General features: G+C 62.8%; 53 protein-coding genes (2 of these 53 cut by a window edge). 24 read left to right on the top strand and 29 right to left on the bottom strand.

Going from position 1 to position 56,624, the window contains the following annotated elements; all coding sequences use genetic code 11:
• Positions 1-115: the 3' end of an MFS transporter gene (locus tag ACSQ2A_RS10275; RefSeq protein WP_436072145.1), read on the top strand. Its footprint begins 2,141 nt before the window's first position; 115 of the gene's 2,256 nt are visible here — the last part of the coding sequence; its start codon lies beyond the left edge, outside the window; its stop codon occupies positions 113-115.
• Here ACSQ2A_RS10275 and ACSQ2A_RS10270 read toward each other — a convergent pair.
• From ACSQ2A_RS10270 to ACSQ2A_RS10260, 3 genes are read right to left on the bottom strand one after another with little or no spacing between them, the layout of a single operon-like run.
• Positions 112-603, bottom strand: a complete 492-nt coding sequence (locus tag ACSQ2A_RS10270) for a hypothetical protein (protein WP_436072144.1) — start codon at positions 601-603, stop codon at positions 112-114. The genes ACSQ2A_RS10275 and ACSQ2A_RS10270 overlap by 4 nt on opposite strands.
• Positions 600-1,061: a hypothetical protein gene (locus tag ACSQ2A_RS10265; protein WP_436072143.1), complete on the bottom strand. Its 462-nt coding sequence runs from the start codon at positions 1,059-1,061 to the stop codon at positions 600-602. The genes ACSQ2A_RS10270 and ACSQ2A_RS10265 overlap by 4 nt, the downstream gene beginning before the upstream one ends.
• Positions 1,045-2,235: an N-acetylglucosamine-6-phosphate deacetylase gene (locus tag ACSQ2A_RS10260; RefSeq protein ID WP_436072142.1), complete on the bottom strand. Its 1,191-nt coding sequence runs from the start codon at positions 2,233-2,235 to the stop codon at positions 1,045-1,047. The genes ACSQ2A_RS10265 and ACSQ2A_RS10260 overlap by 17 nt, the downstream gene beginning before the upstream one ends.
• A gap of 64 nt (positions 2,236-2,299) precedes the next feature.
• On the opposite strand from ACSQ2A_RS10260, the gene ACSQ2A_RS10255 reads away from it, so the two are divergent.
• The 3 genes from ACSQ2A_RS10255 to ACSQ2A_RS10245 are packed head-to-tail and all read left to right on the top strand — an operon-like array spanning position 2,300 to position 4,479.
• Complete coding sequence (locus tag ACSQ2A_RS10255; RefSeq protein ID WP_436072141.1) at positions 2,300-3,070, top strand: SDR family NAD(P)-dependent oxidoreductase; 771 nt, start codon at positions 2,300-2,302, stop codon at positions 3,068-3,070.
• Positions 3,067-4,062, top strand: a complete 996-nt coding sequence (locus ACSQ2A_RS10250) for a hypothetical protein (protein ID WP_436072140.1) — start codon at positions 3,067-3,069, stop codon at positions 4,060-4,062. Before ACSQ2A_RS10255 ends, ACSQ2A_RS10250 begins: the two co-directional genes overlap by 4 nt.
• A 15-nt stretch (positions 4,063-4,077) precedes the next feature.
• The gene (locus ACSQ2A_RS10245) at positions 4,078-4,479 is read left to right on the top strand and encodes a RidA family protein (protein WP_295415237.1); all 402 of its coding nucleotides are present in this window, start codon (positions 4,078-4,080) and stop codon (positions 4,477-4,479) included.
• Between the two features lie 4 nt (positions 4,480-4,483).
• Here the strand turns inward: ACSQ2A_RS10245 and ACSQ2A_RS10240 are convergent, their stop codons facing one another.
• Positions 4,484-5,269: an IclR family transcriptional regulator gene (locus ACSQ2A_RS10240; RefSeq protein WP_436072139.1), complete on the bottom strand. Its 786-nt coding sequence runs from the start codon at positions 5,267-5,269 to the stop codon at positions 4,484-4,486.
• 164 nt (positions 5,270-5,433) lie between these two features.
• On the opposite strand from ACSQ2A_RS10240, the gene ACSQ2A_RS10235 reads away from it, so the two are divergent.
• Both ACSQ2A_RS10235 and dgcA read left to right on the top strand, forming a co-directional pair.
• Complete coding sequence (locus ACSQ2A_RS10235; protein WP_436072138.1) at positions 5,434-6,738, top strand: aspartate aminotransferase family protein; 1,305 nt, start codon at positions 5,434-5,436, stop codon at positions 6,736-6,738.
• 104 nt (positions 6,739-6,842) lie between these two features.
• Positions 6,843-7,838, top strand: coding sequence for an N-acetyl-D-Glu racemase DgcA (dgcA, locus tag ACSQ2A_RS10230; RefSeq protein ID WP_436072137.1), 996 nt, complete (start codon positions 6,843-6,845; stop codon positions 7,836-7,838).
• A gap of 134 nt (positions 7,839-7,972) precedes the next feature.
• Here dgcA and ACSQ2A_RS10225 read toward each other — a convergent pair whose 3' ends face one another.
• Positions 7,973-8,830, bottom strand: coding sequence for a MurR/RpiR family transcriptional regulator (locus ACSQ2A_RS10225; RefSeq protein ID WP_295415241.1), 858 nt, complete (start codon positions 8,828-8,830; stop codon positions 7,973-7,975).
• 229 nt (positions 8,831-9,059) lie between these two features.
• Here ACSQ2A_RS10225 and ACSQ2A_RS10220 point away from each other — a divergent pair, with 229 nt between their 5' ends.
• From ACSQ2A_RS10220 to ACSQ2A_RS10185, 8 genes are all read left to right on the top strand, one after another.
• The gene (locus ACSQ2A_RS10220; protein WP_436072136.1) at positions 9,060-10,577 is read left to right on the top strand and encodes an ABC transporter substrate-binding protein; all 1,518 of its coding nucleotides are present in this window, start codon (positions 9,060-9,062) and stop codon (positions 10,575-10,577) included.
• A gap of 63 nt (positions 10,578-10,640) precedes the next feature.
• Positions 10,641-11,600, top strand: a complete 960-nt coding sequence (locus ACSQ2A_RS10215) for an ABC transporter permease (protein WP_436072135.1) — start codon at positions 10,641-10,643, stop codon at positions 11,598-11,600.
• Positions 11,600-12,442, top strand: a complete 843-nt coding sequence (locus ACSQ2A_RS10210) for an ABC transporter permease (protein ID WP_436072134.1) — start codon at positions 11,600-11,602, stop codon at positions 12,440-12,442. The genes ACSQ2A_RS10215 and ACSQ2A_RS10210 overlap by 1 nt, the downstream gene beginning before the upstream one ends.
• Positions 12,439-14,169 (top strand): ABC transporter ATP-binding protein, encoded by a 1,731-nt coding sequence (locus ACSQ2A_RS10205; RefSeq protein WP_436072133.1) that lies wholly within the window; start codon positions 12,439-12,441, stop codon positions 14,167-14,169. The genes ACSQ2A_RS10210 and ACSQ2A_RS10205 overlap by 4 nt, the downstream gene beginning before the upstream one ends.
• Positions 14,166-15,158: a serine hydrolase domain-containing protein gene (locus ACSQ2A_RS10200; RefSeq protein ID WP_436072132.1), complete on the top strand. Its 993-nt coding sequence runs from the start codon at positions 14,166-14,168 to the stop codon at positions 15,156-15,158. Before ACSQ2A_RS10205 ends, ACSQ2A_RS10200 begins: the two co-directional genes overlap by 4 nt.
• 3 nt (positions 15,159-15,161) lie before the next feature.
• Complete coding sequence (locus tag ACSQ2A_RS10195; protein ID WP_436072131.1) at positions 15,162-16,286, top strand: anhydro-N-acetylmuramic acid kinase; 1,125 nt, start codon at positions 15,162-15,164, stop codon at positions 16,284-16,286.
• 2 nt (positions 16,287-16,288) lie between these two features.
• A complete protein-coding gene (locus tag ACSQ2A_RS10190; protein ID WP_436072130.1) occupies positions 16,289-16,711 on the top strand; it encodes a GNAT family N-acetyltransferase in 423 nt (140 codons plus the stop codon).
• Complete coding sequence (locus ACSQ2A_RS10185; RefSeq protein ID WP_436072129.1) at positions 16,712-17,590, top strand: DMT family transporter; 879 nt, start codon at positions 16,712-16,714, stop codon at positions 17,588-17,590. It begins immediately after the preceding gene.
• A gap of 19 nt (positions 17,591-17,609) precedes the next feature.
• Here ACSQ2A_RS10185 and ACSQ2A_RS10180 read toward each other — a convergent pair whose 3' ends face one another.
• From ACSQ2A_RS10180 to ACSQ2A_RS10115, 14 genes are all read right to left on the bottom strand, one after another.
• On the bottom strand, positions 17,610-19,688 hold the full coding sequence (locus ACSQ2A_RS10180) for an autotransporter domain-containing protein (protein ID WP_436072128.1): 2,079 nt from the start codon (positions 19,686-19,688) through the stop codon (positions 17,610-17,612).
• Between the two features lie 135 nt (positions 19,689-19,823).
• On the bottom strand, positions 19,824-20,804 hold the full coding sequence (locus tag ACSQ2A_RS10175; RefSeq protein ID WP_436072127.1) for a helix-turn-helix domain-containing protein: 981 nt from the start codon (positions 20,802-20,804) through the stop codon (positions 19,824-19,826).
• Between the two features lie 256 nt (positions 20,805-21,060).
• Positions 21,061-21,972, bottom strand: a complete 912-nt coding sequence (locus tag ACSQ2A_RS10170) for a TIM barrel protein (protein WP_436072126.1) — start codon at positions 21,970-21,972, stop codon at positions 21,061-21,063.
• 16 nt (positions 21,973-21,988) lie between these two features.
• Complete coding sequence (locus tag ACSQ2A_RS10165) at positions 21,989-23,101, bottom strand: ABC transporter ATP-binding protein (RefSeq protein WP_436072125.1); 1,113 nt, start codon at positions 23,099-23,101, stop codon at positions 21,989-21,991.
• A gap of 7 nt (positions 23,102-23,108) precedes the next feature.
• Positions 23,109-24,026 carry an ABC transporter permease subunit gene (locus ACSQ2A_RS10160; RefSeq protein WP_436072124.1) on the bottom strand — a complete coding sequence of 306 codons (918 nt, stop codon included), beginning with the start codon at positions 24,024-24,026 and terminating at the stop codon, positions 23,109-23,111.
• 10 nt (positions 24,027-24,036) lie between these two features.
• Positions 24,037-24,921 (bottom strand): ABC transporter permease subunit, encoded by an 885-nt coding sequence (locus ACSQ2A_RS10155; protein WP_436072123.1) that lies wholly within the window; start codon positions 24,919-24,921, stop codon positions 24,037-24,039.
• Between the two features lie 70 nt (positions 24,922-24,991).
• On the bottom strand, positions 24,992-26,335 hold the full coding sequence (locus ACSQ2A_RS10150; RefSeq protein ID WP_436072122.1) for an extracellular solute-binding protein: 1,344 nt from the start codon (positions 26,333-26,335) through the stop codon (positions 24,992-24,994).
• Between the two features lie 222 nt (positions 26,336-26,557).
• Positions 26,558-27,283 carry an SDR family oxidoreductase gene (locus tag ACSQ2A_RS10145; RefSeq protein ID WP_436072121.1) on the bottom strand — a complete coding sequence of 242 codons (726 nt, stop codon included), beginning with the start codon at positions 27,281-27,283 and terminating at the stop codon, positions 26,558-26,560.
• Between the two features lie 10 nt (positions 27,284-27,293).
• Positions 27,294-28,025 carry an SDR family oxidoreductase gene (locus ACSQ2A_RS10140; RefSeq protein ID WP_436072120.1) on the bottom strand — a complete coding sequence of 244 codons (732 nt, stop codon included), beginning with the start codon at positions 28,023-28,025 and terminating at the stop codon, positions 27,294-27,296.
• A gap of 39 nt (positions 28,026-28,064) precedes the next feature.
• Positions 28,065-28,904, bottom strand: coding sequence for an ABC transporter ATP-binding protein (locus ACSQ2A_RS10135; RefSeq protein ID WP_436072119.1), 840 nt, complete (start codon positions 28,902-28,904; stop codon positions 28,065-28,067).
• On the bottom strand, positions 28,901-29,926 hold the full coding sequence (locus tag ACSQ2A_RS10130) for an ABC transporter ATP-binding protein (protein WP_436072118.1): 1,026 nt from the start codon (positions 29,924-29,926) through the stop codon (positions 28,901-28,903). The genes ACSQ2A_RS10135 and ACSQ2A_RS10130 overlap by 4 nt, the downstream gene beginning before the upstream one ends.
• Positions 29,927-29,928: 2 nt before the next feature.
• On the bottom strand, positions 29,929-30,786 hold the full coding sequence (locus tag ACSQ2A_RS10125) for an ABC transporter permease (protein ID WP_436072117.1): 858 nt from the start codon (positions 30,784-30,786) through the stop codon (positions 29,929-29,931).
• A gap of 2 nt (positions 30,787-30,788) precedes the next feature.
• Positions 30,789-31,793: an ABC transporter permease gene (locus ACSQ2A_RS10120; RefSeq protein WP_436072116.1), complete on the bottom strand. Its 1,005-nt coding sequence runs from the start codon at positions 31,791-31,793 to the stop codon at positions 30,789-30,791.
• Between the two features lie 73 nt (positions 31,794-31,866).
• Entirely contained in the window at positions 31,867-33,774 is a 1,908-nt protein-coding gene (locus tag ACSQ2A_RS10115) for an ABC transporter substrate-binding protein (RefSeq protein ID WP_436072115.1), read from the bottom strand.
• A 330-nt stretch (positions 33,775-34,104) separates the two neighbouring features.
• Between ACSQ2A_RS10115 and ACSQ2A_RS10110 the strand changes: the two genes are divergently transcribed.
• Entirely contained in the window at positions 34,105-35,706 is a 1,602-nt protein-coding gene (locus ACSQ2A_RS10110; RefSeq protein WP_436072114.1) for a GH39 family glycosyl hydrolase, read from the top strand.
• 352 nt (positions 35,707-36,058) lie between these two features.
• Here ACSQ2A_RS10110 and ACSQ2A_RS10105 read toward each other — a convergent pair whose 3' ends face one another.
• A complete protein-coding gene (locus tag ACSQ2A_RS10105; RefSeq protein WP_436072113.1) occupies positions 36,059-36,709 on the bottom strand; it encodes a GntR family transcriptional regulator in 651 nt (216 codons plus the stop codon).
• Between the two features lie 35 nt (positions 36,710-36,744).
• Positions 36,745-37,839 (bottom strand): Gfo/Idh/MocA family protein, encoded by a 1,095-nt coding sequence (locus tag ACSQ2A_RS10100; RefSeq protein ID WP_436072112.1) that lies wholly within the window; start codon positions 37,837-37,839, stop codon positions 36,745-36,747.
• Between the two features lie 111 nt (positions 37,840-37,950).
• Here ACSQ2A_RS10100 and ACSQ2A_RS10095 point away from each other — a divergent pair, with 111 nt between their 5' ends.
• Genes ACSQ2A_RS10095 through ACSQ2A_RS10080 form a run of 4 tightly spaced genes read left to right on the top strand, consistent with a single transcriptional unit; the run spans position 37,951 to position 42,204 of the window.
• Positions 37,951-39,645 carry an IlvD/Edd family dehydratase gene (locus ACSQ2A_RS10095; protein WP_436072111.1) on the top strand — a complete coding sequence of 565 codons (1,695 nt, stop codon included), beginning with the start codon at positions 37,951-37,953 and terminating at the stop codon, positions 39,643-39,645.
• Positions 39,638-40,498, top strand: coding sequence for an amidohydrolase family protein (locus ACSQ2A_RS10090; RefSeq protein ID WP_436072110.1), 861 nt, complete (start codon positions 39,638-39,640; stop codon positions 40,496-40,498). Before ACSQ2A_RS10095 ends, ACSQ2A_RS10090 begins: the two co-directional genes overlap by 8 nt.
• 21 nt (positions 40,499-40,519) lie before the next feature.
• Positions 40,520-41,446, top strand: coding sequence for a dihydrodipicolinate synthase family protein (locus tag ACSQ2A_RS10085; RefSeq protein WP_436072109.1), 927 nt, complete (start codon positions 40,520-40,522; stop codon positions 41,444-41,446).
• The gene (locus ACSQ2A_RS10080; RefSeq protein ID WP_436072108.1) at positions 41,443-42,204 is read left to right on the top strand and encodes an SDR family oxidoreductase; all 762 of its coding nucleotides are present in this window, start codon (positions 41,443-41,445) and stop codon (positions 42,202-42,204) included. Before ACSQ2A_RS10085 ends, ACSQ2A_RS10080 begins: the two co-directional genes overlap by 4 nt.
• Before the next feature lie 52 nt (positions 42,205-42,256).
• Here the strand turns inward: ACSQ2A_RS10080 and ACSQ2A_RS10075 are convergent, their stop codons facing one another.
• Positions 42,257-43,093 (bottom strand): helix-turn-helix domain-containing protein, encoded by an 837-nt coding sequence (locus ACSQ2A_RS10075; protein ID WP_436072107.1) that lies wholly within the window; start codon positions 43,091-43,093, stop codon positions 42,257-42,259.
• 33 nt (positions 43,094-43,126) lie between these two features.
• On the opposite strand from ACSQ2A_RS10075, the gene ACSQ2A_RS10070 reads away from it, so the two are divergent.
• Complete coding sequence (locus ACSQ2A_RS10070; RefSeq protein ID WP_436072106.1) at positions 43,127-43,549, top strand: VOC family protein; 423 nt, start codon at positions 43,127-43,129, stop codon at positions 43,547-43,549.
• A gap of 84 nt (positions 43,550-43,633) precedes the next feature.
• On the opposite strand, the gene ACSQ2A_RS10065 is transcribed toward ACSQ2A_RS10070, so the two are convergent.
• Positions 43,634-43,846 carry a cold-shock protein gene (locus ACSQ2A_RS10065; RefSeq protein ID WP_295415270.1) on the bottom strand — a complete coding sequence of 71 codons (213 nt, stop codon included), beginning with the start codon at positions 43,844-43,846 and terminating at the stop codon, positions 43,634-43,636.
• A 302-nt stretch (positions 43,847-44,148) separates the two neighbouring features.
• On the opposite strand from ACSQ2A_RS10065, the gene ACSQ2A_RS10060 reads away from it, so the two are divergent.
• The 4 genes from ACSQ2A_RS10060 to ACSQ2A_RS10045 all read left to right on the top strand — a co-directional run bounded on the left by ACSQ2A_RS10060 (position 44,149) and on the right by ACSQ2A_RS10045 (position 48,717).
• Positions 44,149-45,132, top strand: a complete 984-nt coding sequence (locus ACSQ2A_RS10060; protein ID WP_436072105.1) for a LuxR C-terminal-related transcriptional regulator — start codon at positions 44,149-44,151, stop codon at positions 45,130-45,132.
• Positions 45,133-45,207: 75 nt separating this feature from the next.
• Entirely contained in the window at positions 45,208-46,620 is a 1,413-nt protein-coding gene (locus ACSQ2A_RS10055) for an aldehyde dehydrogenase family protein (protein ID WP_436072281.1), read from the top strand.
• Between the two features lie 123 nt (positions 46,621-46,743).
• Positions 46,744-47,004: a hypothetical protein gene (locus ACSQ2A_RS10050; RefSeq protein ID WP_436072104.1), complete on the top strand. Its 261-nt coding sequence runs from the start codon at positions 46,744-46,746 to the stop codon at positions 47,002-47,004.
• 81 nt (positions 47,005-47,085) lie between these two features.
• Positions 47,086-48,717 (top strand): TPR end-of-group domain-containing protein, encoded by a 1,632-nt coding sequence (locus tag ACSQ2A_RS10045; protein WP_436072103.1) that lies wholly within the window; start codon positions 47,086-47,088, stop codon positions 48,715-48,717.
• Between the two features lie 31 nt (positions 48,718-48,748).
• Here the strand turns inward: ACSQ2A_RS10045 and ACSQ2A_RS10040 are convergent, their stop codons facing one another.
• The 6 genes from ACSQ2A_RS10040 to ACSQ2A_RS10015 all read right to left on the bottom strand — a co-directional run.
• Complete coding sequence (locus ACSQ2A_RS10040) at positions 48,749-50,221, bottom strand: amidohydrolase family protein (protein ID WP_436072102.1); 1,473 nt, start codon at positions 50,219-50,221, stop codon at positions 48,749-48,751.
• A 24-nt stretch (positions 50,222-50,245) separates the two neighbouring features.
• Positions 50,246-51,724, bottom strand: coding sequence for an amidohydrolase family protein (locus tag ACSQ2A_RS10035; protein WP_436072101.1), 1,479 nt, complete (start codon positions 51,722-51,724; stop codon positions 50,246-50,248).
• A gap of 53 nt (positions 51,725-51,777) precedes the next feature.
• A complete protein-coding gene (locus tag ACSQ2A_RS10030; protein ID WP_436072100.1) occupies positions 51,778-53,346 on the bottom strand; it encodes an ABC transporter substrate-binding protein in 1,569 nt (522 codons plus the stop codon).
• Positions 53,347-53,430: 84 nt separating this feature from the next.
• A complete protein-coding gene (locus ACSQ2A_RS10025; RefSeq protein ID WP_436072099.1) occupies positions 53,431-54,393 on the bottom strand; it encodes an ABC transporter ATP-binding protein in 963 nt (320 codons plus the stop codon).
• Positions 54,390-55,376, bottom strand: a complete 987-nt coding sequence (locus ACSQ2A_RS10020) for an ABC transporter ATP-binding protein (RefSeq protein ID WP_436072098.1) — start codon at positions 55,374-55,376, stop codon at positions 54,390-54,392. The genes ACSQ2A_RS10025 and ACSQ2A_RS10020 overlap by 4 nt, the downstream gene beginning before the upstream one ends.
• Positions 55,369-56,624, bottom strand: partial view of an amidohydrolase family protein gene (locus tag ACSQ2A_RS10015; RefSeq protein ID WP_436072097.1) — the 3' portion only. It continues 235 nt past the right edge of the window; 1,256 of the gene's 1,491 nt are visible here — the last part of the coding sequence; its start codon lies off the right edge, out of view; its stop codon occupies positions 55,369-55,371. Before ACSQ2A_RS10015 ends, ACSQ2A_RS10020 begins: the two co-directional genes overlap by 8 nt.

Genomic DNA, 56,624 nt, shown 5'->3' with positions numbered 1-56,624 from the left:
GCTACCAGTGGTGGAATTGATCGACGGAACCCGAGACATCACGGAGGCTCACCCGGCCCTGATGGTCCTTCTCGCCGTCGCCGCCCGCCACGTCCTCCGGCCGCCGAAGGACTAGGTGGCAGCCTTCTTGCCCGGCCATCCCATCAGCAACTGCACCGATTTCTCCGCCTCTTTCGCCTTCTCCGCATCTTTGAAGATGCGCATGACGCAACGCGGCTCGGTGCGGCTGATGACGTCGTAGACGAGGTGATAGCCGGTCTTGTCCATGATCGGCCCGATCCAACCGGCGCAATGGTCGCAATAGCGCGTCATTGGCGCCGCATCATTGTCCATCACCTTGGCAAGGCTCGGGCAGCCATGCATGTGCAGTTCGAGATGCTCGTCATCGACCATCAGGTCGAGCTCGCAATTTTCCTCTTCCTCGATCACCGACCAATATTCGTACATGCCCTGCAGGCCCTTGGTCTTGATCAGGTCCAGAATATGCTTTTCCTGGTTCTTGCTGATTTCGAGCCAGTAGAGGTCGAGGTCCTCCTGCCCCTTGCTCTCGAGGAACTTGAACACCTCGTTATAGAACCGGGTGAAATGGTCGCTGGGGATCATGCGCGCCTCCGGATGATCTGCCGGCAAGCGCCGGGCCCGGTAATTTCCGTATCGATCCGATAGGGCGTCCCCTCGGCAATCGCTTCATTCACCTTGGTCGTCTGGTCGCAGAAATGCGCCGAAACCGACGGAGAAATTTTGGCAACGTGATGATAGGCCGTGCAGCGCCGCACGGTGAGAACGATCTCGTCCTCACTCACCGCAATGTCATAGTCGGCATCCTCGCGGGTGAAGAAGTGCCGCCAATGCCGCACCATCTCCTCCGGATGGCCATCCAGCATATGCCGCCTCAGGTCGACATAAACATCCTTGCCCACCTTGGCGAAAATCTCGTGCAACACCTCGACGCCATAGCGCTCGACGATGAAGTCGATGGTCGTGTTCACCGCACCGTGAAAATCGAGGTGAACATTACCCTCTTCCTGATAGCGCAGCGGTGTCTCAGGCAGCTTTTGCATGGTCGCGCCTAAAGTAGGATTTGCCACCGACAATGGTCTCCTCAACCGAGAGATCAGCCGCATCGAGCAGCACGAAGTCAGCCAACTTCCCCGCCTCGATGCTCCCGAGGTCCGCCTCCCGCCCGACAACCCGCGCCGGCACCAGGCTCGCCGCATGTGCCGCCTGCACCAGATCCGCGCCCGCCATCGACACATAGTTTCGCATGGCCTCGTCCGAGGTCAAAGACGAACCGCAAAGCCCGCCATTGCGATCCCGCACCGCCTTGCCCGGCGCACTGGTCACGAAATAGCCGGGATAGAATTCGAACTCCGTCCCCGGCAGGCCCGCATATTTCATCGAATCCGTTTCGAGAAACACCCGATCCGCCGGCAATTGCGCCAGAATGCGCAGCAGCTTTGGATGCGCATGAATGCCATCGGCCACGACGCCCAGCGCCAGATGCCGCTCCGCCAGCAGCGCATCGGGCAGCGAAAACACATGCACCCCCGAATTGTCCGGCGGAATGGTCCGCATCACGTCATACATATGCGTCACCGCATCGATCCCCCAGCCAACATAGCGCGAGACATCGTCCGGCGCCGCCTGGCTATGCCCGAAATGGATCGAAACATCAGCCGCCTTCATCGCGCGGATAAACTGCTCCGCACCCGGCAGTTCCGGCGCGATTGTCACCGCCGCCAATCGCCCCTGCGCCCTTTCAAGCATCATCGCCGCCAACTCAGCCGACGGCAGTTGCAGGTTTTCCGGATTATGCGCCCCCGGTGAATTGAAACACGGCCCCTCGCTGTGAATACCCAGGGCCCGCGCCCCTTCGGCGCGTCCGCAAGCCTCGGCCAGCCGCGACAATACAGACCCAAACTCGGTGGGTGGCTGGCAGCCGATAGACGGTAAAAACGCCGTCACCCCACGCGCCGGCAACTTGGCGGCAGAGTCCGCCACCCCGTTCGGCGTCGCATCGGAATAGAGGTTGATATCGAACCCGTGCTGCAAAAGGTCGATCATGCCGGGAAACAGCAGTTTCCCGCTGGCATCCAGCACCCGCCAATCGGTCCCGACCGCCGTTTCCGGTGCAACAATGCCCAGAATCCGGCCATCTTCCACCAGCAGGTCATGACGCAGAACTCCCGTGGGCGCCACCACCAGACCGCCTGCCCACTTCTGCTTGACACCCATTGGGGAACCTCTATTAGCATGTTATTATGCTAATGAGTTAACTCACTTCGTTTCGGGTGTAAATATGGATCGCCGCACCGTCTGCATTACCGGCTCCACGCAGGGCATAGGCTACGGAATTGCCAAGGCTTTTGCCCATCGCGGCCATCGCGTGATCCTCAATTCTCACATCCGCGACGACCGGGCGGAAGAGGCCCTTGGCGAACTTTCTGCCCTTACCGAAGTGCGTTTCGTACAAACCGATCTCTCAAAGCCCGGCGGCGCAGAACAGCTCATCGAAGCAGCCCACGCGCAGTGGGGAGCGCTCGATACGCTCGTCAACAATGCCGGCACCTTCCTCGATGCCCCCTTCGGCCAGCTTACCGAGGATATTTTCGACCGCACCTTCGCCCTCAATGTGCGCGCCTACCTCTTCGCGAGCCAAGCCTTCGCCAACCGCGTCAAACCCGACCAGACCGGCGCCAGCATCATCTGCGTCGGCTCCACCAATTCCATGGCCGCCGAACGCGATAGCGTCGCCTACGACACGTCCAAGGGCGCCGTGCTCATGCTGGTCAAATCTCTCGCAGTGACCCTCGCCAGCCGCGGCATCCGCGTAAACGGTCTCGGCCCCGGCCTCGTCCGCACCCCACTTACTGCCGCCGCCCTGGCCTCCGAAGACCTGAGAAAATCCCTGGCTCGACAGATTCCACTCGGCCGTATCGCCGAACCCGAAGATATCGGTGGAGCCGCGGTCTTTCTTGCTTCCGATGAGGCGCGTTATATTACAGGACAGATGTTGTTCATCGATGGCGGGATTCTTGCCAACCAACTGTCCTGGGGTGTCGAACCGTGAATGTTGAACTGACACCGCGCCATCTGCAATTGCGGGACCTCTTGTTCCGCCGCTGGAAAACGGCCGGTCTCAAGGCCGGGGACAAAATCGAGTCGCAGAACGAGATCACCAAATTCTGCGATTTCTCGCTGATCACAGTCATAAAAACCCTCAAGGACCTCGAAGCCGAAGGCGTCATCCGCCGCCAGGTCGGCCGCGGCTCCTTCCTCGAAAAGGCGCCATGGGCCGAAGCCCATCACCGCGTCGGTTTCTTCTACAACCGCAACATCGTCGGCGGCGGCATCTTCAACAACGAGTTCTATACCCGCCTCGTCATCGCGCTTGAGCGCGGCATTGTTTCGGATGGCCATGAATTCGTCATGGGCAGTTTTACCCACGACAAGATGCCCGTCACCTTCTGGGACCGGCTCGACATGGTCGTCCTTGCCGGTATCACCGACGAAACCGACATTTCCGCGCTGAGCCAAACCACCAGCCAGGTCAGCGTGCTCGACGCCGCCATCGACCTTCCCGGCATCCACAGCTACAGCCTCGACTATGGCCCGGCCTTCGAGGAAATGTTCGAGCGCCTCGGCACCAAGCCCAATCGCGTGCTCTATCTCGACACGGTCCACATCTCGTCCGAACAGGCCTCGCGCCTCGAAAAGTTCAAATCCGCCTGCGCCGCCAGCGACGCTGTACAAATCCTGCGCATCGCCGAGGTCAATCAGGAAGACCACACGGCCGACATCAAGCCGCTCGAAGAAACCATCGCCGAATTCCAGCCCGATCTCATCTGCGGCTACATGCACCACCGCTGGCATGCCCGCATGGCCGAGGCCCTCGCCAAGCCGGTGCGCATCTATCCCTATGGCCTCGATTCCAACCGCCCCGGCTTCGTCGTCGAAAGCGGCGCCTGGCTCAAGACCGTGCTGCCGACCATTTATGAAAACCTCGACGACCGGCGCGGCGAAGGCGGCGTCCACACCTTCCCGGCCCATTTCGTTTACTGATCAGGACTTTTATTCATGCTCAAGCTCGTCGATAGCGGCGCCCGCTCGCACCTGCCTTTCAGCCCGGCCTTCATCGCCGGCGACCTGATGTTCGTCTCCGGCCAGGCCTCGGTCGATAGCGCCAGCGGTGCCATCATCACCGATACGTTTGAGGGCGAAATGCGCCGCTCGATCGAAAACCTGCGCGCCATCCTGGTAGCGGGCGGCCTCAGCCTCGACCATGTCGTCAACGTCAAATCTTACGTCGCCGACGAAGCCGATCTCGCCCTCTACAACCAGATCTATCCCGAATATTTCAGCGAACCCCGCCCCAGCCGCAGCACCATCGTCGGGGTCCTCGGCACCAAGCTCAAGTTCGAGCTCGACTGCGTCGCCTATGCCAAGGCCACTCGCCAGCAGGCCGAGCGCATCGGTTGACCCATTAGCCTAGGATTGTAGGCGCGACCGGCGGCAGCGCCTCTGTAATCCGGCGCGCCGCATCCTGCAGTGCCTCGGCGGCGCGATCAGCCAGCACGTGCATGCGGTTCTCCGGCGCCGACAGGCTCATGGCGGCTATCGGAAAACCGTGCCCATCGAGGATCGGCACACCGATGCAGGTAACGCCGTCCTCGTTCTCGCCCGTTTCCATGGCAAAGCCGCGCCGACGCGTCTCCACAACCTGCCGACGAAACGTACGCGGATCAGTCAGCGTGCGAAACGTACGCTGCTCGAACTCTGGACGGATGAGGCGTTCGACGGTTTCGTCCGGCAGAAAAGCCGCAATGGCCTTGCCGAGAGACGTCGAATGAACGGGATGGCGATGGCCAATCCGCGCCTGGAACCTTTGCGATCGCGTCGCCTCGCGAATGTCGACATAGACAACTTCATCTTCGGCGAGCACGCCAAGGTTCACCGTCTGGCGAAAGCCGTCGACCAGTTGATCGAGCTCGGCTTCGGCCGAACTCCGGATGCTGTGATGCACGGCATCCTTCTGCGCTAGCGCGCGAAACCGCTCGCCGACCCCGTAGCGGTCCCGCTCGATGTCATGCGCAAAAAAGCCCGAAGCCGATAGCGTCTGCAGATATCGGAACACCGTGGTCTTTGGCAGCGAGAGGGCCTGCGCCACCTCGGCCAGCGTCACGGCATGCGGCTGGCTCGCGACATAGGCAAAAACCTGCATCGCCTTTGCCACCGGCAAAACCGAATACTGGTCTGAACCCTTCGCCATCGCCAACCTCACTCTCTCCGTCGCGATTGGAGATCATGCCAACCATCGTGTCAACTCGACGACCCCCGTGAAATCGCAAACTATTCCATCCCACGAAACGGCGCGACGTTTACCGCGACCGCGCCCTGGTGTGTCCTGCGCCCGGAAAATTCGAGGAGCAGCAAATGCTGAAGTTTGACGAGTCCGCACGCATCGTCGCGTCCGAGTCCCGTTTCGTGGCCGGCGGCGTGAACAGCAATTTCCGCCTGGGCATGGGCCACGGCCCGCTGGTGTTTACCCATGGCGAAGGCGCCTACCTCTACGACGTCGATGGCAACAAGATCATCGACTATTATTGCGGTATGGGCGCCATGGTCCTCGGCCATAGCCCCAAAGGTGTGCAGGCAGCCGTCAAACAGCAGGTCGACAAGGGCATTCTCTTTGCCGGCCAGTCGCCCATCGAATACGAAGCTGCCCGCATCATCTGCGAGCGCATCCCCAGCGCCGAGCGCCTGCGCTTCGGCTCCTCCGGCTCCGAAGTCGCCCAAGCCGCCATGCGCCTCACCCGCGCCGCCACCGGTCGCCGCACCATCGTGAAATTCGAAGGCCACTATCACGGCTGGTTCGACAATATCCTCTGGTCCACGGCTCCCTCGCTCGCCGATGCGGGCCCCGCCGAAGACCCCAATCTCGTCCAGGGCAGCAAGGGCCAGAGCCCGGCCGATGCCGATGGCCTCGACGTGCTGCAGTGGAACGATCTCGCCGCCGTCGAAGCGCGCCTCTCGCGCGGCGACGTCGCCGCAGTCCTCATGGAAGCCGCCATGTGCAACCAGGGCGCCATTTCGCCCATGCCCGGCTATCTCGAAGGCGTGCAGGCCGCCTGCCGCAAATACGGCACCATCCTGATCTTCGACGAAGTCATCACCGGCTTCCGTCTCGGCCAGAAGGGCGCCCAGGGCCGCTTCAACGTCACGCCCGATCTCTCGATCTTCGCCAAGGCCATCGCCAACGGCTTTCCGGTTGCCGCCATCGTCGGCCGCGCCGACTTGATGGATATGTTCGCGACCGGCGGCGTCCTCCACGGCGGCACCTTCAATTCCCAGCCTGTCCCCATGGCCGCCATGGTCGCCACCCAGCAGGCCCTCACCCCCGAGCACTACGAAAAGACCTCGGTCTATGGCACGCGCCTCCGCGAAGGCATCCGCTCGATCTTTGCCGAAACCGGCATCAAGGCCCAGGTCACTGGCTACGAACTGATGTTCCACATCGGCTTCGGCCTCGACGCCCCCGCCCGCAACTATCGCGACCTCGCCCGCGCCGACAAAGCCGGCTATGCCCGCTTCGCCCAGGCCCTCCTCCGCCAGGGCGTGCGCGTCCTCGAACGCGGCGCCTGGTTCGTCTCGTCCGAACACAATGACGAGGTCGTCGACAAAACCCTCGAAGCTGTCCGCACCGCCGCCCGCGAAGTCGCCCCGACCCTGCCAAGCTGAGCGACAATGGCAAGCCGGCGCGATGCACCCGCGCCGGCCCCTCGCCGTTGATCCCGTCACCCATCCGCTGTTAGGAGTGCCCCACTTCTTTTGCGGATTGCCCAATGACCAGCACAAGCCTTCGCGCCGAGATCGAGAGTTTTCCGATCGCCGGCCGCTTCACCATTTCCCGCGGCAGCAAGACCGAAGCCCGCGTCATCCGCGTGGAACTGGAACAGGACGGCGTCACCGGTCAGGGCGAATGCGTCCCCTATGCGCGCTATGGCGAAACGCTCGACGCGACCCTCGAAACCATTCTGAGTCTGGCCCCGCAACTCGCCGCAGGCCTCGACCGCACGGGCCTCCAGTCAGTCCTTCCCCCCGGCGCCGCCCGCAACGCCATCGACTGCGCTTTCTGGGATCTTGAAGCAAAGCGCGCCGGCACCGACGTCGCCAAACTCGCAGGCATCCAGCCCCCCACGCGTATCGAAACCGCCTACACCATCAGCCTCGATACGCCCGAAGCCATGGCCGAAGCCGCCGCGCGCCGCGCCCACATGCCGCTGCTAAAGCTGAAACTCGGCGCTCCCGGCGATGCCGATCGCATCGCCGCCATCCGTACCGCCGTGCCCAACACCCGTCTCGTGGTCGACGCCAACGAAGGTTGGCAGGCAGACGAGCTTGAAACCCTGCTCCGCGCATCCCGCGACGCCGGCATTGAACTCGTCGAACAGCCCCTCCCCGCCGGCAATGACGCCCTTCTCGCCGAGATCGAGCACACCGTCCCCATTTGCGCCGACGAAAGCGCCCACGCCCTTGCCGGCCTCGACCAACTGGTCGGCCGCTACGACGCCATCAACCTAAAACTCGACAAGACCGGCGGCCTCACCGAAGCCCTCGCCGTGGCGCAGCACGCCAAGGAGCTGAACCTCGCCATCATGGTCGGCTGCATGGTCAGCACCTCGCTCTCCATGGCCCCGGCCTCCCTCCTCGCCCCCTTCGCCCGCTGGGTCGACCTCGACGGCCCGCTGCTGCTGGCCGCCGACCGCCCAGGTGGCCTCGCCTATACCGACGGCGCCATCGACCCAAGCGTCAGCAGGCTCTGGGGCCGCTACTCCTAGAGGCAGTCCAACCAGTCAAAGCCCCCACCCGCTCGGCTATCACCCCGGCGAAGGCCGGGGCCCATCTTGAGATCTCAGGTTGGATCCCGGCTCAAGGCCGGGATGACAGCCAGTGCGCACGGAAGCATGCGACCCTACCGCGGATGCGTAACATCCCGCGTCCGCTGCAGCGCATCAACCGTCTGCTCGTAACGCTGATTGGCCACGCCCAAAAACAAACAATCCACAATAGCCAGCTGCGCGATGCGGCTGACCATGGCCCCCGCCCGCAACCGGCTCTCCCGCGCCCGGCTGACCAGGCACTCCTCTGCCGCACGCGCCAGCGGTGAATCCGGCGATCCCGTCAACGCAATGGTCAGCGCCCCCGCCTGCCGCGCAATCTCGATGTAACGGACCGTATCAGCCGTCTCCCCGGAGTGCGAAAACCCAAAAGCCACCGTCCCCGGCGGCGACAGCAATGCCGCCGTCCAGGCCTCATGCGGATCAGCCAGCAAAAACGCATTGCGCCCGATCCGAAACAGCTTGTGATGCAGATCCTGCGCCACGAACTGGCTGGCCCCGATGCCGAACAGCAAAATCCTCTGCGCCTTGTCGAGCGCCGCGACCACCCGCTCCAGTGCTTCATAATCGAGCCCCGAAACCGTCTCGTCGATGGCCAGCATTTCAAGCGAGGCGACTTTTGACGCCATCTCGCGCAGCGTGTCCGACTTGGCGATCTCCGCCCCAAGGATCAGGTTCGACCCATACTGCGCCGTCTCCTTGCCCAGTTCCGTCGCCAGCGACATGCGCAATTGCGCATAGCCCGAAAGCCCCAGCATCTGGCAAAAGCGCACCACCGAAGCCACCGATGTCTGGCAGGTTTCAGCCAGCTCATAGATCGTCTTGTCGAGCACCAGGCTCGGCGTATCGCTGATGACACTGGCCACCCGCTGCATGGCCGGCGTGAATTTTGCCGACGAAGCTTCAATGCTCGACTGAATTCCCAAAATCACGCTCCCTCATGCTCGCCACGCGGCAATCACCCTACCTCGAACCAGCCCGAAACTGAAACAATATTTCACAAAAATGCAATTTTCTGAAACTCGTTGACACAGGCTGGCGCGACTTCATAGGCTTGTCACGAACCATTGCCGCCGACAGGGCAACCCTTCGGGTTGGAGCAGCAGTGCACTTCAGGAGATTGGCCTTTTCTGCAAAGGCCGACAGCAAGGAGGGAATAAGATGAACTGGACTAATACTCGCAAGCTCGTGACCGGGCTCGCCATTGCCACGGCGCTGTCCACGGTTGCCTTTGCGCTGCCGGCGGAAGCCGCGACGCTGCGCATGGCCTGGAGCCAGGACGCAACGGGTCTCGACCCGCACACGCAGCCGGCCTTCCCGTCCATTCGCCTGCTCGAACTGATCTATGAGCCGCTGGTGCGCCTTGACCCCGAGCTCAACGTCATTCCGGCAATCGCTGCCAGCTGGGAATTTGCGCCCGACGCCAAGACGCTGACCTTCAAGCTCGACCCCAACGCCAAGTTCACCAACGGCACCCAGGTCACCCCCGCCGACGTAAAGGCTTCGTTCGAGCGTATTCTCAATGAAGAAACCGCCGCCGTGGCGCGCTCGAACTTCCTCTCGATCGACACGATCGAGACCCCCGACGCCGAAACCGTCGTGTTCAATCTCAAGACAGCCGACGTGCCGATTCTTGTCGCCATGGCGACTATCAATGCCGCCATCGTTCCGGCCAGCGAAATCGAAGCCGGCAAGATCGGCACCGAAACCGTCGGCTCCGGCCCCTTCAAGCTCGATAGCTGGGAACCCAATTCCCGCGAAGTCCTGAGCGCCAACCCCGATTGGGCCGGCGGCGATATTGCTATCGACGGCATCACCATTTCGGTCCTGCCCGACGAAACCGCGATCCTCGCCTCGCTCCGCGCCGGCCAGACCGATTTCGCCCTGCTCAACGATCCGCTCGTTGCCACCATGGTACCCAACGAAGCCAATCTGCAGCTCAACCGCGTTCCCGGCCTTGCCTATAACGTGCTCCAGCTCAATCCTTCGCGTCCGCCCATGGACAACCTGAAGGTTCGTCAGGCCATGTCCTGCGCCATCAACCGCCAGGAAATCGTCGACGCAGCCCTCGCCGGCGAAGGCCAGGTGACCGGCCCCCTGACCATGCCCGCCTTCGCCCAGGATCCGAATTCGCTCTTCTGCTATGAGCAGGACCTCGAAAAGGCCAAGCAGCTCATGGCTGAATCGGGCGTTTCCGGCTTCACCGCCAAGGTCATCGCCGCCACCGGCGAGCCCCCGGTTGCCGCCTCCGAAGCTCAGGTGCTTCAGGCTCAGCTGGCCGAAATCGGCATCAATCTCGAGATCGAGATGATGGAACTCAACGTCTATGTCGACACCTGGCTCGCCGGCAATTTCGACATGGCCGTGGCCCAGAATGGCGGCCGGCCGGACCCGTTCCCGATGTACAACCGCTACTTCACCAAGGACGGCAACCTCCTGAAGGTTTCCAACTTCGTGGACGACACGCTCGACACCCTGATGCGTGAAGGCCAGGCCGAAACCGATCCGGCCAAGCGCGTCGAAATCTTCCACAAGTTCGAAAACCACCTCGTCGAACAGTCCCCGTGGCTGTGGCTCTCGACCGGCTATGGCTACACCGCTCAGCTCAAGACGGTTTCGGGCTTCGTCCCCTCGCCGACCGGCACGCTGTTCGGTCTCACCGAAGTTTCAATCCAGTAATTTTCAATTAAGTTCGGGGCTGGCCCACGGGCCGGTCCCGTTTTATCCAGGAGAAGGCGTTCGATGAATTATGTGGTGCAACGCCTCCTGACGTTCCCACTGATCCTGCTCGGGGTTTCGGTTCTCGTCTTCGTCTCGATCCGCCTCGTCCCCGGCGACGCCATCACCGCCATGCTCGGCACTGAAGCGGGCCTTCTCACCCCCGATCAACGCGCCGCCCTCGCTGCCTATTTCGGCATCGATCAGCCCATCTGGTCGCAATACCTGCGCTGGCTCTCCGGCCTCTTCCAGGGCGATCTCGGCATTTCGTCCATCTATGGCAAGCCGGTCCTCTCGATCATACTCGAGCGCTTCCCGCTGACCCTGCAATTGGCGCTGATGTCGATGGTGATCTCCCTCAGCATCGGCGTGCCCCTCGGCGTCTTCGCCGCCACCCGCAACGAGCGCCCCAGCGACCTGATCGTCCGCATGCTCGCCATGCTCGGCCAGTCGACGCCGAGCTTCGTCATCGGCGTCCTCATCATCTATGTCCTCTCGGTCTTTTTCGGCTTCGTCCCCGCCATGGGCACGTTCACGCCGCTGACGGTCGACCCGCTCGCCAGCATCGGCCAGCTGATTTTCCCGGCCATCACCCTCGGCTTTGCCTTCGCCGCCTCGGTCACCCGCATTTCGCGCTCGGCCATGCTCGATGTCCTCAGCGACGATTATATCCGCACCGCCCGCTCCAAGGGCGCCTCCCAGCGCAGCGTCGTCTGGCGCCACGCGCTGCCCAATGCGCTCATTCCGGTGGTGACGCTCTCCGGCGTCGAATTCGGCTATCTCCTCGGCGGCGCCGTTATCGTCGAACAGATCTTTGCCCTGCCCGGCCTCGGCCGCCTCGTCCTCGATGCCATCACCCAGCGCGATTACGCGCTCGTCCAAGGCACCGTCCTCTTCATCGCCTTCAACTTCTTGCTTGTGAATTTGCTCGTCGACCTCGCCTATGTCGCGCTCGATCCGCGCATCCGGATCGGGGGCCGCTGATGCCAAAGCTCCTCCGCGCCTTCCTGCGTCACCCCTCCGGGCGCATTGGCCTCGCCATCATCTCGCTCTACCTGATCGCAGCCCTGCTCGGCGTCGTCGGCCTCACCCCGCATGACCCGCTAAAACTCTTCGCCATCGATCGATTGAAGCCACCCAACGCCACCTATTGGTTCGGCACCGATCTCCTTGGTCGCGACACCTTCAGCCGCCTCATGGTCGGCATCAAGCAGTCGATGATCATCGCCTTCTGTTCGGTTGGCCTCGCCACCCTCTTCGGCACCATCATCGGCCTCCTCGCCGCCTGGTGGGGCACCCTGTGGGACGGCATCCTGATGCGCATCATGGACGTGTTGCTGGCCTTCCCGGCCATCCTCCTCGCCCTCCTCATCATCGCCATTGTCGGCCCCGGCACCTCGACCAGCGTCGCCGCCATCGCCATCGTCTATACGCCCATCTTCGCCCGCGTCGTCCGCGGCCCGGCCCTGTCGCTGAAACAGCGCGATTTCGTCGACGCCGCCCGCACCTTCGGCAGCTCCCAGCCCTATATCCTGAGCCACCACCTGCTGCTCAATCTCGTCGCCCCGCTCGCCGTTCAGGTCACCCTCGCTCTCGCCTGGGCTCTCCTCACCGAAGCCGGCCTCTCCTTCCTCGGCCTCGGCACTCAGCCGCCCACCCCCTCGCTCGGACTCATGCTGGCCGAAAGCAAGAACCTCATGACCCAGGCCCCCTGGCTGATGATCTTCCCGGCCCTGACCATCATGCTCGGCATTCTCGGCTTCAACCTCACCGGCGACGCCCTGCGCGACATTCTCGACCCCCGCACCCAGAGGAGAGAAGCATGACCCCTCTCCTTTCCGTCCGCGACCTCCGCGTCGGCTTCGGCCAAAACCCTGCCGCCAATGAAGTGGTGAAGGGCGTCAGCTTCGACCTCGCAGCCGGCGAAACCCTCGCCATCGTCGGCGAAAGCGGCTCGGGCAAATCCGTCACCGCCCTCTCGGTCAATCGCCTCGTCGATTTCGGCGGCGGTCGCATCACCAATGGCTCCATCCTGCTGCAACGCAGCGATGGCTCCACCCTCGATGTCGCCAAGGCAGACGAAAAGGTCCTCCGCACCATTCGCGGCCGCGATGTCGGCATGATCTTTCAGGAGCCGATGACCTCGCTCAATCCGGTGCACACCGTCGGCGCCCAGATCGAGGAAGCTTTCAAACTAAACCGCGGCCTCCACGGCGCTGAAGCTGAGCGCGCCGCTCTGGACGTGCTCGAACGCGTCCGCATCCCCGACGCCAAATCGCGCCTCGCCTATTACCCACACCAGCTCTCGGGCGGCATGCGCCAGCGCGTCATGATCGCCATGGCCCTCGCCAGCAGCCCGCGTCTCCTCATCGCCGACGAGCCGACCACCGCGCTCGACGTCACCGTGCAGGCCCAGATCATGGCGCTGCTGGCCGAACTGCGCGCCGAAACCGGCATGTCGATGATCTTCATCACCCACGACATCGGCCTCGTCGCCGGCATTGCCGACCGCATCATGGTCATGCAGCACGGCCTTGCCGTCGAGCAGAACACGACCGATGCCGTGCTCAACAATCCCCAGCACGACTACACCAAGCACCTGCTCAATGCCGTCCCGCACTTCACCTCCGGCAAAGCCGTCCGCTCCGACAGTGAGCGCACCCCCACCAGCGAACCCATCATCAAGGTGGACGACCTCGTTGTTCGCTTCCAAGTGAAGAAGGGCCTCTTCAGGCCCAAGGGCGCCATCCATGCCGTCGATGGCGTCAGCTTCGATCTCATGCCCGGCGAAACCCTCGCCATCGTCGGCGAAAGCGGCTCCGGCAAATCCACCACCGCCCGCGCCATTCTGGGCCTCGTGGAGAAACACCGAGGCGCCATCGCCGCCAAGGCCGGCCGCTCGCGCCGCCCCATACAGATGGTGTTCCAGGACCCCTTCGCGTCGCTCAATCCGCGCCTCAATGTCGAAGCCCTGATGGCCGAGCCCGCCATAGCCAACGGCCAGAAACTCGACGACACCCTGCGTACCCGCATGCGGTTCCTGCTCGATCGCGTCGGCCTCCCGGCCGACGTGCTCAACCGCTACCCCCACCAGTTTTCCGGCGGCCAGCGCCAGCGCCTCTGCATCGCCCGCGTCCTGATGCTCAATCCCGACGTCGTTGTGCTCGACGAAGCCGTCTCCGCCCTCGACGTTTCGGTCCAGGCCCGCGTCCTCGATCTCCTCGTCGATCTCCAGCGCGAATTCAGCCTCGCCTATCTCTTCATCTCGCACGACATGGCCGTCGTCGAACGCATCGCCCATCGCATCGCCGTCATGTATGCCGGCCAGATCGTCGAGATCGGCGAAGCCCGCGCGGTCCTCTCCGACCCGCAGCACAGCTACACCAAGCGCCTGATCTCGGCCGTTCCCGCCGTCGAGCGCCGTCGCCAGCACTTTGCCGTCGACGCCACCCAGGTTCCCTCCCTCGTCCGCCCCGCCGGCTATGAACCGCCCCCAGCCAATTGGCGCACCGCGGGGCGGGATCACCGCGTCCGCATCGAAGAAACCAAATGAGCAAGCCGCAAGACATGCTGGAGCGGGCCTTCCCCGCCCTCGAACAAGCCATCGCATCCGGCCGCATCCCCGGCGGCGTCCTCGGCGTCATCGATCGCGACGGCAACCGCGCCACCCGCGCCATCGGCTCCGCCCAGACCGTTCCCACCAGCCGGCCGATGACCGAAGACACCTGGTTCGACCTCGCCTCGATTAGCAAGGTCGCCTTCACCACCGAGCGCATCCTCGCTCTCGCCGAGGCCGGCACTATCGACCTCGACGCGCCGCTGACGACCATCCTGCCGGACTACCGCCACTACAATCTCGACAATTGGGAGCGGAAGATCACCTTCCGCCAGTGCCTCGGCCACCAGACGCCATTCCCGGCCGTCTTCCCGCTCTACACCTATGGTCGCGACCCGGACCTCCTGCGCACCTTCCTGCTGCAGCACGATTTCCCCGCCGGCCCGGCCGTCTATTCCGACATCAATTTCATCCTGCTCGGCTTTGCCCTCGAACGCATCCACGGCAAATGGCTGCGCGAGCAGGATCCCGGCCCCGGCTTCGCCTGGTCCGCCGATCCGCAAAACGCCGCCGCCACCGAACTCTGCTACTGGCGCCACCGCGTCCTCGTCGGCGAAGTCCACGACGACAACTGCTCGGCCCTTCAAGGCGCCGGCAATGCCGGGCTCTTCGGCACCGTTCATTCCATGCTCGACTTCGCTGGCAACAAACTCACCAATGCCGGCCCCGACGCCCTGATCCGCACCCCCCTCAGCGCCCGCCGCACCCATGGCTGGGAACGCCCCTATGACGGCTGGTCCGGTGGCGACAACTGCACCGCCGAAACCATCGGCCATACAGGCTTTACCGGCACTGGCATCTGGATAGATTTTGCCCGCGGCCACGCCTGGACCCTCCTTACCAATCGCGTCCACCCCACCCGCCATTTCGACAGCGGCATTTTTGCGCTGCGCCGGGCCGTGGGCGACCGCATCAACGCCGAGTAGCAAATGACCTTTGAACCAATCTGGGCCGTTGGCCTCATGACCGGCACGGTGCTCGACGGCAATATCGACGTCGCCCTCCTCCGCACGGACGGCGAAACCGTCGAAAGCTTCGGCGCCTATACCCTCGCGCCCTATCCCCAATCGATCCGCGACCAGCTCGAAGAAACCCTGTCCCAGGCCCGCACCTGGGCCTTCGAAGGCCCCGAGCCGGCCATCTTCGCTGAAGCCGAAGACGCCCTCACCCGCGCCCAATCCGCCGCGGTCGCCGCCTTGGTGAAAGACGCGGGCCTCAAAAACGAAGACATCGGCATCGTCGGCTTCCACGGCCAGTCCGTGCTCCACCGCGCGCCCCAACCCGGCCGCATCGGCGCCACCCGCCAGCTCGGCAATGGCAAGCTGATGCATGACATCCTCGGCATCCCCGTCGCCTATGATTTCCGCTCCGCCGACGTCCGCGCCGGTGGCCAGGGCGCGCCCCTCGCCGCCCTCTACCACCAGGCCCTTCTCAAGAAGATCGGCGCCACCGACGGCAAGACCGCCGTGCTCAATCTCGGCGGCGTCGCCAATGTCACCTTCTGGGATGGGCGGGACCAGCTCATCGCCTTCGACACCGGCCCCGCCAATGCTCCGATCAACGATTTCGTCAAAAGCCTCGGCCTCGGCGACATGGACCACAATGGCGAGATGGCTCTCCGCGGCACAGTCGACGAAGAGCGCCTCGCAAAGCTGCTGACCCACCGCTACCTCAGCGCCGCCTATCCCAAATCCCTCGACCGCTTCGACTTCCTCTCCACCATGGCCGATGGCCTCGGCGCCGATGATGGCGCGGCCACCCTCACCGCCTTCACCTGCGGCGCCGTCGGCAAAGCCCTCGACCTCCTACCCCAGCGCCCCGAAAAACTCGTCGTCTGCGGCGGCGGCCGGCACAATCCGGCAATCATGGCCATGCTCAAAACCCGCGCCGGCGTCGAGGCTGTCCCGGCAGAAGTCGTCGGCTGGCGCGGCGACGCCATCGAGGCCGAGTGCTTCGCTTTCCTCGCCGTCCGCGTCCTCCGCGGCCTCCCTATCAGCTTCCCAACCACCACCGGCGCACCCCATCCGCTCACCGGCGGCGAATTGGCGGCCTGACAATGTCCATCCTCTCCATGGAGGTCACGGAAACACCTGCCCCCGACGATCTCGACAGGATCGGCAAGGGCCTGACGAGTTTCAATGAGGCCGATGTCGGCCCCGCCGAACGGCGCCCGCTGGCCATCCTGGTGCATGATAGCGACGGCGAGCTTGTGGCCGGCATTTCCGGCTACACCGCCTGGGGTTGGCTTTATGTGCAATGGCTCTGGGTCGAAGAAGACCAGCGCGGCCAAAGCCTGGCCGGGCAAATGCTGGAAAGCGCCGAACAGGAAGCCCGCCAACGCGGCTGCCACGGCGCCTATATCGACACCTTCAATCCCCATGCCCTGCACGTCTACCAAAAGGCCGGCTACACGGTCTTCGGCACGCTCCCGAATTTCCCCCCGGGCCGTACCCGCAGCTTCCTGTCAAAGGATCTCTAGGTGAAATCCCTCAGCGGCATGCTTTTCTGCGCCTCCGGCATCGTCCTGATGTGCTGCATGGATGCGGTCGCCAAGGCGCTCGGCGCGGACCTCACCACCTTTCAGGTCGTCTTCCTGCGCTATCTCGGCGCCGCCCTCTGGCTGGTCCTCTGGATCGCCCTAACCGGCGCCTCCTGGCCCAAGCGCGAAGACCTCGGCCGCCAGGCCCAGCGCGCCGCGCTCCTCGTCGTCACGGCATCACTCTTCTTCTACGCCGTCACCCACCTGCCGTTGGCCGTCGTCGCCGCCCTCGGCATGACCGCCCCTGTCTACGTCACCCTTCTCGGCGCCATCTTCTTTCACGAAAAGATCGGCCCCGGCGCCTGGCTCGCTCTCGGCCTCGGCGCCGCGGGCTCAGCCACCATCATCTTCGCCGGCCAGACCAACCCCTTCGCCTCCGCCAATGGCGACGCCATTGCCTGGGCCGCCGCCCTCCTCGCCCCACTCACCTACGCAATCGTCGTCGCGCTCCTAAAGCACCATTCCAGCCGCGAAGACCCTGCCGCCATGACCATGGGCCAATCCCTCATCGCGGCCATCCTCTCCTTCCCGCTCGCCCTCGGCGCCTGGCCCGAAATCACGCCGAAAATCGCCGGCCTCGGCACGCTCATCGGCCTTCTCGGCGCCGTCGGTTTCCTGCTGCTGATCAACGGCCTCCGCCGCCTACCGGTCAGCGTCTTCGCCGTGCTCGACTACACCGCCCTCATCTGGGCCGGCCTCCTCGGCTTCTTCTTCTTTTCCGAGGTCCCCGGCCCGCAACTCTGGATAGGCGGCAGCCTCATCATCGCCGCCTGCATCCTCAACTCCCGCCGCGCCGTCGAGCCGCAGCCGGCAAGCTGAGGATGCACCGCCCGGCCTTCTAGAAGCCCGCATGCAAGCCGAGCGCACCGGAAATATCGCCATCCTGGCCCATGGTCGCGCCATGCAGCGACACGCTCAAAACCGCGTTCTGCCCCAGCTTCTGGTCGACATCGAGGCCCGCGCGAACCCAGGTCTGCCCATGCGCCGTCGCCGGCAGATCAAAGGCAAAGGCACCCGGCACCGAGCCCGACACGGCGCCCCCCGTGCTGTCGAACCGATGCACCGCCTCGAACGTCGTCTTGAGCGTGGTCTCCGTCCCGAGCGCCGTCGTAGCGGTCACCCCCAGCCGCCCCTCAATGGCGGTTTGGGTCTGCGCATTGAACTGCGCCGGAAAACCCCCGCCGGTTTCGATAAAGGCGCCAGTATGAGTGGTGCCCAGGGTAAAGGAACCCCAGGGCGTGAAACTGGTCGCGCCCAGCGTCGCCGCATCGCGCCATTCCGCCTTGGCACGCACCAGCGCCGTCTGCACATCCGTCGAGCCCGAAGACAGGTCGACGCCCGCCCCATTGGCATAGGCGCGCGCAAAATTCGCCGACCAGGCACCATAAATGCCGGTGAGCGAGAGAATGAAGTCGGTATCGGAAGGCCGATAGTCGATCTCGCCCACCACGTAGCGACCATCCAGAGCTGCCGAGCCACCCAGCGGTAGGGCCTGACGCCCATGGCTGGTGCCAAGGCCCAACCCGGCGCGGACCTGATTGTCGGCAAAATCGCCGCAGATACCGGCTTCCACCAGCCCGATCGTCCCATCGCGTCCGCCGCTGGAATAGCGCGCGACATCGCCCATGCTCCACCCGCAAACGCCGCCATTGCCGCCAACGGGATAGTCCATCAGGCTGCGATGATGCGCGCCGGTCATCGGCGTCCAGCTCAGGTGTTGACCGGCATAGGCGATCTGGCCGGCCTGATAGAGCGTCGACGTATAGGCCGCCATGTCGACGACACCGGCATGCTCCCCAGACACCCGCGCGAGATAGGCCAGATCATCGCCCTCGGGCGACCGCATCGTGCCCACAACGACATCGCCGGTGTCGGACACACCTGCCGCACTGGTGAGGTTGAGATCGGTCATGTCGACCCCGGCCGCCGCAAGCCAGTCCGAGACCGATTGCATCTGCGTCGCCTCGGTCCAGCGGAAGGCCTGATTGATTTCGTCCTCGTCATGGGCCGAACCAACCACCACGCTGCCATCCGCGGAAAGCGCAAAGGCCCGGGCTTCGCTCCCGCCCAGCGTGCCGAGGTCGCTCATGCCCTCGCCGTCCACCCAGCGGAAGGCGCGATAGTCATTGTTGCCATCATAGGAAAGGCCCGCGACGATCCTGCCATCATTGCTGATCCCCAGCCCCTCGGCATGAATCCCGCCCAGCGTACCGATGCCGGTAACCGGCGAGGACCCGCCCTCCACCCCATCGAGAGCCCAGATGGTCGCCTGACCATCATGCTGGCCCCAGACATAGCCGGTGGCAAAACTGCCATTGCGCGAAATCGCCTGGGCCGAGCCAGTGAGCCCGCCGGGCGTCAGGCCCAGCGCAAACATTTCGATATTGCCGGCGACACCAGTCGTGGCCCCATCGATAAAGAGGAAGGGCTGACGCGCTTCGACGCCATTGGCAGACTCGCCGACCACCCGTCCGCCATCGGCCGAAATACCAAGCCCCTGGCTGAAACTGCCTCCCAGCGTGCCGATATCGCGGATGCCGGTGCCCTCGGTCCAGAGAAAGGCCCGATATTCGTCCGCCGCATTGAGCGCCGTGCCGACTATGCGCCGGCCATCGAGCGACACGCCGGTGGCATAGCTGCTGCGGCCGCCCAGCGTGCCGAGCAAGATCAAGTCGCCATTGGCGTCCCAGCGCACCGCCTGCGAATGGGCGGCCGCATCGACCGATGTGCCCACCGCGATCGTACCGGTGCCGTTGACACCATAAGCCTCCGAAGAACGGACCTCGCCCGGAATCCAGCCAAGATCGATGAACTCACCCGCGGCCAGCGCCGGACCGCCCGATACCAATGCCGTCGTCAATGTCAGGCCAACCGCCAGCCGACGAGAACCGGCGCGGTAAGAAACTACAAACTGCATGACCTACCCTGTTCCATGCGCCGCGGCTCCAAGGCGCGGCAGATCAGGGAGGGGTAGCGAGGGCAAAATGGCGGAACAATCTGGCCGCCCGGCGCGCACCATTTTTGGCGGCGCGCACCATTGGCGCTCCTGCGCTCAGTCGGCGCGCAGCCGCCGGTCAAGGCCGGGGGTGACCCCGAAGCGGCGCCGATAGGCTTTGACGAAGTTCGAGGCATCGGCATAGCCAATGCGGAAGGCGACCTGCTTGAGCGGCACGTCGGGCACTTCGGCCAGGAGTGTGCGCGCCAGATCGAGCCGGGCATCGCGCAGCAATTCAAAGGCCGTGCTGCCGAACAGCGTCCGGAAGCCAAAGTTGAGCCGGCGTTCGCTCATCCGCGCCACGCCCGCCAGCGCCGTAAGGCTCGGCGGCTCGCGCAGGTCCGCGAGCAAGGCATCACGCGCCTGACCAAGCCGGATCCGTTCGCCCGCCGTCAGGCTCACCCAATCGGCCCGCCCCGCCAATCGGTCCAGTTGCAGCGCCAGCAGCTCGAGCGTACGCGCCTCGGCATGCAGCATCGCCATGCGCCCCGAATAGATGGGCGTCATCAGCGCCTGCGCGCTGGCGCGCAGGGGTCTGTCGAGCGGCAGGGAATGGGCGAAGGCCCGGTCCTGCCCGGCGCGAACCGCTGCCAGCACCTCGGTCGCCGCCCGGTCCGTGCCCTGGGCGAGAGCTTCGATTTCGATACGCACCGCCACCAGCTGCCAGGCCCGGTCGGGCTGAAGGTCGTAGAGAACGTGGTCCGTGGTGGGATCAACGACATAGAGCGCGCCGCTTTCGCGCCAGGTCTGGCTCATGCCGCCCCGCGCCCCAAACGTGCCGACCCCGTCGAGCATGCACCCCAGGATCAGCGTGCCCTCGACCGCCGGCTGCCCCGAAGCGAGCCGATAGGCGTGCCGGGCATGCCCCTGGATGCGATAGACATAGAGTCCCTCGCGCAGGGCGCGCATGTCCATGAAGCCCGAGAATGGCCCATTTTCGAAGGTCTCGTGGCCGGTGCCGGCAAAGCGATGCTCGGCAGAGCTATCCTCGGCACTACGCGACCAGAGCTCGACCGAGCCCAGCGTGGACGGCGACATACTCTCTCCCTTGAGCATTTGCGCCTCGATTACTGAGCCCGCACTGGCCCGGCAAGCATCCCCATATGGTGCGATCGTGCCGCAAGTAGTGCGCCATTGCAGGCAATCCCTGCTTTATCAGGTTCCTTCGCGCCCCGCAAAACCGGCCTTTGGGCGCGGATCGCCACGAAAACGCCAGCTCCCCAAAGCAAATGGGCGCCGGCACATGGCCGACGCCCATCTATTGTCATGTCCCGCGCTGGCGAAGACGAACCGCTTACTGCGCCGCTTCCAGCGCCTGACCGTCGAGACCAGCGAGCGCACGAGCGAGACGCAGGCTTTCCGGCTGCTCCGCACGATAGCGGCGGCCGATTTCCATCATCAGCACCGTATCGGGCAGGAAGGTCAGTTCGGAGAAAATCCGATCCCAATCAATATCGCCCCAGCCGAGCGGCATGTGCAGATCACCGATCCCCATCGCCGTGTTTTCCTGCGGGTGATAGGGCTTGTAAAAACCCTGCGGACGGCCAAAGCTGTCATGCACATGCAGGTGCCCCGCGACCGGCGCCATGGCGGCGATTTCGCTGAAAAAGTCGAGGCCGCGATAGGTCGCTTCGAGATAAGCGTGGCTGAAATCGATCAGCGCCACAACCTGCGAGTGGTTGACCGCCTTGACCGTCTCGGCGACTTCCTTCGGCGTCTGACGATACTGGCCGAGTTCAGTGGTAAAGATGTTTTCGAGCGCAATGCGCACGCCATAGGGGCGAGCGAAATCAGCGAGTTCCGTCAGGGCTTCGCGTTCCCGCTCATCGGCGCCGGCACGTTCGGCGATCTGGTCGGCGCGCAGGCACCCGCCATGCTGCACCAGCACGCGCGCATTGACGCAGTCGCAGACTTCCACCAGCGCCTTGGCGGCATCGAGCTGGTAGCGCTGAGTCACCGGGTCCATGAAGTTGGACGAAACCAGGCCATGCACCGTGTAGCGGAAATCGAACTGGCTGGTGATGGCAACGAGACGCTCGGCGCGCTCGGGAATGATGCGACCACCCGAGATCAGGTCGAGGCTGGTCAGGCCCAGCTCGACCGTATCGACGCCCATTTCCGCCAGGGCGCGCAGGTCTTCGTGAAAGCTCGAAAATTCGCCGTCGGTAGAGCCGACATTGAAGCCGGTGCCGATGATATTGCCCATTGGGGCCTCCTTGGGATCAGGCAGAAACGGAATCGGTGGCGCGAACCGGACGACCATTGTGGTCGACCCGGCGGCCATTGCTGTGGTCGAAGACGTGAATGTCGCTTTCGCTCAGCGCGAAGTGCACCGGCATGCCGGTGCCCAGCGCATCATTGCCGCTATCGACGGCAATGATCGGGCTGCCATCAGCGCGGGCATAGACCAGGCGCGAGGCGCCGAGCTCTTCGGTGTAGTCGACCACGGCCGCAATGGCGTCCTTGTGGCCGGCGTCGACGCGGCGGACCAGTTCGGGACGAATGCCGATGGACACTTCGCGGCTCAGATGCGCCTTGGCGAGACCCGGCAGGTTCACCATGCCGCCCTTGCCGTGGCGGAAATAGCCGTCCTCACCAAAGAAGCCGCGCACCAGGTTCATTGCCGGAGAACCGATGAAGTCAGCGACAAAAAGGCTCGCCGGGTGGTGATAGACCTCGGAAGGTTTGCCAACCTGCTCGACAAAACCCGAATTCATCACGATCAGCCGGTCGGCCAAAGTCATCGCCTCGGTCTGGTCGTGCGTCACGAACACCGAGGTGACCCCGAGGCTGCGATGGAGGTTCCGAACCTCGGCACGCATGGCAACACGCAGCTTCGCATCGAGATTGGAAAAGGGCTCGTCAAAGAGAAAAACCTTGGGCTCACGCACCATGGCGCGGGCCATGGCGACGCGCTGGCGCTGACCACCCGAGAGCTCGCCCGGCTTGCGGTCGAGATAGGGTTCAAGGCTGACGGATTTCGCCACCTTGAGCACCTTTGCTTCGCGTTCCGCCTTGGGCATACCGGCGACCTTGAGCGCATAGCCGATATTCTGGCGCACGCTCATATGCGGATAGAGCGCATAGTTCTGGAACACCATGGCGCAGCCGCGCTCGCGCGGCTCGAGCTCGTTGACCACCTTGCCATCGATGGCAATCGTGCCTTCGGAAATCTCTTCGAGCCCGGCAATCATGCGCAGCAAAGTGGATTTGCCGCAGCCCGATGGTCCGAGGATGACGACGAATTCGCCGGCCTCGATTTCAACGTCGACGCCATGGATGACGTCATTCTTCTGGTAGCGCTTCTTGACGCCGGAAAAGCTGATCGCAGCCATGAAAGTCTCACTTGTCTCGGGTGATGAGGCCGCGCACGAACCAGCGCTGCATGAGTGCAACGATGAGCAGTGGCGGAAGCATGATGATGAGGGCGCCGGCCATGGTGACGTTCCAGTCGGGCGTACCGTTCTGGGTCGGGATCAGCGCCTTGAGCTGCATCACCACGGTGCCGTAATTGGTGCGGTCTGTGGTGATCAGTAGCGGCCAGAGATACTGGTTCCAGCTCGACACGAACATGATGGTGGCAAGCGCCAGCATATTAGTGCGCGAGAGCGGCAGCAGCACGTCGAAGAAGAAACGCACCGGGCTCGCCCCGTCCATCTTCGAAGCCTCGATCAGTTCATCGGGAATAGTCATGAAGAACTGACGATAGAGGAAGGTGCCCGTCGCCGTGGCGACCAGCGGCAGGATGAGACCGGTGTACGAATTGAGGAGGTTCCATTCGAGGCCGATGCGGACACTCGAAAGGGTCTGCACAAGGCCGGTAATCCCCAGCGTGTCGAGTACGACCTGGAACGGCAGCAAAGCATTGGCCGCGATCGCATAGGTCGGCACAATACGCACTTCGAGCGGCAGCATCAGGGTGATGAAGATCATCCAGAAGCAGACCATGCGTGCCCGAAAATCGAAGAACACGATCGCAAAGGCCGAGATCGAGGCGAGCACGATCTTGCCAAAGGTGACGCCGGACGCGACGATCAGGCTGTTGATCATCTTCGGGCCGAGGTCGGCGCGGGCCCAAGCGGCCTGGATGTTTTCCCAAAGGTGGGAAGACGGCCAGAGCACGATGGGCACGCGGCTCACTTCCTGCAGCGACTGGCTGCCGGCCACGATGACGATCCAGAAGGGCACCAGCACCACCAGCAGCCCGAGGATCATGGCGGCATAGGTGAAGATGTTGAAGACAGGCGAACGTTCGATCATCTCTGCGCCCTCAATTGTAGTGGACGCGCTTTTCGACCCATTTGAACTGGACGAAAGTGAGCGCGATGACGAGGAACATCAGGACGATCGACTGGGCAGCGGCGCCCGAATAGTCGAGGCCTTTGAACCCGTCGAAATAGATCTTGTAGACCATGACTTCAGTCGAGCCGACCGGACCGCCTTCGGTCATCGTGTCGATGAGGCCAAAACTGTCGGTAAAGCTCGAGATCAGGTTCATGATCAGGAGGAAGAACACGGTCGGCGCAATCAGCGGCAGCTGCAGGTCGAACATGCGCCGCACCGGACGCGCGCCGTCCATGGCCCCGGCCTCGGTGATCGAGCGCGGGATCATCTGCAGGGCCGCAAGGAAGAAGATGAAATTGTAGCCGATGCCGAGCCAGGCGTGACAGATGATGACCATCGCCAGCGCATGCACGCCGTTGGTGGACGGGTCCCAGATGCCCGGCCAGATCTGGTTGATCGAGCCGATGATGCCGGATTGCGGGGCGAAGATGAAGCGGAAGGCAACGCCGGCTGCCGGCGCCGCAATGGCATAGGGCCAGACATAGACCGACTGGAAAAGCTTCGTGCCCTTGAGCGAGCGATCGACGAAACAGGCGAGAAATAGCGCCACGGCCATCGAAAGGCCCGTCGTGCAGATCGCATAGAACGCGCTGCGCGCCACGGTCGCCCAATATTCGCGGTCGCGGAAAATGGCGATGAAATTGTCGAGCCACACCCAGCTATTGCCGCCGCCCCAGGGCTGTTCGAGCGTCAACGCCCAATAGAGGGCCTGCGAAGTGGGCCAGTAGAAAAACACCAGAACCAGCAGGAGCTGCGGGCCAATCAGAAGCCAGGGCAGCACCGGGTTGCGGTAAAAGGCGCGTCGTTCCATCGCTGTCTCCAGAGGAAAAAAGAGAAAGCACGGACGGCACTGTGGCCGTCCGTGCGATCAGATCAGACGATCAGGGGAGCTGGGCGCCCTTGTAGGTCTGTTCGAAGCGACGCAGGATTTCGTTGCCCTTGGCGTCGAACGCCTGGAGGGTTTCGAGAACCGGAGCGTTGTTGAACAGCACGTCCTGCATGGTCTTGACCATTTCCTGACGGATCGAGGCATAGTTGCCGAGGCGGATACCGCGGCTGTTCTCGGTCGGCGGGGTGAAGGTCAGTGATTCAACAGCCAGTTCACGGCCCTTGTACGGGGCTTCGTTATAGAAGCCGTTGGCCTTCATGGCTTCAAAGCCGGCCATGGTGACCGGGACATAGCCGGTGATGGTTGACCAGGTCTGGGCCTGCTCGGGCTGGGCGAGGTAGTTGAAGAACGCGGCAGCTCCCTTGTATTCCTCTTCCGACTTGCCCTTGAGGGTCCAGAGCGAAGCGCCGCCAACCAGCGAGTTGGTGCGTTCGGTATCCGACCACATCGGGAGCATGGCATTGGTCCAGTGCACGCCCTCGGCAGCCTGCTTGCCAAAGGTGCCGTGGTCGGCGATCGAGGACGAGGTGATCTGGCACTTGCCGTTGACGAAGGCGTCGTTGGCAGTTTCGCCGGCGTCCTTGGACTTATGAACGATGATGCCTTCATCGTACATCTTCTTGATCCAGGTCAGCTGGTCCACGAACTTGCCCTGGCTCACGACCATTTCGGCATCGAGACCGCCAAAGCCATTGCCCTTGGTGGCGATCGGCTGGTTGTGGATGGCAGAGAACTGTTCGAACCACTGCCAGGCGCCCGACGGATCGAAGGCGATCGGGCATTCATAGCCGGCGTCCTTCATGGCGCGGGCGACGGTTTCGACTTCTTCCCAGGTCTTGGGCGTGCCTTCAAAGCCAACCTTGGCCAGCGCGTCGGTGTTGTAATAGATGACGGCGGTCGAGTTGTTGAACGGCAGCGACAGCATTTCGCCGGTCGAGGTCGAGAAGTAGGAAGCGATACCGGAGAGGTAGTTGTTCCAGTCGATTTCGTAGCCGTTCGACGACATCAGTTCGCGGATCGGCATATAGGCGCCCGAGAGCATCAGGTCGAGCGTACCGGCGTCGAAGATCTGGGTGACGGTCGGCTGCTTGTTGGCGCGGTAGGCAGCGATCGTGTTCTGCAGGGTGTTGTCGTAGTTTTCCTGGCTGACGCACACGATCTCATAGTCGGCCTGAGATTCGTTGAAGCCCTTGCACATGTCCTGCACGCGCTCGGAAAGGTCGCCGGAAAGGCCATACCAGAATTCGAACTTGGTCTGGGCCATGGCAGGTGCAGCAGCTGCGATGGAAAGCACTGCGATCGTGGACGCTGCACTGAGCAGCCGGATGCTAGTCATTTTAGCCTGTCTCCGAATTTAAGGCCGTTTGGCGGGCGAACTCCTAGGCGCCCCGCATGACAGGTCGTTCTCAAAGCCATGGCGCTTTGACTAAGACTGCGTGTCGGATTGACGAAGGATCGGAGGAGGATCGATGACAGGGCCCGGCGCACACGGTGTCACAGGCCAAAGGACGCCGCCGGTTACACTCCGGCGACGCTAAGAAATCGGCACTAAATCACGTCAGACGGAGAGGAAGCCACCATCGATCGGCAGCACCGCTCCCGAGACCATGGCGCTGTCGTCCGAGAGCAACATTGCAACGCTGTGCGCCACTTCTTCCGCCAGCGCAAACCTCTGAAGCGGATGACGAACCATCATCGGCTCGCTCTTCTTCGGATCGCTCCAGGCCACCGCCGCAAGCTCGGTCAGCGTGATCGTCGGCGCCACGCAATTGACCCGAATGCCATGCGGCCCCAGTTCCTTGGCGAGCACCCGGCTCGCCCCCTCGAGCCCAGCCTTGGACGCCGCATAGGCCAAGTGATCCTGAAAACCGCGATGCCCGGCAATGGAGGTGATATTGACGATCGCGCCACCCCCACCGGCCTCGACACGCCGCCGCGCAAACTCCTGGCAGGTAATCAGCGCGGCCCGAAGGTTGATCCCCAGCACCGCCTCATAGCCCGCCTCGGTCATGTCCAGGACGCTTTCGAGCACATTGATCCCGGCGCTGTTGACGAGGAAATCGCAAGTCCCCGCCTCCGCCATAGCCGCCCGCGCCGCCTTGGGATCGATGAGATCGACCACCACCGTCCGGCACCCGATCTCAGTATGGAGGCTCTCAAGATCAGCCACCGTCCGGCTCAGCGCCACGACCTCTGCACCCCGCGCCGCCAGCACCTGCGCACAGGCCCGGCCAATCCCCTTGCCCGCCCCGGTGACAATGACCGTCTTGCCCGAAAACGACATCTGGCCCCTCTCAGACACGATCAAAATTGCTCGGCAGCACGATCATGTCGCGGATCGTCACGCTACGTTTTCGCGTGAGCATATAGACCACCGCATCCGCCACCTCTTCCGGATCCATCAGGCTGCCGCTTTCCTTGGCCTTGCGCAGGTTTTCCTCCGGCCAGTCGGCCAACAGCGCCGAAACCACCGGCCCCGGCGACACCTGCGACACCCGCACCCCATGCGGCACCATCTGCCGCCGCATGCCCTGCACAAAGCTGGTGATCGCCCATTTCGAGCCCGAATAGACCGGCTCCCAATACGTCGGGAAATGCCCCGCAATCGAACAGGTAACGACGATATCGCCGGTCTTCCGCGCGATCATGTGCGGCGCCACGGCGTGCACATTCTTCATCACGGCATTGACGTTGAGATTGAGCATCCGGTCGATCGCCTCCGGCGTCGTCTCGGTCAGGTCGCCGCCGATATAGGTGCCGGCATTGCAGTAGAGAATGTCGATATGCGGCACGTTTTTGAGGATTTCCGGCACCATTGCATTGCAACTCTCCGCATCGAGCAGGTTCGTCACCTGCGGAATGGCCCGCTCCCCAAGGCTCCCGGCAAGCTGCTCCAGCCCCTCCCGGTTCCAGTCCACCATCACCACCGTCGCGCCCTCGCCAAGCAGCGCCTTGGTGCTCGCCAGCCCAATGCCGGACGCAGCTCCGGTGATGACGGCAATCTTGCCTTCCAGGGATTCAGCCACAATTTCCTCCAAACAATACGGCCCGGCGTGGTCCCGGCGCTAAACCGCCCGCAGCTTCTCGCGAATAATCGCGCTGGCAACGACGGGATCCGGCGGCAGCACCGCGCTCCTCAGGGCACGGGAATATTCGTGGGTCGGATTGCCGAGCACATCCTCGGCGCGCCCCGCCTCCACCACATCTCCTTTGTGCATGATTATGACGCGATCCGAAATGTAGTAGGCCGTCGAAAGATCGTGCGTGATGTAGATGATCGACACACCCAGCGTATCGCGCAGCTCCCGGAACAGGTTCACGATGGACATGCGCAGCGAAGCATCGACCATCGAAACCGGCTCATCCGCCACGATCAGCTTCGGCCCTGGAATAAGCGCCCGCGCCACCGCGATACGCTGCAACTGCCCGCCCGAAAGCTCATGCGAATAGCGCCCGCGCACTTCGGCGAGCGACAAGCCCACATGCTGCAGCGATCTATCGGTCGCCGCCTCCACCGCCGCCTTGTCCTTCAGCCCCAGAAACCGCCGTGCGGTCGAGAACAGATAATAGTCGAGCGTCGTCAGCGGATTGAAGGCCTCGAACGGGTTCTGGAAAATCGGCTGCACCCGCGACATGAATTCGAGCCGCTCCTTGCGCGTGCGCACCTGGGCGATATCCTTGCCCATGAAGCGCAGCGTGCCGCTGGTCGGCGTTTCATTGCCAAGGATCATGCGCGCCGTCGTCGTCTTGCCGCTGCCTGACTCCCCCACCACCGTGAAGATTTCGGGCTTCTCGGCATCGAGCACAAAACTCACATGCTTGACCGCATGCAGCGTAGAGCGGTCGAGAAAGCCGCCGACACGATAGTCCTTGTTCACGTCCAAAAGTTCGAGCAGCGCGGTCATGCGGCCTCCACCTCCCCGGCGCGCCAGCAGGCGACACGGCCACTATTGCGTGCCAGCAAGGGCGGGTTCTCGCTCTTGCATTTGTCCACCGCCAGCGGGCAGCGCGGATGGAAACGACACCCGCTCGGTGGATCCGCCAGGTTCGGCGGCTTACCCGGCAATGCCTGACGCTTTCGCGTATCGCCTATCCGCGGCAAGCTGGCGATGAGATGGCTCGTATAGGGATGCTGCGGATGCTGGAACACATCCAGCGTCGGCCCCTCTTCGACAAGCCGCCCGGCATAGACAATCCCGATCCGATCGGCGATCGCCGCATGCACCGTCATGTCATGCGTCACGAAGATGATCGACGAGCCCATGCGCTGCTGCACGCCCTTGATCAGCGCCAACACATCCTGCTGCACCAGCACGTCGAGCGCCGTCGTCGGCTCATCGGCAATGATGAATTCCGGCTCGCATACCGTGGCGAGCCCGATGGTCAGTCGCTGCCGCATGCCGCCCGAAAGCTGGTGCGGATAGGCTTCGAGCACCCGCGGATCAAGCCCGATGCGCTGCAGATGGCTCTCCACCCGTGCCCGGAACTCACCCTCGGAAAGCCCCATATGCTTGAAGGCAAAGTCATGAAACGCATGCTTCACCTTACGCACCGGGTTCAGCACATTCATCGACCCCTGCATCACATAGGAAAGGTGCTTCCACCGCGCCGCCTTCATCGCCGGGCGCTGGGCATAGACATCCAGCTCCTTGCCCCCGAAATCGAATTTGACCGAGCCTTCCACCACCCGCAGCGGCGGCGTGATCGCCCCGGCAATGGTCTTGATCAGCGAGGATTTGCCCGAGGATGACTCCCCGGCAATCCCATAGATCTCATTGCGATTGATGGTCAGGCTCACATCGTCGACGGCCCGCACTTCGCGGCGCACGCCAAAATAGTTCATCTGGTAATAGGCCTTGAGACCCTCCACCCGCAGCACCGGCTTGGCTTCAACGCTGATCGGCTTGTTTTCGACTGCGGCAAGCATGGCTACGCTCCCATCCGGCTAAGGCGACTGCGGGGGTCGATATATTCGTTGACCGAAATGGCGAGCAGGAAGAGCCCGAGGAACAGCAGCACCACCGCAATGATCGGGAAGGCAATCCACCACCAGATACCGGCAATGATGGCCTGGTGCTGGTTGGCCCAATAGATCATCCCGCCAATGGTCGGCCGGTTGATGTCAGAAAACCCGAGCACCGATAGCGTCACCTCAAGCCCGATGGCCCAGATGAGATTGTTCATCGCCGTAAAGAAGATGACGGGCATCACATAGGGCAGATGCTGGCGCACGAGGATTTGCGGCACACTCATGCCGGCAAACACCGCATGGCGGGTAAATTCGCGGTTCCTCAGGCTCAGCGTCACCGAGCGGATCAGCCGCGCATCATAGTTCCAGCCCAGCAGCGCCGCCGTCAGCGCCAGGATCGGCCAGCTCATCTGGTCGCGCATGACGAAATAGACGAGCAGCAGAATGGGAATGTTGGGCAGGGCGATCATGGTGTCGTTGATCGTCATCAGGAACTCGTCCCATTTGCCCCCGAGATAGCCCGAGATCATCCCCACCGCGACGGCGAACAAGCGGCTCAGAATAGTGACGCTCAACCCGAACAGCATGGTGTTCCAGATGGCCGAACTCATCTGCCAGAGCACATCCTGACCGCGCGACGTGGTGCCGAACCAGTATTCTGCCGAAGGCGGCATGTCAGGCGGCAGGAGATAGATGGCCGTATCGGGCAGCGGCGCCCAGAAATGCGCCAGCGCGAAAAGGAAGATGGCCAGCGTCAGGATAAAGCCGATGGTGAATTCGATATTGTAGCGCAAGAGGTCGCGTAGAATCTTGAACATGGTCAGCCCAGCCTCACGCGCGGATCGATGAGCGGATAGAGAAGGTCGATGATGAACACGGCCACAGCGACAGAGATGATCGACATCGTCGTCACCCCCAGCACCAGCGAATAGTCGCCGCGATAAATGCCCTGGATGAGCAGCCGCCCCACACCGGGATAGTTGAACAGGAACTCGGTGATCACGGCCCCGCCGAACACATTGCCAAGGCTCAGCGCCAGGCCCGTCAACTGCGGCAGCAGCGCATTGCGCGCCACATATTGGGAAAAGATCTTTGATGAGTTGACCCCGCCCAGCTCGGCATAAACGACGTGGTCATCGGTGACGATATTGGACACCAGCGAGCGCATGGAAATGAACCAGCTACCGATGCCCACCAGCACCAGCGTCAGCGCCGGCAGAGTGCCGTGAAGGATCAGCGAGCGGATGTAGTCGAAGGTAAAGCCGGGCTGCAGGTTCATCTGCGCGCCGCCCGAAATCGGCAGCACCGGCCAGATGAAGCCAAAGGCCAGCAGCAGCACGAGGCCGATGATATAGGCCGGCACCGGATGGAGAGCCATCACCGCCGCGCCCGACAGCTTGAGCAGCACATTGGAGCGATAATAGCCCGCCAGCGCACCAAGCAGATTGCCCAGCGTCCAGGTGATGACAAGCGCCAGCGTAAGCAGCCCAATCGTCCAGGGCAGCGCGCCCATGATCAGCGACATCACCGGCGTCGGGAAGGCCGAGAGCGACGGCCCGAAATCGCCGCGCAACACGCGCCCCCAGAAGGAGAGATATTGATCGAGCATCGTGCCCTGGAGCCCATAAAGCTCCTCGAGCGCCGAGCGCATCAGATCGACTGAGCGCGGATCGGTGGCGCCGAAATTGGTCATCAGCGCAACCGACTGTTCCACCGGGTCAACCGGGGAGAGGTTGGTGATGAGGAAAGCCAGCGACACACCCAGGAAGATCACGAGGAAAAACTGGAAGAAGCGCCGGACGAGATATTTGGCAAAGCCGTCCATCTTGGGCCCGTTCTCGAACAATGAGTGTCGGAAGGTGCGGGCGGGGTTTGTCACCCCCGCCCGCGACTAGGCTTTACTGCGCAGCCGGCGCGTTCGGGTTGGCTTCCAGCGCCACGATCATGTAGCGCAGGTTGCTCCAGTTCGGACCCGAAGCGGCATAGGGGTTCGCGGCGCTCGGGTAACCCGTCCAATAGGTCGTGTCGAAGGGCGCGAACTTGTTATAGGCCATCAGCGGAATGAACGGCATCTCCTCGACTGCGAGCTTGAGATAGTCCATCCCGAGTTCGACCACCTTGGGATCGTCAAAGCCCACAGTACGGTTGGCTTCGATGATCTGGTCGAGGCGTTCATCCTGCCAGCGCGTCAGATTGCGCGGCGGCTGCACTTCCCCGGCGGGCTTGATGAAGTCCGAGTGATAGCTTTCAAGGAAGAACGAGAGGTCGGGGTGACCGCCCCAGGTCTCGACTGTCCAAAAGATCGCCGCTTCATAGTCGCCGCCGCCAAGGCGCTGGCCATTGGTGGGCCCAGCCACATCGACCGTCGTCTGGATGCCTTCCATCGACCACTGCTGGGCGATGATCGTACCGGCACGAGCCAGCGTCGGGATGGCGTCGCCTTCAACCATCAGCTTGATGGTGAACGGGGTGCCATCGGGCTTCAGCCACTGATTGCCACTCTTGGTGAAGCCGGCCTTCTGCAGCAGTTCGGCAGCCGCAGCGAGATCCTGCTTCCACCAGCCTTCACCGAACATGGCTTTCAGCTGGGTCGGATCAGACGGGATCTGGTCGCCCCACTGGGGTTTTACCAGCGCCGCAATCTGTTCGGCCGTCGTCGCGTCATAAGGCTTTATCGTCCGCTTGCCGGTATTGACCTCGTAGTTGGCGAGCCATTCCTGCATCGGCTGATAGTAGTCGGTGATCGCCGTGCCGGTGGGCGGGGTCGAGAGCGCCGCAAGGTTCGCCGCACCGCGATATGAACCCATGGCGACCGAGCGAATGTCGATCATCAGTGCCAGCGCCCAGCGCACGTCCTTGTTGTTGAACGGCTCGACCTGGTGGTTGAACAGCACCGATGGCAGCGTCGGATCGGGATGCGCAAACGGGAAGCCCGGGAACCAGTAGGCCGTCGTGTCAGCCGCATCGCGGGCAATGGTGAACATGCCTTCGGGCGCGATGTCGTTGATCACGTCGAGATTGTGGTTCATCTGCTCGATGACGCGCGCATCCGGATTACCGGCATTGCGATAGACCACATACTTCACCTGCGGCGCCTCGGTCAGTCCCTGACCAATGGAGGTCCGCTGCCAGTCATCGCGCAGCTTCCAGATCACCCAGTTGCCGGCCGTGTCATAGCTATGGAGCACATAGGCCGAGAGCGAAACCGGCGGATTGGCGGCATAAGTCAGCGGATCATCGACCGTTTCGAACACATGCTTTGGCATGATCCAGGCCGCATTCCAGCGCACCGTAAAGAGCGTATGGAACCGCGAATTCGGCGCCTTGAGATTAAAGACCACCGTATTGCGATCCGGAACCTCAACGCTCTCGACGTTCACCGTAAACGGCGCGCTCCACCCCATGCCGGGATGAGCGATCTGCGTATCGACCGTATATTTGACGTCATCGGCCGTGAACTCGACGCCATCGCTCCAGAAGATGCCTTCCTTGAGCTTCACCGTCATCTGCGTGAAATCGTCATTATAGACCGGCTTGTCCGCCGCCAGCGCATTGGTCCAGGCCGCGTCGCCCGTGCCTTCCGGGTTGATCCACCAGAGCGTATCGGCCGTCAGCTGCTGGTTGCCATTGGTCGATGCACCACCGCCCGGCGCCCAGAGATTGAACCATTCGGCATTCTGCGCCGCCGGTCCCTGGATGATCAGCGCCTCGTTGCGGGGGATACCCGCGATGAAATCCTGGGCAGCAACCGGCATCGCCATAGCGGCGATGGCAAGAGCGGCTGCAGCCAGCTTCTTGAATAGCATGGTCGTTCCTCCTGATGCCCGCAAAAGCGGACAGCGACCCCGCTGAGCCCACAGGGCCCTGCACGTCGCCTCCCTCGTCTCGTAACCGCGCCGCGCTTAGTCCTCCCGCAGCACCGTCCGGCATCTTTATCGACAATTTTCAAACCGAGAGCAACAGGATTATCGACAAAATAACATCACCATCCGCACATTTCTGCGGTTTTGCGCAATTTGCGTCGCTAATTTCATCGATATTATTGACAACAAGGCTCCGATTGATAGGGTGATATCGACAACAGCGGCAGAGGACCGCGGTTCATTTCCCAAGGTAATCAGGGTGGAGAGAAGACGATGACAGCGACTTATGACGTCCGCATCGACGTGGACGCGGGCGCGAGCCGCGGTGCATACCGGCCATTGTGGAACTGGTTCGGCTATGACGAGCCGAACTACACCTACACCGCCAATGGCAAGAAGCTGCTCAACGCGCTGACCGAGCTGAGCCCCGAAGCCCCGCGCGTGCGCACGCACAATCTTCTCACCTCAGGCGACGGCGCCTATGCCCTGAAATGGGGCTCGACCAATGCCTATACGGAAGACGCCAATGGCAACCCGGTCTACGACTGGACCATCATGGACCAGATCTTCGACGCCTATGTCGAAGCGGGCAATATCCCGCTGATCCAGGTCGGCTTCATGCCCGAAGCGCTGTCCGACGATCCCGGCGAATACCGCCACCACTGGGCGCCCGAAGACAAATACGCCACCATCATGACCGGCTGGGCCATGCCGCCCAATAATCTCAAGAAGTGGGGCGATCTCGTCCACGCCTGGGCCCGGCACCTGGCCGATCGCTATGGCGAAGCGCAGGTGCTCACCTGGCCCTGGGAAGTCTGGAACGAGCCCGATGGCCTCTACTGGAAGGGCACCATCCCCGAATTCTGCGAAATGTACGACGTCACCGCCAAGGCCATCAAAGCCGCCCTGCCCGGCGCTCGCGTCGGCGGCCCGCACACCTGCGGCGCCTTCAACAATCCCAAGGCCCAGAAATTCCTGCGTGAGTTCCTGCAATATGTCGTCGACCACAATTCGCCGATCGACTTCATCGCCTTCCACGCCAAGGGCAATCCGGTGATCTGGAAGGACCATGTCCGCATGGGCCTCCACAAACAGCTCCGCGACATCGAGGCCAACCTCGCCATCGTCAACGAATTCCCCACCCTGCGGCATCTGCCGACAGTCATCGGCGAATCCGACCCCGAAGGCTGCGCCGCCTGCTCCGCCCGCGTCCACCCGCAAAACGGCTACCGCAACGGGCCCCTATACGGCGCCTATGTCGTTGAAAGCATGATCCGCACCTACGAACTCAGCCAGCGCGCCGGCGTCGAGATCGAAGGCGCCGTCACCTGGGCCTTCCTCTTCGAAGACCAGCCCTGGTACGACGGATTCCGCGATCTCGCGACCAACGGCGTCGACAAGGCAGTGCTCAATGGCTTCCGCATGCTCGGCAAATTGAAGGGCGAATGGGTCACCGCCAAGTCCGACCACGCCATTTCCATCGAGAACATCATGGAACACGGCGTCCGCGACCAGCCCGACGTCAACGCCGTCGCCACCCGCGACGACACCGGCGTCTCCATCCTCGTCTGGAACTACCACGACGACGACGTCGAAGACGGCGCCGCCAACGTCACCCTGGCCCTGAACAATCTAAAGCCCGGCAACCACAAGCTGACCCACTACCGAATGGACAAGGATCACTCCAACTCCTTCGGCGTCTGGAAGGCGATGGGTTCGCCCCAGTCTGTCACTGGCGACGACTACAGGAAGCTGGAAGCTTCCGGCCAACTCGCCGTCCTCGAAACCGGCAAAGCCGACGCCTCTTCCGGCGCCGTCACCCTGACAACCAACCTCCCCCGCCAGGGCGTCTCCCTCCTCCGCATCGATTACTGATCTGATCCGATGCGCCAGCACCCCGCCAATCCTCCCAAGGGGCGGGGTGCTTTTTTGTTCAGCCTCGATGCTCGTGAGAGAATCCTCTCCCGCCTGCGGGAGAGGGGCTTCGAAACGCCCCGAAGGGCAAATCATGCCGGTGACATGATTTGAGACGAGAAGGCCTTGAGAGCTATGCTCGAAAGGCAGCATAGCGTGGTGGAGAGGGGAGCCCCACGCACCGCGTTCGTCACCCTCGGGCTCGACCCGAGGGCTCTATACTTCCATCAGCATCGCAAAGTGAAACCTCCTCGGATCAAGCCCGAGGATGACGGCTGGTTATTGATGGGACCCCGCTTCCGCGGGACAGGCCTCACTCCACCAGCCCAATATACCTTCTCTTCGACGGCTGCAGATGATCCACACACAACTGAGCCAACAGCCAATTATCCCGCCCACTCAGCATCTCGATCATCAACCGGTGCTGGCTATGCGAAATATCCAGCGCCGCCCGGTCCGCCATCGAGTTGGCCCGCACCGGCAGGCTGTAACGCATATAAAGCTCGATGGTCTGCACCAGGTACTTGTTCCCGCACGCCCCAAACAGCGTCAGGTGAAACCGGTCATTGGTCTCGTGCACACCGCGCAGATAGCCGCTTTCGATATGCTCGCCATGCTCCTCATGGATTTCGAGCAATTCATCAATAAGAGCCTGCGACGCCGGCAACGGAATCAGCAGCGCCGCCTGCCGTTGCACCAGCTCGCGCACGGCATAAATCTGCCGCACCTCGTCCGGCGTCAGCGTGCGCACCATCGCGCCCTTGTTCCGCTCGCGCACGACAATGCCCATCTGCTCGAGCTGCACCAGCGCCTGCCGCACAAAATGCCGCGTCACTGGAAAGCGCGACAGCAAGGAATCCTCGGTCAGCCGCGCCCCCGGCGCCAATCGACCGAAAATGATGTCCTCTTCGAGCGCCCGCGCAATGCCCTCGTGATCAAGGTCGGTGTCGATGTCATCAGTCATGAAAAAGCCCCAGAGGCAGTCCGTCTCGTCTTCTATCAGATAGTCGCAGCCGGTTTAAATCCGCTCACGCTATAGGCCGCTTCCGCCAGCCGCAGTGTTTCCAGATTATCCACCGCGCTCGTCTCAAACCCCTGCTCGCGCGTCAGCGCCGAAACGAAATGCGCAATCGCCCCGTTATAAGCAGCCTGATAGCTTGCGCCGGGATCGAAGGTCACTTCCCGCGGCCGCGGCCCGAACAGTCGCAACACTGATCCATCAAGATGCACCGTCCCCTCGGACCCAAAAATCCAGAGCTGGTCACTCGGAGCAGGCGGCGCCCCATGCACCGCCAGATTGCCCGACACGTTCAGCGGCACGCCATCGCCGCGCCGGCGCAAGCCCAATATGGCGCTGTCCTCGCCAAGGATCTCGTCATTGCTACGCCCCAGCCGCGCCGAATGTAGATCAAATTCCCCGAACAGCGATCGCATCGTATCGAGGTGATGGATCAGCACCTCCATCACTAGCAGCCGCTGCTCGCCGCGGAAAAACGGCTGCCGCACCAGCGCCGGCCTCTGCCCATCCGCCCCGGCGATCATGCCGCTCGAATGAAAATCGAGCCGAACGGAAACAATGTCGCCAACCGCCCCAGCCTCAAGCCACGCGCACAATTCCCGATAATAGGGTCGAAACCGCCAGTTCTCATGCACCATCAGCGGCACGCGGTTCCCCACCTCCGCCACCAGCGCTTCCGCCTCGGCGAGATCAACGCCCAACGGCTTCTGACACAGCATCGGCAATCCCGCCGCCGCCCCCATCCTCACATTCTCTGCATGAAACCGCCGCGGCGTCGCAATATCGAGTGCATCGAGTTTTTCACCCGCCAGCATGGCCTCGAAACTGGCGTAACGCCCGGCAATCCCAAAACCATCCGCCCGCGCCGTCAGCGCCACAGGGTCAGGATCGCATATCGCCACCACCTCGGCACTATCCACCTTCGCCCAGGCCGGCAGGTGATATTGCGTTACCCACCCAGCCCCTACCAAACCAATGCGCACCACAACCCTCTTATCAATAATATCACCAGACACGGTCCGTATCGGATTATCGGCAATTATGACGATTTCCCTGACTTTATGCGCATTTCGCATGCTCGTACACCCACTTCTCGCAATTCGTCACCGCACATTATTGACAATAATCCAAATGGCTGTAGGAATGGCCACACGATGCCGCGCGGTTACGCGGCCGGGAGGATTATGGTGACGCGCGGGCTTCGCAGACGTTTGACGAGCTATGGCGACCAGGATTTTTCCCTGTTTCTCCGCAAGGCTTTCATCAAGGCCATGGGCTATTCCGACGACGCGCTCGATCGCCCCATCGTCGGCATTGCCAATACCTATTCCGACTACAATCCCTGCCACGGCAACGTCCCGCAGCTGATCGAAGCCGCCAAGCGCGGCGTCATGCTGGCCGGTGGCATGCCCATGGTTTTCCCGACCATGTCGATCCACGAGAGTTTTGCCGCGCCCACTTCGATGTTCCTGCGCAACCTCATGGCCATGGAAACCGAGGAAATGGTGCGCGCCCAGCCCATGGATTCCGTCATTCTCATCGGCGGCTGCGACAAGACCATTCCGGCCCAGGTCATGGCCGCCGCTTCGAGCGAAGTGCCCGCCATCATCCTGCCCACCGGCCCCATGGACACAGGCAATCACCGCGGCGAGCGCCTCGGCGCCTGCACCGATTGCCGCCGCCTCTGGGCCCAGTTCCGCGCCGACACCATCGATGAGGCCGAGATCAACGAGATCAATGGCCGCCTCGCCAGTTCCGTCGGCACCTGCACCGTCATGGGCACGGCCTCCACCATGGCAGCCCTCGTCGAAGCCATGGGTCTCGCCCTCCCCATGTCCGGCTCCGCCCCGGCCACCTCGTCCGAGCGTTTCCGCCTCGCCGAAGAAACCGGCCGCACCGCCGTCGCCATGACCGAAACCGGCCTGACCACCGCCGAGGTGCTCACACCGCAGGCCCTGCGCAATGGCCTCGTCACCCTGCAGGCACTCGGCGGCTCCACCAATGCCGTCGTGCACCTCGCCGCCATCTACGGGCGCCTGGGCAAAAAGCTCGACATGGCTGAATTCGACGCCATCGGTAAGCAGGTACCGGTCCTTGTCGACCTCAAACCTTCAGGCAGCGGCTATATGGGCGAGTTCCACGCCGCCGGCGGCGTCCCGCGCCTGCTCTCGGAACTGACCGACCTCCTCGACCTCACCGCCCCCCGCGCCTTCGGCGGCATTTTAGGCGACGCAGTCAGCAACCTGCCCTCGCGCTATGAAGAGCAAATCATTCGCCCGCGAAAGAATCCCATTTCCGCCTCCGGCGCCATCGCGGTTCTCTCCGGCAACCTCGCCCCCCGCGGCGCGGTGATAAAGCATTCGGCAGCCGATCCGAAACTGCAGGTCCACGAAGGCCGCGCCGTCGTCTTTGACTCTGTCCAGGACATGACCGAGCGCCTCGAAGACCCCACCATTACGGCCGACGACGTCCTCGTCCTCCGCAATGCCGGCCCCAAGGGTGCGCCCGGCATGCCCGAAGCCGGCTACATCCCCATTCCGCGTCACCTCGCCCGCCAGGGCGTGAAAGACATGGTGCGCCTGTCCGACGCCCGCATGAGCGGCACCGCCTTCGGCACTGTCGTCCTCCACATCACCCCCGAATCCGCCGATGGCGGCCCTCTCGCCGCCGTTCGCACTGGCGACCGCATCCGCCTCGACGTCCCCGGCCGCCGCCTGGAATTGCTCATCAGCGCCGCCGAACTCGACGCCCGCATGGCCACCCTGCCGCCGCCGCCGCCATCGCCCCCACGCGGCTATGCCCAGCTTTATGATCGCCACGTCACCCAAGCCGATGACGGTCTCGATTTCGATTTCTTGATGGCCGCCAAAGAAAATGGCTGAAGTGCTCGACGCCCCGCTCTGCCTACCACCGCGCCCACTGCGCAATCCGGCAAATCTCCGCCTGCCGCAAAATACCTGCGACGCGCATTTCCACGTCTTCGCCCGCGAAGCGCCGCTGGCCTCGCCGCGCAGCTACACGCCCCAAATGCTGACCATAGAAAACTGGCTCACCCTCGCCGATACTTTTGGCATCGCCCGCGGCGTCCTCGTGCAGCCTAGCGTCTATGGTCTCGACAACCGCGTCCTGCTAACCGCCCTCGCCGGCCATGGCCAGCGCCTCCGCGGCATTGTCGTCATTCCGTCCGAAACCAGCGACGCCGAACTCCGCCGCCTCGACGCACTTGGCGTCCGCGGCGTCCGCTTCAACCTCCGCAACAAATCCGGCATCGGCTTCGACGCTTTTGTCGATCTTGCCCCCCGCATTCGCGCCCTCGGCTGGCACGCCCAGTTCCAGGTCGGCCCCGAAGCCATAGCCACAGTCGCCGAACTGACCGAGCGCCATGACATCACCGGCGTCATCGATCACCTCGCCTTCATCCCGCTCGATACCCCCGGAACGGCGCTCGACGATCTCGCCCGCGCCCTCGAAACCGGCCGGGTCTATGCCAAGATTTCGGCGCCCTATCGCCTCCGTGACACCAAGAGTCACCAATTCTACCGCGCGGCACTCTCGAAGCTAACAGTCTGCTACCCAACCCGCCTCCTATGGGGCACCGATTGGCCGCATACCGAGCTCTTCGAAACCGTGCCCGAAGACGACGACCTGATCGCCCTCAGCCTCGACGCTTTGCCCGCCGAGAGCCATGCTGCGATTTTCGCCGACAATGCCCAGAACCTCTATTTCCAGCACTAATTCCCGTACCGGAGACGCCCGATGCCCTTGCTGACCGAAGCCGCCAAAGGCGTCTATGTCATTGCCGTTACACCTTTTTTGGATAATGGCGATATTGACTGGACCAGCGTCGACCGCATGGTCGACTTCTACGAGGAAAAGGGCGTCACCGGAATGACCATTCTCGGTCTCCTCGGCGAAGCACCGAAAATGACCTCCGAAGAATCCAAAGCCATCGCCAAACGCGTCATCGGCCGCGCCAAGGTCCCCGTCATCGTCGGCGTCACCGCCCCCGGCCTCGCCCCCATGCGCGAACTCGCTGATTCCGTTATGGAATTTGGCGCCGCCGGCGTCATGGTCGCCCCGCCCTGGACCACCAAAACCGACGACCAGGCCTATGCTTTCTACACCTCCGTCGGCGACGCCCTCGGCAAAACCCCCTGGGTCCTCCAGGACTACCCTCTTACAACCAACGTCACCATCGCCCCCAAGGTCATCGATCGCATCGTCAAGGACGTCCCGACCTGCGTCATGCTCAAGCACGAGGATTGGCCGGGCCTTGCCAAAATCACCGCCCTCCGCGCCTCCAGCGACAAGGGCGAAACGCGAAGAATTTCAATCCTTTGCGGCAATGGGGGTCTCTTCCTCCCCGAAGAAATGGGCCGCGGCGCCGATGGCGCCATGACCGGTTTCTGCTACCCCGAAATGATGGTCGACGTCGTCTCCAACTACGCCAAGGGCGACGTCGAACGCGCCCACGACATTTTTGACGCCTACCTCCCCCTCGCCCGCTACGAACAGCAGCAAGGCATTGGTCTCTCAGCAAGAAAGTACGTTCTCGCCAAGCGCGGCGTCATATCTTCAGCCGCCCTCCGCAAGCCCGGCGCAGCCCTTTCTCCCAAGGACATCGCCGACGTCGAGCGCCTCCTCGCTCGCCAGGCAAAACGTCTTGCGGAGATCGGCGCATGAAACTCGGTCTCGAAGGCAAACGCGCCGTCGTCCTCGGCGCCAGCAAAGGGCTCGGCGCCGCCATTGCCCAAACCCTAGCCGCTGAAGGCGCCACCGTCATCGGCGGCGCCCGAACCGTTGAAGCCATTGAAAAACTTGGCAATAACATAAGCGGCCGGTCGCTGGACCTCACCGATCCAGCCTCCATCCAGACCTTCATCGAAGGCGTCCTTGCCCAGGGCGGGGCAGATATCCTCATCAACAATTCCGGCGGCCCGGCCCCCGGCGAGGCATCTGCTCTTCCCGCCGATGACTACACCAAGGCCTTCAACACCATGGCCGCCCCGCTGATATCAATCACCCAGGCTCTGCTGCCGGGCATGCGCGAGAGAAAATGGGGCCGCATCATCACTTTGACGTCTTCCGGTGTAGAGTCGCCGCTCCCCCGCCTCGCCCTCTCCAACTCCATCCGCCAGGCCCTTGTCGGCTGGAGCAAGACCCTCGCCAGCGAAGTGGCCGCGGACAATGTCACGGCCAACATCATCGTCCAGGGCCGTATCCACACGAGCCGCGTTGACGAACTCGACGCCGCCGCGGCCAAACGCCTGGGCAAGAATATCGAGGAGATAAAGGCCCAGTCCATCTCGACAATTCCCGCCGCCCGCTATGGCCGCGTGGAAGAACTGGCCGATGTCGTCGCCTTCATCGCCAGCGAGCGCGCCTCCTACGTCACCGGCAGCTTGATCCGCGTAGACGGCGGCATGATCCGCTCGATCTAGACCGGCAACGGCCGAGAACAACTTTGGAAGCAGCCGGCGTCCGACGGTCGCTTCAACCCCGCGTCAGGCCGGCGCGATACTGCAGCGGCGTTTCCCCCAGCACCTGACGAAAGTCAGTAATAAAGTGCTGCTGGCTCGAATATCCCAGATCATAGGCGATGCCGATCCAGTCGGGGGCATCGCTGGCACGGATCAACTCGGCGGCAGCCAGCAAGCGCCGCCGCTGCAGGAACCATTTGAGGCCGATGCCGAGATAGTCCCGAAATAACTGCTGCAACCAGCGCTCGCTACGGCCGAAGGCCACCGCGACTGCGGACACGGTCGTCAGCGCCTCGTCGGCTTCGATGGCATTGATGATGGCATTGACGAGCACGATATTCTCGTCCGGCTGCGGATCGAGCGACAGAAGCAGATCCGACAGGGCCGACAGCGCGTCGTTATCGCTACCGGCCAGTAAGCGCTCTATGCGCGCCTGATCCAACCCCAAAAACACGCGGTCGAGCGGAAGGATCTGATCCTGAAGGTTTGATAGCTCCCCGATCCAGAAGGCGTGGAAGGCGCCGGGGCGGAAGCGTGCGCCAATGATGCGGCCGCTGCCGGACGCAGGATAGACCCGCTTGCCGCGGAACGTCCCCTGAATGCCGGACTGATCGAGGGCCAGGAACACATCGACATAGGGCCGATGCATCACTTCGGCCGAGTGATAAGTGCCCTCTGCCACGTCCCAACGGATGACCCAAAAATGTTCGACAAAGGGCTTTAGCGGTTCAACCGGTGCCGTCGTGCTGAAACGAACATGCCGCTCGAACCCGGCAGGATCGAGCCTTCCGCGCGGATCGTAAGTCTCTGCGGGTTTTTGAAATACACCAATCTCATCCCGCGCCATCATGGCTCCATCAACAACGCAATATCGAGCAGACAAATGAGCACCAAGCACTTCCTCCGCGGCATGGCCACCGTCAACTACTTCGCAGATAACGTCGCCGCCGCCCGCGACTGGTATTCGGAGCTTTTCGGCGTCGAGGCCTATTTCCAGATGCCGAGCCGTGACAACCCTGCCTATATCGAGTTTCGCATCGGCGACGATGCCGACGAATTCGGTATCATCGACCGCAAATACGCGCCCGAAGGCATGCAGCAGGGACCGGGTGGCGCCATTCTGCTCTGGCACGTCGACGACATCGAAGCGGCCTTCGCCCGCCTCAAGGCACTGGGTGCTACCGAATATGATCCGATCACCAAGCGCGGCGAAACGGGTTTCGTAACGGCCTCGGTGGTTGATCCATTCGGCAATGTTCTGGGGATCATGTACAACCCCCACTATGTCGAGTTGCACGGACACTGACAGGCGCTGCCAACAGCAGCAACGGCGCGGCGATGATTGCGCCGGGGGAGTTGGGCGCCGCAAAATTGCGGCGCCCTTCGGACTCTAGTCGATCAGCTTGAGGTTGGTCGCCGATTCCTTGCCGTCACGGCCGGTCTCGAGCTCGTATTCAACCTTGTCGTTCTCGTAGAGGCCATCCAGTCCAGAACGCTGGACAGCAGAAATGTGCACGAACGCGTCCTTCCCGCCGCCCTCGGGCGAAATGAAACCGAACCCTTTGGTCGTGTTGAAGAACTTGACCGTGCCTTTGATAGCCATGAGCTTGCCTTTCCAGTTTGGAGGCGGGCAAATTATCGAAGTTCTCGAATGCCACAAGCCTCCCGATGCGCCATCGAGGACTATTTTACCAGTTGGCACTGTCTTGCGCGTGCTTCCCGCGCCCTTGCATCTCGCTAGACAACGGCATGCAGACCAAACTTGCGAGAGCAAAGGCGGTCGATAGTTCGATCTGGTTTGCGCCCCGTAGCCGCCTCGTAACGCGCCTTTCGATCGGCGGGGGCGCCCTGTTAGCGCAGGGCCGACTGCTATATTCTCAGCAAATTGCGTTATCGGGGGCAGACATGAACGTCGCGGCACCGAGCGAAGTGGATGACATCCTGGCCGTCGTAAAGGCCGAGCATGTCGCCTTCTGGATGAAGGACATCGAAGCTTACGAGCGCTGTCACCTGCACGCGCCCCACACCTGGTGGTGGAGCTACTGGCGCCACGGAGGCCTCGCCATCCGGCACGGATGGGAGGAGATCGGCGAACGCTCCCGCCAGGCCATGGCCGCCTTTCTCGCCCCCAGCCCGAGCTACGCCTTCGAGACCAATTGGGACAATATGACGGTCCGTGTGAGCGGGGACATGGCCTGGGCGACGTTCCAGCTCCACTACCCCGGCAGCGACGGGCCCATAAGCGATCTGCCAGGCACCACCAGCCTCGCCTATGAACTCAGGATCCTCGAGAAACACGACGGAGAATGGAGGATCGCGCTGGTCAGCGTCATGGTCCCGGGCCTGGATCAATTGGGCGGGCCCGTATTGAGGCTCGGGCTTGATGGACGTGTCATCTGGAAAAGTGCGGACGCCGAAGAGGCCCTCGCGAATGACGATGACCTGGTCATCCGCAACGGTCAGCTCCGCATACGCAATCGCGCCGCCGACCTGCGACTGCAGTCTGCCATCCAGTGGGCGGCGCAACGTGATCGCTTCCTGATGGCTCGACGGGGAGCGATGCCTGTCATCATGGATGCCGGCGAAGGACTGCCGACGAGGCTTTGGTGGGTCGTGGCAGAGTCAGGCATGATCCTGTTCTCGTTCGGCAATTCGCACCTGGTCGAAGAGCGGCTGGCGATGGCTGCGTCGGCCTTTGGCCTGTCCCCCTCGCAGCTGCGGCTTGCTAACAGGATCGTCCAGGGACAGTCGCTGGTGGAGATTGCCGACGCCAGTGGCGTGAGCATCAATACGGTTCGCACGCATCTCAGGCGCATGTTCGACAAGGTCGGCGTCCATACGCAACCGGCCCTGGTGCGGGTGCTGCTCTCGGTCGCCGCACCGCGCTAAGGAAGTGTCACTCGATCGGGTGACAGTGGATTCCGCCTGCATCCATCAAGCTCTGCCAGATTTGCGAGGACACTGATCATGACCTTCAGGCTTCTCATCGATGGCCAACTGGTTGCTGGCGACGCCTCCTCCCCCGTGCTCAATCCAGCGACCGAAGAGGTACTTGCCGAGTGCCCGAGGGCCTCCGAAGCACAACTCAACCGCGCGGTGGCCGCAGCAAAGGCCGCATTTCTCTCCTGGGCCGCAACACCCATCGATCACCGCAGGGATATTCTTCGGGCCATCGCCGATCGCGTCGACGCGCATGCCGACGAACTGGCGCGATTGCTGACCCAGGAACAGGGCAAGCCGATCGACAGCGCCAAGGGCGAACTCTGGTTTCTGGCGCACGCCTTCCGCTCGCATGCCGCGTACGAAATAGCCGGCGAGGTGATGAGCAATGGTGCCGGAAACCATGTCGAGCTGCACCGCAAGCCGCTGGGGGTCGTGGGCCTGATCCTGCCCTGGAACTTCCCGATGGCCCTGCTGGCCTTCAAACTGCCTTTCGCCCTGCTGGCCGGCAATACGGTGATCGCCAAGCCCGCCCCAACAACGCCGCTGACCATGCTGCTACTCGGGGAATTGCTGGCCGATCTATTGCCAGCCGGGGTCCTCAACGTCATCGCCGACGACAACGATCTCGGCGACGCCCTGATGCAACACCCGGATATCCGAAAGGTTTCCTTCACCGGATCGGTGGCGACTGGCCGCAAGGTGATGGCCAATGCTTCGGCCACGCTAAAACGTTTATCGCTGGAGCTGGGCGGCAACGACGCCGCCATCGTGCTCGACGACGCCGACCCTAAGGAAGTGGCACCAAAACTGTTCGCCTCTGCCTTCGGCAATAGCGGCCAGGTCTGCATCGCCATCAAGCGTCTCTATGTGCACGACGCCATCTACGACGCCATGTGCACGGAACTCGCCACCCTGGCGGATGCAGCAGTTGTCGGTGATGGCTTCGAGCAGGGGACGACGCATGGCCCGCTCCAGAACAAGGCTCAATTCGAACGAGTTCTCGACATCCTCGATGACGCCAGAAAATCCGGAACCGTGATCGCCGGCGGCACGCGACCTGATCGTCCGGGTTATTTCCTGAGGCCGACAATCGTCCGCGACATCGCGGAGGGAACGCGGCTCGTCGACGAGGAACAGTTCGGGCCGGTACTGCCCGTTATCCGCTTCACCGACGACGAAGACGTCCTCGCCCGCGCCAACAACTCCCCATACGGACTGGGCGGCTCGATCTGGTCGCCGGACTTGGCACGCGCCAGTGCGCTCGCCGAACGGCTGGATGCGGGAACAGTCGGCATCAACCAGCATGTGGGGATCGACGCCGATGTGCCATTCGGCGGCTCCAAGCAATCAGGCATCGGCACCGAACTGGGCAAGGAGGGGTTGCTCGAATTCACGCAGCTGAAAGTGATTTCGTCGCCGAGGCTCGCAACGTAACCGAGCTGCCAGCCCTCGATATGTTCGGGATAATTTCACGCCAATTTCGCTCCGTTTTCCAGATTTCGCATCCGAATGGCTGGATGCTCGCCTCCGCTGCCCCCGGCAGAAGAGGAGCGATCCGTGAGCATTTCCTTTGTCCCCCATAGTCGAAAACACGGCGCGAAACTGGCCGCAATCCTTGCAAGGATAGGCGGTGCCGTCCGCGCCCTGTGCAACGTGGCCAGCCCCCGTCCGGTCCGCTCGGATCTCGATTTTCTGAATCACGAGCAATTGGCAGAGATCGGCATCCGGCGCTTTTCGCAACGCGAGCGCTGGCTCGATGGCAGGGAGACCTCGCTCCCTTCGAGCAGCAATTATGGCACCCGCCCGAACGACCTCTAGGGCCAACGTTGGGAGGTGTGCGCTGGAACCACCGCTGATGTTCGGGCATAGTTGGCGGCGACGCGACGGAACATTCCATCCATGTCGGTTTTCGGCTTCGCTGGTCATACGCTCGACTTAGGGCAAGGCAGGCTCCGCAACAGTCGCGGCGAGGTGATGCTGCGCCCCAAATCGCTTGCATTGCTCACCTATCTTGTCCGCAATCCTGGCCGCGTCATCGGCAGGGACGAACTGATCGAGGCGGTGTGGCCGGACGTCGTTGTCTCCGACGATTCACTGAGCCAGTGCCTCAAGGACATCAGAGCCGCCCTTGGCCCCGAGGCGGAGGGATTTATCCGGACCGTGCCACGGCGAGGTCTTGTCCTCGACGAGCAACGCCTCTCGATGCATGGCGACGAGCAAGACCAAGCTCCCCACAAGCGGCCGACGGCAGAGAGACCTTCGATTGCCGTGCTGCCCTTTGAGACCTCGGCCGCCGAACACGAGTGGTTCTCCAACGGCATTGCCGAAGATATCACCACGGCGCTGGCCAGAAACGGCAGGCTAAAGGTCGTATCGAAGAACTACAGTTTCGCCTTCAAAGGGACGGAGCGCCGAGGCGCCGAGATCGCCCACGAGCTCGGCGTAACCCATCTCCTTGAAGGCAGCGTCCGCCTCGCCGGTGAACGCACAAGGGTATCGATCCGTCTCCTCGTCGGCAGCACGGGCGAATTGCTGTGGGCGGAACGGTTCGACCGGCAGGTGGCGGACATCTTTGCCATTCAGGATGAGATCACCGAGGCCGTCGTCGCCCATCTCGAACTCGAACTATTGCCCGAAGAGAAACGCGCGATCCAGCAGGCTCGAACCACCAACCTCGAGGCCTACAACTACGAGCTTAGGGGCCGCCAGCTCGCAGTTGTCCTGACCCGGTCTTACTTGCTGCCGGCCCGTCGCATGTACGGCAAGGCCGCAGAGCTCGATCCGAACTATGCCCGCGCCTATGCTGGCATGGCGATCTGCGACTGCTATCTGCGCGATTGGCATGGCGAGGACATCTCGCTGACGACGACCCTGGCCATGGCTGACAAGGCGATCCATCTCGATCCCGGCCTGGCCGAGGCGCATGCAGCCAGAGGCTTTGCGCTGTTCTGCAACGAGCAATATGTGGAAGCCGACCACGCCTATCGGACAGCCCTGTCCATCGACCCCAATTCCTATGAGGCCAACTTCTTTTTCGCCATGACCCTGGCGCGCTTCACGGCCGACAGGGCACAAGCCCTCGCAAGCTTCACGCTGACCGCCCGGTTGCGAGCAGATGACTACGTCTCGCCGATGATGGCAGCGAGCTACCTGCCCAAAGACGACCCGCAGAAACTGGACTGGGCAATCATCGCCGTAGAACGAGCGGGCCGCGCCAGCGAGTTACACCCCGAAAACGCCGCTCCATTGCATCGTGGCGCCGTGGCCCTCGCCCATCTCGGTCAGAAGGACAAGGCGTATGCCTGGCTCGACCGCGCGCTGGTGATCGATCCGACAGACTTCATCGCGCAGGTCAATGCAGCCTGCGTCTGTTCGCTATTGGGTGACATGGATCGGGCACTGGATCACCTGGAGCGCGCCGCCCGTCACGTCCCCCAAAACACCATAGACATGCTCCGGAGCGATCCCGACTTCGAGGTCCTCCGAACGCATCCGCGCTTTGAACTAATCCTTCGGTCAAGAAATCCTTAAGACATCAGGCCAACTGACGCACTTCGGGTGTTCAGTTCATCGGCAGGTCGGGCAATTCGACGCGCGTGTCAAAACTGCGATAGAATTGCCCCCAGCCGGGATCACGCAGATGCTGCTCAAGGCCGGCGCGTTTGACCAGAGCCTGCGCCTGCCGATTGCCCTCGGCGAGGGCGGCGGACATGTCGACATGGACCGGCTTGCGATCCAAAAGAACGAATTCACCGTCGACCATCACCATTTCGACGTCGGAACCAACGGCCTGATGAATGAGGCGGTGGACCGGAAGCCAGTTGGGCGTCAGGTGCGGCTGGTCCATGTCGATGACGACGATGTCGGCCTTCTTGCCCACTTCGAGCGAGCCGATTTCCTTTTCCATACCGAGGGCACGGGCCGCGTCGATGGTGATCATTTCGAGCACCTTTCCGGGCGGGAAATAGTAGCGATCGTGATTGCGCAGCACGTGCTGGGTGGACTGGAAAGAGCGTGCGATCTGCAGCATGTCAAAATAGCGGCTGGGCGCGGTGCCATCCGAGGTGACGGCGACATTGACGCCGCGGGCCAGCATTTCGATGACCGGCGTGGAGCGACCCGGCGGGGCGTGGGTCACGTGGGTGCCGGTTTCGGCAAGGATATCGATTTCCTCGTGGGAAATACCCCAGCAATGCTGGAGGTGGATATCGGGTCCGAGAAGGGCGTTTTCCTTGTCCTGGAAGGCGAGGCGGATATGGCCGGCAAAGGCGTCGGAATGGATGCGGACGCCGTGTTTGCGCGCCAGTTCGCGGACGGCGCGGGCCTGGTCGCGGTCAGCCTGGGTGAGCGACACTGCCTGGTCGGGCGTCGACATGTTTGATGGATCGAGGGAGGGCACGATGGTGAAGGGGGTCACATAGACCTGGATGCGTCCGTTCGCGCTGCCATTGATGGCTTCGATGGTGGCTTCGGTCCCTTCCATCATCTCGTTGAAGGAGACACTGCGTCGCTGGGGTTCGCCGGTTTCCCAACGAGTGACGGCGCGCGGCCAGGGCAAGCCCGCGGGACCGGTGCAGATGATTTCCCGGAGGCCAATCTCGCTAAAGGCGCGGGCGTGATTGATCGCGAATTGCGGATCGTCGCTGCGCGGCATGGAGGAAATGATACTGACCGAGGTGGTGACGCCAGAGGTCAAGCGTTCAAGGCCGGAGACGAGGCCGTCGGCATACCAGAATTCGCGGGTGACCGCGTGGTAGTAGACAGGGGTGACGATCTTCATCCAGAGCGGATTGGTATCGACCCCGATGCTGCGGATAAGGCAGTGCCCGGCGTGGCCGTGAGCATCGATGAGACCGGGAATGATGAGTTTTCCGCGGCAATCGACCACGCGATCGTCGGGCTCGACGGTGATTTCGGATTTGGGGCCGACGGCGACAATTTGGTCACCGGCCACACGCACGGCGCCGTCTTCGATGATGCGACGTTCGGCGTCCACAGGGACCACGGTGCCATTGATGAAAACAGTGCCTGCCATGGTTTTGCTCCAAGTCCATAATTTTCAGCGCAGCGGGAAGCTGGGGCGGAAGAGGTCTTCGACCGGCGGGTGCCGCCAGCTTCGGTCGGGATATTTTGCCACAAGGCCCTCGAACTGACGCTGCGCCTGCTGGCGCGCGGCAACGAGGTCGAAATCTTGCACCTGTCCGTGGCGCATAGAAAGGCGGCCATCGACAAAGACAGCTTCGGTGACCTTGCCATTGCCGCCCATGAGCAGCGTGGTGATGGGATCAACGCTGGGCGTCATGTTGATATCGTCGAGGCGGAAGATGGCGATATCAGCGCAGGCGCCGGCAGAGAGGCGGCCGAGATCGGTGCGGCGCAGCGCCTTGGCGCCGCCGAGCGTGGCGGCGTTGAAAAAGTCGGCTGAGCTGGCGGCGTTGGAATTCTCGGCGATGCGGCAGGCGATGAGGCCGACCAGCATGTTCATCCACATGTCCGCCGGGGCCGTATCGGTCGCCATGCCGATATTGACGCCGGCCGCGCGAAAACTGGCAAAGGATTTGAGGACGCTGCCCATACGCGCCGAGACCAGCGGGGAATGAGCGAGGCTGACGCCGTGTTCGGCATAAAGCGCCACATCGCGGTCGGTGGCATAGGTGCCGTGCGGGGCGATCAGGTGATCGTTGAGGAGGCCGTGACGGGCCAGCCATTGCGGGCCGGTGGTGCCGTGGAGGCGCTCCATCATGTCGAGCTCAAACTTGCCTTGGGCCATGTGGATGCGGACTGGGCAATCGAGTTCATGCGCGGCGGCCATGGTGCGTTCGAGCATGGTTTGCGTGCAGGCTTCGACGCGATCGGGAGCCAGAAGGCCGTTGATGAGACCGCCATGGGAGCCGTGGTGACGACGAACAAAATCGAGAGCAGCGTCGAGGCCGGCTAGGCCCCTGCCCTCGTCGAAGCGCATGTGAAAGATGCCGCTATCGTCAACGACAGCGCCGCCGCAGCGGTAGGCAGGTCCGAGGAAGACGCGAAGGCCGAGGGCGGCCGCCGCATCGGCCGCCGCGTCGAACTCATCGGTCGTTTCGGCCCATTCGCGATAGTAGAGGGAGGCGATAGGGAGCGCAGTGGTGATGCCGTTGAGAAGAAGCGTCGCGAAGGCGAACTTCTTCTGGAAGGCCAACTCCTCGGGCGAATACATCTCGTAGGGGCCACGGGCGACATAGCTTTCAGGCCAGATGCGGCCGCGCGGCCAGCCGGGCTGATTGTCGGTGACGAGCGTATAGGTATCGAGGTCCGAGAGGGCGTCGAGATCGATCAGGCCCGGACTGATCAGCGCCGCGCCGAGGTCGATGCGGCGGGCGACGTCGCCCTCAAAGCGACGGCCGGCATAGAGGATGCGGTTGCCCTCAAAAACCAGTTCGCCATTGCGGATGAGCACATGGGTGTCACCCTCGTGGGCGACGAGCCATTCGGCCGTGAGCAGGGTTTTGCCGTTCGGTCGGGAGCCCAGCGCGAGATCGTTGAGGCCGGCCATAGTCATTCCCCGTCGATAAAAGAGAGAACCGGCGCCCCGTAGGGCGCCGGGGGATTGGCTTACTCGCCGACCATCGTGAACCAGTGGCGAGCCTTGTTGTCGGCGCGCACGTCGATGGTGTCGATGCGGCTGCCGGTGGCCCAGGCGATCGGCTGCTGGTGCAGCGGGATCATCAGCAGTTCGTCCTTGGCGATGCGCAGGGCCTGCTCTTCGAGCGAGAGGCGTTCTGTCGGATCGGTCGCAGCGGCAGCCTGCTTGACGAGATCGTCGAGCGCGGGCACCGACCAGCCGCCATAGTTGGAAACGCCATAGGCGCCATCACGGGTGGCAAGCACCTGGGAGAGCAGCGAGAAGGCGTCCAGCGTCGGCTCATTGGCCCAGCTGATGTTGAAAACTTCGACTTCACCCTTGGTGCGCTTGGGCGACTGCACGGCGCGCGGACCCATGTCGATGGTGGGCGCGAAGCCTGCGCGCGTGAGCATGTTGGCAATGCCCTGGCAAAAGTCTTCTTCGTTGATGCTCTCGTCGTTCATGCAGGTATACGTGAACTGAGCGCCTTCCTGGCCGGCTTCCTTGAGGAGGGCCTGCGCCTTGGCCGGATCGGCCGGTTCATAGGTGTCGAGTTCAGCCGAATAGCCGGCAATGTCCGGGGCGATCATCGAACCGGACGGACGAGCAAGGCCACGCATGATGCGCTGGTTGATCAGGTCACGGTCGATGGCAGCTTCGAAGGCTTGGCGCACACGGATGTCGTTGAACGGGTTCGGACGGCCATCGAGCAACGTTTCGTTGCGGTTGAAGGCGACAAAAACCGTGCGCAACTCGGTGAGGCTCATCACCGTCTTGGTCGGATCGGCCTTGAGACGTTCAAGATCCTGGATCGGGGCGCTGTCGATCAGATCGACTTCATCGGAAAGCAGCGCGGCAATGCGGGTGGCAGCCGAAGTGATCGGGATGAATTCGAGACGGTCGATATTGTGGTGCTTCTCGTCCCACCAGCCTTCGTTGGCAATGAGCACGGTCTTGCTGTCCGGTGCGCGGCTTTCGAGCATGAAGGGGCCAGTGCCATTGGTGTGGCTGGTGGCATAGCCTTCGATGCCCTGGGCGAAGTCGGACGGCTTTTCGGTATTGTTGTCTTTGAGCCAATCGGCGTCGAAGATGAAGATATTGGTGATGTCGTTGAGGAACAGCGACGAGGTGGTGCTGACATCGATCTCGACGGTATAGTCGTCGACCTTACGGATATCCTTGTAGAGGGGCATATTGCCCTTGAGCGGCGAGGCCGGATCGGCGGCGCGCTTGACGGACGCAACCACGTCGTCGGCAGTGAGCTCAGCGCCGTTGTGGAATTTTACGCCTTCGCGCAGCTTGAAGCGCCAGAACTTGCCGTCGATCAGTTCCCACGAGGTGGCCAGGGCCGGCTCGATCTGGAAGGTCTTGTCGTAGCGTACGAGGCCTTCATAGATGTGGTTGAGGAAGGCGAGGTTCGAGGTCGAGGGGATCGAGTTGGGATCGAGCGAGTAGATATCGGCTCGCGAGCCCCACTTGACCGTTTCGGCCTGCGCCGCCATGGCCCCCAGCGACAGCGAGACCGCCAGGGCGGCCAGCATAGTTTTTACGACAGACATCCGTTCTCTCCTGTTATGTCGGCGTTTTGGTGTTCCGGGGCTTGGGCCCCCGAAACGGTGCGTCCCGTCCTGAGCTTTCCCTCCTCAGGCGAAATGGCAGGCGACGCGGCTGCCATCGGGTTTGTCTCGCAGCTCCGGGCGTTCGGCCTTGCATTGGGCCTGGGCCAGGGGGCAGCGTGTGTGGAAGGTGCAGCCAGGCGGCGGCGCGAGGGGACTGGGCACTTCGCCCGCCACGATCTCGCGGTCGCGATGCGGCTCGTTCACATCGGGAATGGTTTCGAGCAGCAGGCGCGTATAGGGGTGCTTCGGATCGGCGAACAGGACCTCGGTTTCCGCCTCTTCGACGATGCGGCCGAGATACATCACGGCGATACGGTCGGACATGTGGCGCACGACGCTGAGGTCGTGGCTGATGAAGAGATAGGTGAGGCCCAACTCGTCCTGCAGGCGCCGCATCAGGTTGAGGATCTGGGCCTGAACCGACACGTCGAGCGCCGAGGTCGGCTCGTCGCAGACGAGGAATTCGGGCTCGGAGGCCAAGGCGCGGGCGATAGAAATGCGCTGGCGCTGGCCGCCTGAAAATTCGTGCGGGAATTTTTCGCCATCGGCGATGTTGAGGCCAACAATGCCGAGGAGTTCGGCGACGCGCCCGGTGATCTCGGTTTCGGAACCGCGCAGTTTCAATTCGCGCAGTGGCTCTGCGATGATGTTTTTCACCCGCCAGCGCGGATTGAGCGAGGCATAGGGGTCCTGGAAAATCATCTGCGCCGAGAGCGGCGCACCGGACTTTCCGGGAGCAAAGCGGATTTCGCCGGCGCTCGGCTCATAAAGACCGGTAACGAGGCGGGCGACGGTGGATTTGCCGCAACCGGACTCGCCCACGAGGCTGACGCAACCGCCCAGGGGGACAGAAAAGGTCACGTCGTTGACGGCGTGAAGCATCTGCCGCTTGCGGCCGTAGATAAGGCGATTGAGGAAGGAGGCCGAGACGTCAAACGTCTTGTCGAGGTTGACGACCTCGAGGGCCGACGTGTCGGAGCGGGTCATGCGACGCCTCCATTGTGAAGCCAGCAGGCGGCCATGCCGGCGGGCGTCGGCGCGAGCACCGGCAGGTCCTGACGGCAGCGCGGACCGGCGTCGCGGCAGCGCGGATTGAAGGCGCAACCGGGCGGAATCGCATTGAGTCGCGGCATGGCGCCGTCGATCTGATTGAGCTTTTCGACGCGGGCACCAAGCGCCGGAATGGAGGCCATGAGGCCGCGCGTATAGGGGTGCGACGGGTGCTTCAGCACCTGCTCCACCGGGCCGATTTCGATCAGGCGCCCGGCATACATGACCGCAACGCGGTCAGCGGTTTCGGCGATGACGCCCATATCGTGGGTCACCAGCATCACCGCCGTGCCGTTTTCCTTGCAGAGGCGACGCAAGAGGCCGGTGATCTGGGCCTGGATCGACACGTCTAGAGCCGTGGTCGGCTCGTCGGCGATGATGAGCTTTGGGCGCGCGGCAAGCGCCAGGGCAATGACGACACGCTGGCGCATGCCGCCAGAAAACTGATGCGGATAGTGATCGACGCGCTCATCGGGGCCCGGAATGCCGACTTCGCGGAGGAGTTCGATAGCGCGGGTGCGGGCCTGGGCCTTGGAGGTATTGGGCAGGTGCTGGCGGATGGTCTCGCCGAGCTGGCTGCCCACGGTGAAGAGCGGATTGAGCGAGGTCAGCGGGTCCTGGAAAATCGCGCCGATTTCGCGGCCGCGGACCTTTTCCATCTCGCTGTCGCTGAGGCTGGCAATGGAGCGGCCTTCGAGGAGGATATCGCCCGAGGCGACGCGGCCGGGCCGTTCGAGGAGGCCGAGAATGGCGAGGCCCGTCATGGACTTGCCCGCGCCGGATTCGCCGACGACGCCGAGGATTTCGCCGGGCGCGATGGTCAGGGACACATCGTTGAGCGCCGTCAATGTGCCGTGGCGGTTGGGAAACTCGACGACGAGGTTTTTCACCTCGAGGCAGGGTCGTTTGTCGTCAGCCATGCGGATGCTCCCGTTCGGGATAGCTGGGCGGGAAAATTTCCGAAACCGGCGGGTGCCCATAGGAGCGAGCCGGATATTGGGCGATGAGCCGGTCGAACTGGGCCTGGGCCTTTTCGCGCGCTGCCGCCATGTCGATGCCGGCGACTTCGCCATGGCGCATGGAGAGGCGGCCATCAACGAACACAGCATCCGTCACCTTGCCCGAGCCGCCGGTCACGAGCGTCGTGATCGGGTCGATGGAGGGGGCCATGTGCACATCGTCGAGGCGGAAAACCGCGATGTCGGCCTTGCTGCCGGGAGCTAGGCGACCGATATCGGCGCGGCCGAGGGCCTTTGCGCCGCCAAGGGTCGCGGCGTCGAAGAGATCGCGGCAGAGAATGCGCTCGGGCGCGCCGTCATTGATGCGGCAGGCAATGAGGCCGACCAGCATGTTCATGATCATGTCGGGGGGCGTCGTATCGGTGCCCATCGCAATGGTGATGCCCATGTCGCGAACGCGCGAGAAGGATTTTAGGGTGCCCCCGCTCCTGCCCGAAACCAGCGGACAATGGACGATGGAAACGCCGTGCTCGGCATAGAGCGCCAGGTCTTCGTCGGTGGCGACGGTGGCGTGCGGAGCAATAAGGCGATCGCTGAGAAGGCCTTCGCGGGCAAGCCACACAGGACCTGTGGTGCCGTGCAGCGACTTGACGACATCCACCTCCATGGCGCCCTGGGCCATGTGGAGGCGGACCTTGCAATCGAGGGCTTCGGCCTGCTCGAAAGTGGCGCGCAGCAGCGCCGTGGTACAGGTTTCGACGCGGTCGGGCGCGAGAAGCCCCTGAATGAGGCCCTCATAGCGGCCGGACTGGCGCTCGATATAGCTGACGGCATCCGCGAGACCATCGAGGCCGCGTTGTTCATCGAAATGCGGACGCATGTCGCCCGGCGCATGAAGGACCATGCCGCCAGCGCGATAGGCGGGGCTGAGATAGACGCGGAGACCAAGCTCGCCGGCAGCATCGGCCGCGGCATCGAACTCGGCAACGGTCTCGGCCCATTCGCGATAGAAGAGCGAGGCAATTGGGGCCGCGGTCGTAATGCCGTTGAGGAGCAATTGGCCGAAGGCAAAGCGCTTCTGGAAGGCCAGTTCCTCGGGCGTGTACATTTCGTACGGCCCTTTTTCGACATAGGTCAGCGGCAGGACGCGACCCTTTTTCCAGCCGGGGAAGTGGTCGATGCCGAGAATGGTCGTGTCGAGATCAGTGA

The sequence above is a fragment of the Devosia sp. LjRoot3 genome (genome assembly GCF_964252865.1).
Classification (GTDB): Bacteria; Pseudomonadota; Alphaproteobacteria; order Rhizobiales; family Devosiaceae; genus Devosia.
The sequence above is the reverse complement of the archived record's forward strand: the minus strand, read 5'-3'. Positions and strand labels throughout refer to the sequence as shown.

What these genes read in the sequence shown, in the direction of transcription:
- ACSQ2A_RS10035 (WP_436072101.1), bottom strand. Translation starts at nt 51,724, where the DNA reads ATGACTATGGCCGGCCTCAACGATCTCGCGCTGGGCTCCCGACCGAAC.
- ACSQ2A_RS10070 (WP_436072106.1), top strand. Translation starts at nt 43,127, where the DNA reads ATGAGCACCAAGCACTTCCTCCGCGGCATGGCCACCGTCAACTACTTC.
- ACSQ2A_RS10180 (WP_436072128.1), bottom strand. Translation starts at nt 19,688, where the DNA reads ATGCAGTTTGTAGTTTCTTACCGCGCCGGTTCTCGTCGGCTGGCGGTT.
- ACSQ2A_RS10175 (WP_436072127.1), bottom strand. Translation starts at nt 20,804, where the DNA reads ATGTCGCCGTCCACGCTGGGCTCGGTCGAGCTCTGGTCGCGTAGTGCC.
- ACSQ2A_RS10235 (WP_436072138.1), top strand. Translation starts at nt 5,434, where the DNA reads ATGCTGAAGTTTGACGAGTCCGCACGCATCGTCGCGTCCGAGTCCCGT.
- ACSQ2A_RS10040 (WP_436072102.1), bottom strand. Translation starts at nt 50,221, where the DNA reads ATGGCAGGCACTGTTTTCATCAATGGCACCGTGGTCCCTGTGGACGCC.
- ACSQ2A_RS10155 (WP_436072123.1), bottom strand. Translation starts at nt 24,921, where the DNA reads ATGGAACGACGCGCCTTTTACCGCAACCCGGTGCTGCCCTGGCTTCTG.
- ACSQ2A_RS10260 (WP_436072142.1), bottom strand. Translation starts at nt 2,235, where the DNA reads ATGGGTGTCAAGCAGAAGTGGGCAGGCGGTCTGGTGGTGGCGCCCACG.
- ACSQ2A_RS10135 (WP_436072119.1), bottom strand. Translation starts at nt 28,904, where the DNA reads ATGACCGCGCTGCTCGAACTTTTGGACGTGAACAAGGACTATCGTGTC.
- ACSQ2A_RS10215 (WP_436072135.1), top strand. Translation starts at nt 10,641, where the DNA reads ATGAATTATGTGGTGCAACGCCTCCTGACGTTCCCACTGATCCTGCTC.
- ACSQ2A_RS10210 (WP_436072134.1), top strand. Translation starts at nt 11,600, where the DNA reads ATGCCAAAGCTCCTCCGCGCCTTCCTGCGTCACCCCTCCGGGCGCATT.
- ACSQ2A_RS10025 (WP_436072099.1), bottom strand. Translation starts at nt 54,393, where the DNA reads ATGACCCGCTCCGACACGTCGGCCCTCGAGGTCGTCAACCTCGACAAG.
- ACSQ2A_RS10190 (WP_436072130.1), top strand. Translation starts at nt 16,289, where the DNA reads ATGTCCATCCTCTCCATGGAGGTCACGGAAACACCTGCCCCCGACGAT.
- ACSQ2A_RS10090 (WP_436072110.1), top strand. Translation starts at nt 39,638, where the DNA reads ATGGCTGAAGTGCTCGACGCCCCGCTCTGCCTACCACCGCGCCCACTG.
- ACSQ2A_RS10195 (WP_436072131.1), top strand. Translation starts at nt 15,162, where the DNA reads ATGACCTTTGAACCAATCTGGGCCGTTGGCCTCATGACCGGCACGGTG.
- ACSQ2A_RS10045 (WP_436072103.1), top strand. Translation starts at nt 47,086, where the DNA reads ATGTCGGTTTTCGGCTTCGCTGGTCATACGCTCGACTTAGGGCAAGGC.
- ACSQ2A_RS10245 (WP_295415237.1), top strand. Translation starts at nt 4,078, where the DNA reads ATGCTCAAGCTCGTCGATAGCGGCGCCCGCTCGCACCTGCCTTTCAGC.
- ACSQ2A_RS10265 (WP_436072143.1), bottom strand. Translation starts at nt 1,061, where the DNA reads ATGCAAAAGCTGCCTGAGACACCGCTGCGCTATCAGGAAGAGGGTAAT.
- ACSQ2A_RS10270 (WP_436072144.1), bottom strand. Translation starts at nt 603, where the DNA reads ATGATCCCCAGCGACCATTTCACCCGGTTCTATAACGAGGTGTTCAAG.
- ACSQ2A_RS10205 (WP_436072133.1), top strand. Translation starts at nt 12,439, where the DNA reads ATGACCCCTCTCCTTTCCGTCCGCGACCTCCGCGTCGGCTTCGGCCAA.
- ACSQ2A_RS10060 (WP_436072105.1), top strand. Translation starts at nt 44,149, where the DNA reads ATGAACGTCGCGGCACCGAGCGAAGTGGATGACATCCTGGCCGTCGTA.
- ACSQ2A_RS10085 (WP_436072109.1), top strand. Translation starts at nt 40,520, where the DNA reads ATGCCCTTGCTGACCGAAGCCGCCAAAGGCGTCTATGTCATTGCCGTT.
- ACSQ2A_RS10080 (WP_436072108.1), top strand. Translation starts at nt 41,443, where the DNA reads ATGAAACTCGGTCTCGAAGGCAAACGCGCCGTCGTCCTCGGCGCCAGC.
- ACSQ2A_RS10125 (WP_436072117.1), bottom strand. Translation starts at nt 30,786, where the DNA reads ATGTTCAAGATTCTACGCGACCTCTTGCGCTACAATATCGAATTCACC.
- ACSQ2A_RS10160 (WP_436072124.1), bottom strand. Translation starts at nt 24,026, where the DNA reads ATGATCGAACGTTCGCCTGTCTTCAACATCTTCACCTATGCCGCCATG.
- ACSQ2A_RS10020 (WP_436072098.1), bottom strand. Translation starts at nt 55,376, where the DNA reads ATGGCTGACGACAAACGACCCTGCCTCGAGGTGAAAAACCTCGTCGTC.
- ACSQ2A_RS10170 (WP_436072126.1), bottom strand. Translation starts at nt 21,972, where the DNA reads ATGGGCAATATCATCGGCACCGGCTTCAATGTCGGCTCTACCGACGGC.
- ACSQ2A_RS10150 (WP_436072122.1), bottom strand. Translation starts at nt 26,335, where the DNA reads ATGACTAGCATCCGGCTGCTCAGTGCAGCGTCCACGATCGCAGTGCTT.
- ACSQ2A_RS10115 (WP_436072115.1), bottom strand. Translation starts at nt 33,774, where the DNA reads ATGCTATTCAAGAAGCTGGCTGCAGCCGCTCTTGCCATCGCCGCTATG.
- ACSQ2A_RS10240 (WP_436072139.1), bottom strand. Translation starts at nt 5,269, where the DNA reads ATGGCGAAGGGTTCAGACCAGTATTCGGTTTTGCCGGTGGCAAAGGCG.
- ACSQ2A_RS10165 (WP_436072125.1), bottom strand. Translation starts at nt 23,101, where the DNA reads ATGGCTGCGATCAGCTTTTCCGGCGTCAAGAAGCGCTACCAGAAGAAT.
- dgcA (WP_436072137.1), top strand. Translation starts at nt 6,843, where the DNA reads ATGACCAGCACAAGCCTTCGCGCCGAGATCGAGAGTTTTCCGATCGCC.
- ACSQ2A_RS10255 (WP_436072141.1), top strand. Translation starts at nt 2,300, where the DNA reads ATGGATCGCCGCACCGTCTGCATTACCGGCTCCACGCAGGGCATAGGC.
- ACSQ2A_RS10030 (WP_436072100.1), bottom strand. Translation starts at nt 53,346, where the DNA reads ATGTCTGTCGTAAAAACTATGCTGGCCGCCCTGGCGGTCTCGCTGTCG.
- ACSQ2A_RS10220 (WP_436072136.1), top strand. Translation starts at nt 9,060, where the DNA reads ATGAACTGGACTAATACTCGCAAGCTCGTGACCGGGCTCGCCATTGCC.
- ACSQ2A_RS10110 (WP_436072114.1), top strand. Translation starts at nt 34,105, where the DNA reads ATGACAGCGACTTATGACGTCCGCATCGACGTGGACGCGGGCGCGAGC.
- ACSQ2A_RS10145 (WP_436072121.1), bottom strand. Translation starts at nt 27,283, where the DNA reads ATGTCGTTTTCGGGCAAGACGGTCATTGTCACCGGGGCGGGCAAGGGG.
- ACSQ2A_RS10075 (WP_436072107.1), bottom strand. Translation starts at nt 43,093, where the DNA reads ATGATGGCGCGGGATGAGATTGGTGTATTTCAAAAACCCGCAGAGACT.
- ACSQ2A_RS10105 (WP_436072113.1), bottom strand. Translation starts at nt 36,709, where the DNA reads ATGACTGATGACATCGACACCGACCTTGATCACGAGGGCATTGCGCGG.
- ACSQ2A_RS10120 (WP_436072116.1), bottom strand. Translation starts at nt 31,793, where the DNA reads ATGGACGGCTTTGCCAAATATCTCGTCCGGCGCTTCTTCCAGTTTTTC.
- ACSQ2A_RS10130 (WP_436072118.1), bottom strand. Translation starts at nt 29,926, where the DNA reads ATGCTTGCCGCAGTCGAAAACAAGCCGATCAGCGTTGAAGCCAAGCCG.
- ACSQ2A_RS10100 (WP_436072112.1), bottom strand. Translation starts at nt 37,839, where the DNA reads ATGCGAAATGCGCATAAAGTCAGGGAAATCGTCATAATTGCCGATAAT.
- ACSQ2A_RS10065 (WP_295415270.1), bottom strand. Translation starts at nt 43,846, where the DNA reads ATGGCTATCAAAGGCACGGTCAAGTTCTTCAACACGACCAAAGGGTTC.
- ACSQ2A_RS10200 (WP_436072132.1), top strand. Translation starts at nt 14,166, where the DNA reads ATGAGCAAGCCGCAAGACATGCTGGAGCGGGCCTTCCCCGCCCTCGAA.